Raw genomic sequence first — 57,671 nt, 5'->3', positions numbered from 1 at the left:
TATTTGGGATGCCAGCAACAAAAACTTCCCATGAGCGGCCTCCCGTGATTGAAAGCGGGGAGGGTATCAAAGTGGTGCGGACCATCGTCATCCATCGGCCAGCGCATGAATTGTATAACTTTTGGAGGAAACTCGACAACCTTCCGAAGTTCATGCCGGATCTGATATCGGTGACGCAAAAGTCGCAAACAGACTCGCACTGGATTGCGAAAGGACCGATGGGAAACGAGATCGGCTGGGATGCGGAAATCATCAATGAGACTTCAGGACGGTTAATCGCGTGGCAGACGAAACTAGGAACTAAGATGGCGCATGCAGGAACGGTGCGTTTCGATCCTGTGGCAGGTGGAACAGCGACGGCGGTCACAGTGACAGTGGAGTATGATCCGCCGGGTGGAAGATTCACAAATGTGCTGGCGAAGATGGTGGGGAAAGATCCGGGGCATGAGATCGAGGACAGTTTGGAGAGGTTGAAGAAGCTGGTGGAGTTGTGAAGGAAAGTGATTGATAACTTTTGGATGCCCAGTGCTACTGCTGACTCCTCACCCGGTTCTGCTTGGGGCGGAACCGACCTCTCCCTCATTGAGCTTTGAAAGTCTCGCGAGTTCGAGAGGTAGCATTTCCAGCGCTGATGATGATCTACGCTTAACTCTTAACGCGTTTGCGCAGGAGTTTAGTGAGGAGGTGGAAGGCGGTGGATTCTGGTTTGGTGAAGCCGCGAGGGATGGGGCCAGTATTTTTGAGAGAGGGGAGTTTGTTTTTACTTAAGTAGGTTTTAAGGATTATGGGGTGGATGTAGGATTTGCGACAGATGGCGGGGGTGTTGCCGAGGCGTTCGGCGACGGAGCTGAGGCAGGCTTTCAGGGTACGCTTCGTGGCGGAGATGTTGGTGCAGGGTTCAGTTTTCAGGAGTTCTGAGATCATCAAGACAGTGGCCGACCAGGTGCGGAAATCTTTGGCGCTGAATTCGGCATCACTGAGTTCGCGAAGGTAGTGGTTCACATCGGATGAGGTGATCTTGTGGCGGTTGCCGTCTTCATCAAGGTATTGGAAGAGGTGTTCACCGGGGAGGTCGCGGCATTGGCGGACGATGCCGGCGAGTTTGCGGTCTTTCAATTCGATGTCGTGAATCTTTTTGCTTTTGCCACGGAAATGGAAGGCGATCTTGTGAGCGGAGATGCTGACTTGGGAATCGCGCAGGGTGGTGAGTCCGTAGGAGCGGTTCTGACGGGCGTATTCGGGATTGCCGATGCGGATGAGGCTGCGGTCGAGCAGGGATACGATGGTGGCCTGGACTTTAAGCAGCGTGGGAGTTTTGAGTTTCAGATCGTGTCGGACACGGCGGCGGATGTGAGGAAGTTGCGTGGCGAAGCGAAGGATGCGGCGGTATTTGTGGCGTTCACGGGAGGCGCGCCAGTCGGGGTGATAGATGTATTGCTTGCGGCCACGGGCATCGCGGCCGGTGGCTTGGAGCGGGGCGGTGGGGGAAGGATTTATCCAGACATCGCGCCAAGCGGGCGGGATGGCGAGGGATTTGATGCGGGTGAGGGTCGGAAGGTTATGGAGGAGTTTGCCGTTTTGGGTGTAGGTGGGGGAATGGGTGTTGTGGGAGCGGTGGATGCCCAAAGTGTTCAAATCGTCAGCCGGAATGTGCTTTTTGTTTTTCAGAATCGGATAAGCAATTAATTCTGAAGAACTGATGCGGTATTTTTGACCAATGGGCTAGAGAGGTGTGAACCCTAGGCTGCTATTCACTAAGCTGGTTTTGCATTAAAGCGGAACTGGCATCTGTCACGTTATCCATAGCGCCGGTTCTTTCGTGAGCGCTGCGGTGAAGGCCGAAGTTAGGGCAAAGCGGCAGCTTTGCCTCACCATGAGCGCCGGGGCACGGGGTATTGTGCTACGGCGGGGTGGCTACTTATTTTTCTTTTTTGCTTTGGGGGAGGGGGCGTTGGCTGGGTCGCCTAGAGCGGGGCCGTTATCGGGTGGAAGGGATTGGTGCCAGGTGACGGCGGCTTTGGTGAGGCGGGCGACGATCTCGGGGTTTTGTTCGGCGACGTTGGTGGATTCGATGTGGTCAGTGGCGAGATTGTAGAGTTCTGGTTTGGTGCCGTCGTAATTGCAGAGGAGTTTCCAATCGCCTTCGCGGATGGCGAGGTCGGGGAGGGGTTGAGGATTGGCGGGGCCGACGGTTTTGCGATCGGGCGGGCGACGCCAGTGGATGGAGGCGGTTCTTGAAGCGGTGCTTTCGCCGAGGAGAATGGGGGCGATGTTTTCGCCATCGAGTTTTGCGTTCGCGGGCAAAGGAACTTTGGCGAGGGAGAGGATGGAAGGGGCGAGGTCGAAGGCGGCGAAGACGGAGGTTTGATTCTCAGTGCCGACTTTGGCTTTTGCTTGAAGGCCGGGAGCCCAAGCGATGAGTGGAGAGCGGGTGCCGCCTTCATACAAGGTGCCTTTGGTGCCGCGGAAAGGACCAGCACTGCCTGCGCCGGGCTCGGGGCCGTTATCGGAGCACATGAGGATGAGGGTGTTATCACGCAGGGCGGGAGTGTTGCGGATGTGGTCGAAGAGTTTGCCGAATTGGCGGTCCATCTCTTCAAGCACGGAGCAGTATATCTCGCGTTTGGTTTGTTTCCATTTATCGACGGGTGGCCAGAAGGGGCTGTGGACGTCATCAGGCCAGAGGTTCACATAAAATGGTTTTCCAGCGGCGGAGGCGCGGTTCATGAAGGGGATGGCGGCTTCGATAAAACCGGTGGTGATGCGGGAGCGTTGCATCCAGACGACGGGGCCGCCGAGGCGTTCGGCATCGCCCCAGATGCGGGCGGGTTCGGTATCGCCGGGCTTGAGGGTGAGGGGGAGGAGCTTGGGGCCCATGCCTTCGAAATTGGTGAGGGATTCGTCGATACCGTAAGCACTGATGGGTGGGGCTTCATCGACATCGCGCTGCCCGCCGAGGTGCCATTTGCCGAAGTGGCCGGTGGCATAACCGGCGTCACGCAAGGTGCGGGCGAGGAAGGGGGCTTGGGGATCGAGCCAGTTGGCGACGCCGCGGCGGGCATTATCCGCGCGGTTATTGAGGAAGGAAGTGATCTTCCAGCGTTGCGGGTATTGGCCGGTCATCAGCGCGCAGCGAGAGGGGGAGCAGATGGGGGAATTGACGTAGAATTGGGTGAAGCGGATGCCTTCGGAGGCGAGGCGGTCGATGTTTGGGGTCTTCGCGTCTTTGTTGCCGAAGCAGGAGAAATCGCCCCAGCCCATATCATCGATGAGTATGAGGATGACGTTGGGTTTGGCGGGTTTTGATTCGGCGGCGAAGGTGCTGACGCTGGGACCAAATCCTACTAGGAGAAGTGCAAAAAGCAGCAAAGATGATTTTTTCATCGGATTATAGCGGGCAACGACCGCAATGAGCATTGTGATGTTGGCCAAAGATACAGGTTTGCGTCAAATTGACCATAAAAACAGCCCACCAATACCTCTGCGGGACACACTTAGAGTGGTTTTTAAAAACACTCTAAATCACAGGTTGAACAGGACTCATGGAGCGTGATTTAATGGAAGTTCTTGGATGAATTGTGAATAACGATCACGCAGGAAACGTCAGTTGAAGGTTTTATTGCAAGTTTCGTCAAATAAACTGGATGCGCATGGATTTTGATAGAAAAACAGCGGGATGGAAAAACCATCAAAGACTGGCTGGATGCCGGTTTGCAGCGGTATTGGTCGGATTTGCCGCGGTATTGATGATGGTTTCTAGGGATGTGTCCGCTGCTGATGCCAAGGGCAAGGGGCCGGATTGGAAGAGCATTCAGCCTGCGTTGGAGAAGTATTGCTACGATTGTCACGGTGGCGCGAAGACGAAGGGGGATGTGGATCTTAAACGGCTTTCCGCCGATCCGACGGTGGCGAAGGAGTTCGATCTGTGGAACCGGGTGAACATCGCGATGGAAAAGGGGGAGATGCCGCCGGATAACAAGCCGCAGCTCAAGTCAGCGGATAAAAAGAAGGTGCAGCAGTGGTTGGTAGCCTCACTGGATGAGGCGGTTCGCGCGAATGCGGGTGATCCGGGGCCGGTGACACTCCGTCGCCTGACGAATGCGGAGTATGATTATACGATCCGCGATCTGACGGGCATTTCCTATAATCTGGGAAAAGAGTTTCTGCCGGATGGTGGCGGTGGTGAGGGGTTCTCGAATATCGGGGATGTGCTGTTCACGAGTCCGCAGCAGCTCGACAAGTATCTGACGGCGGCGCGCAAGCTGGCGGATCATGCGACGATTCTGCCGGGCTCGGGCATCGTTTTCCAAAATTCTCGAGTGGGATTGCGCGGGCCGGATCAGTTGCGGGCGCAGGGAGAGCAGTCTTTGTATGTGTGGTATCAGAAGATGGCGGCACCGCATCTGCCGAAGGATGAGGAGAATCTGCGGGAGGCGGATTACATGCTGGCGTGCTGGAAGTTCAAACATAAGGAGCTAACGGGAGCGCAGTCCCTAGAGCAGTTGGCGAAGGAGGGGAATCTTTATCCGGCGTTTTTGGAGAATTGGTGGAGCACGCTGAACAGCAAGGAGCCACAATCGCGCTATCTCGATTTGACGCGTATTCCGTGGCAGCAGTTGCCGGGGCCGGATGCAAAGAATCTGAAAGTGGTGCCGGAGGCGGTGAAGGCGGCGTTGGCAGAGATCGATGAGCAGCGGAAGTCTTGGTATGATCCGAAGCGGAGCTGGGCGAGCATCCAACGGGTGCAGCAGGATTCTGATGGTATCCAGGCGTGGCCGCTGCTGGTGGAGACAAAGGGGAGCAATCAGGTTCACATCGTCATCGGTGATGTGGCGGATGGGAATGTGGGCGACTTCGTGACCCTGGAGAATCTGAACATCGAGTGGTCACGACAGAAGCAGAAGAATTATTTTGCGTGGTTGCAGGAGCGGTTGAAGGGGGATCGTGAGGCATTGACGGCGGTGGAAGCGGGGAAGGCGCAGGGGACGAATGTGTTATCGGCTGAGAAGTTGAAGGCGCGGATTACGGAGGGGGAGAAAGTGGCGGGGTATTTTGGCAAAGATCCGCAGGGGAAGAAAGTCGAAGCGAATGTCATCAGTGTGAAAGCACCCGTGGTGATGACGTTGCCGTTCCCGGAAGATGCAGCGCGGCTGCGTGGGAGTGGCAAGTTGGATATCTATTCGCCGGAGGCGGAAGCGGCATCGGTGCAATGGATGGCGACGGTGGGTGCTCCGCTTAATCCGACCAATGTATTGCCGGGGGTATTGACGGTGTGGAAGCGTTCGACGCCGGTGCATCATAAGTTGATGGGCGAGTTTGAGCGGATGAAGAATGTTTTCCCGGATATCTTCGACCGGCGTATGGAGGAAGTGGCGCGGAATTTCCATCGTGGTGGGAAAGGACCGGGCGTTTATTATTTCAGTGATGCACAGTTGTCTGCGTTACTGCCGGATGCGGAGAAGAAGCACATGGTGGAGATGCTGGAGGACTGGCGTTTCGTGCGGAACAAGAATCTGCCGGCGAAGCAAACGGCGGAGTGGGATGAGAAATTGCGCGCGCATCTGGAGAAGTTCACGGCGCAGGCTTGGCGGCGGCCTTTGGTGGATGCGGAGAAGCAAGAGCTCGCGAAGATCTATAATGATGCGCGGAAGCGGGAGCTGGATCAGGAATCGTCGGCGCGCGAGGTGTTGGTGCGCGTGATGGTGTCGCCGAACTTCCTCTTCAAGCTGGAGGAATCGGTTGGGCCGACGGATGTGCATCCGGTGACATCGTGGGAATTGGCGAGCAGGCTCAGTTACTTCCTGTGGTCATCCATGCCGGATGAAGCACTGCGCAAGGCCGCGGCGGATGGCAGTCTCGCGAAGCCGGAAGTGCTGGATCGGGAAGTGAAGCGGATGTTGAAAGATCCGCGAACGGTGGCGATGGCGCGGGAGTTCGGCGGGCAATGGTTGGAGTTCCACGGTTTCGATGAGCATAAGTCTGTGGATCAAAACAAGTATCCGCAATTCACCAGTGAGATACGGGCGGATATGCAGGAGGAGGCGTTAAAATTCTTCAGCTACATCGTGCAGGAAGACCGGCCGGTGCGGGAGATTTTGCTGGGTGATTACACGTTCTTGAATGAGCGGTTGGCGACGTATTACGGCATCCCGAATGTGAAGGGCGGGGAGTTTCAAAAGATCTCCGTGTCCGCCTATCAACGTGGTGGTTTGCTCGGCATGGGCAGTGTGTTGACGAAGACTTCTTATCCACAACGTACGAGTCCGGTGGTGCGGGGTAACTGGTTGTTGAAGTCGGTATTGGGCACGCCGGTGCCGCCGCCGCCGAATGATGTACCGAAGCTGGATGAGGATGCGACGAAGCCGAAGAGCCTGCGTGAGCGGTTGGAGCGGCATCGCGCAGACAAGGCGTGTGCTTCGTGCCATGACAAGATCGATCCGCTGGGCTTCGCGCTGGAGCGATTTGATGCGGTGGGGCGTCGTCGCATGGTGGATGAAGTGGGGGTTTCCGTAGATGCGTCTGCGCAGTTCAAGGATGGGACGAAGTTCGATGACTTCGCCGGATTGAAGCAACATCTGGAAGGGCGGCAGGCGGAGTTCAATGCGTTGATGTGCCGGAAGCTGGTGGGTTTTGCGCTGGGTCGTCCGGTGTTGCCGACGGACAAACTGTTGATCGAAGAGATGCAGAAAAATTTAAATGCATCGGAAGGACGTTTCTCCGCGGCTGTGCTGACGGTGGTTCACAGCAAGCAGTTCCTGAACCGGCGCAATGAGTAACAGTGTGTCGTGAGAAACGGGCGAAAAGTGATGAAAACCGACTCGCAGCCTTGAAACTGGTGCGGGTCAAAACGAAGATTAAAAGATGAAGAACGATAACAACCAATTTTCACGACGCTTCTTTTTGCGCGGCATGGGCGTGGCGCTCGGTCTGCCATGGTTGGAATCGTTCAACGTGTGGGGCGCTGAGGCGGGCAAGCCGGCGTCCATATCTGGAGCAACGACGGCTCCGCGGCGTAGCGCTACGATCTTCATGGGCAATGGTGTGAATCCGCATCATTGGGGCGCGAAGAATGGCCCGAACGGGATGGAATTCCTGCAGACTTTGAGCCCTTTGGAACCGGTGAAGGACAAGGTGCTGGTGTTCAAGGGGCTTTGGAATCCGACGACGGCGATGGGGCCGGGCGGGCATTATCCGAAGATGAACATTCTCTCCGGGTTGAAGGTGAAGCAGACGACGACGGATGTGGAGGTGGGCATCACGATGGACCAGATCATCGCGCGCTCGGTCGGACGTGCCACGCCGGTGCAGAATCTTGTCTTGGGGACAGAAGGGCCGAGTTACAGCACGGATAGCGGTTATACGTCCATTTACTCGGCGTATGTCTCGTGGAGCAGCCCGACGACACCAGCACCGAAAGAGATTTATCCGCAACAGGCGTTCGACCAGTTGTTCGATGACGGGAGCCAGCGTCGCCGTGACAAGAGCGTGCTGGATCTGGTGATGAATGATGCGAACAGCTTGCGCACGAAGCTAAGCCGTCGTGATACGAACAAGCTGGATGAGTATCTGACGTCGGTTCGAGAATTGGAGCAGCGCATCGAGCGTGCGGAGGAGTTCAGCAAGAAGGAGAACAACGGGCAGGGCTGGCAGCCATCGGTGAAGGCTCCGACTTTTGCGCGGCCCAATGCAGGCATTCCAGCCCGTGCGGATGAGCATCTGAAGCTCATGCTGGACATTCTTGTGCTGGCATTCCAAATGGATCGCACGCGCGTGGCCACGCTGATGCTGAACAACGATCTTTCGCAGATGAACTTGAGCTTCCTTGGCGGCATCAAAGGCGGTCTTCATGAGCTGTCGCATCACTCGAATGACGCGGAGCGTCTGGCGATGTATCAAAAGGCGAATCAGTATCACATCCAGCTCTGGTCCGAGGCGTTGCAGAAGATGCAGCAGACGAATGAGGGTGAGCGCACGTTGCTGGATAACAGCATGGTGATGTTCTGCTCGAGTCTGTTCGACGGTAATGCGCATGACTCGAATCAATTGCCGATCGTGATGGCGGGTGGTGGTGGCGGGACGATCCGGGGTGGACGTTTACTGGATTTCACGGGGCAGGAGAATCGCAAGCTGTGCCGTCTGCATATGGCGGTGATGGACCGCATGGGAGTGAACATGGATCGCTTTGGTGATGCGGAGACGGCGTTGACAGATTTGGGGTGATTTTCAAACCCCGCGTAATTGCTCTATACAAGGGAGGAAATTTCCGTTTCACTCCGTGTGTCTGATCTGGTCGAGTTGGCTCCCAATTCAAGGGCCTATAGCTCAGCGGTTAGAGCAGGGGACTCATAATCCCTTGGTCGTAGGTTCAAATCCTACTGGGCCCACCATCTTCTTTCTGCGGCGTTCACCGTTTTTGATTGTAACTTTCCTGATGGTATTTTTCAGCGGTGAGCTTGTTGATGGAAGTGGAGATGGCTTGATCAACGGAGAGGGATTTCCAATTCACTGACCAGAATTTTTCGGAGATGGATTTCATCGCGTGTTGCCATTGGTCGCGGGTGATTTTGGACGGTGGGGGTTGGACAGAGCCTTGGATAAGTAGGCCGTGTTTGTTGCGGCGCTGGGCGGCTCCGGCGATTTTTTTGCCGCCATGAAGGAGGTCGTATTTTTCGGCACCGATGAAGCATTGGCCAGGCAGGTCTTTCTGGCAGCAGGGGGAGAGTTCGGTGTTCAGGCCGAGTTGGGTGAAGGCGTCACGGATCCATTCGTGGATGCGGCGGTAGCTGTCTTCTGCCTTCAACTGATACCATTCGTGGCCGGGCGGGAAGGCAGCGCTGTAGGTCCAGTCGTTCTTGTGTGGCACGAGTCCACCGCCGGTGGGACGACGGATAAGCGGGCGCAGGCCGGTCATGATTTCGACCTCGGCGTATTTCTGAAAATAGCCGAAGGTGGCGGCGGGTTCAGTCCAGCCGTAGAAGCGCAGGACGGGTTTGCCCAAGCTGTCAACTTGCTCCAGCAAGGTTTCATCCAACGCCATGTTCTCTGCGGGAGCGCAGGCGCCTGAATCCAAGATCAACCAATCCGATACAACATTCTCTGACACGCAGAGAGGATTTGCGCAGGATTGGTTTTATGCGAGCAAATCCTTCACGACGTGGCCGTGGACATCGGTGAGACGGAACTGGCGTCCTTGATGCGTGAAGGTGAGGCGTTCGTGATCGAAGCCGAGCAAGTGCAAGATGGTGGCCTGCAGATCGTGCGTGTGGACGGGTTTGTCCACAACATGGAAGCCGAGTTCGTCAGTGGCTCCGTAGGTGAGACCGGACTTCACGCCGCCACCGGCGAGCCACATCGTGTAGGCCTGCGGATGGTGATCGCGGCCCATGCTGCGACCGAGGGAGGCGTTCGTCTCCACCATGGGGGTGCGACCGAATTCACCGCCCCAGATGACGAGGGTGTCGTCTAGAAGGCCGCGTTCTTTCAGGTCTTTCACGAGCGCGGCAGAGGCTTGGTCGGTGGCTTCGCAATTCTTTTTGTGATTACCCACGACATCGCTATGGGCGTCCCAGCCTTCGTGATAGATGTTCACGAAACGGACGCCGCGTTCGATCATGCGGCGGGCGAGGAGACAGGCGCGGGCGAAGGAGGGTTTGTCTGGATCGCAACCGTAGCTTTCCAACGTGGCTTTGCTCTCGCCTTTCAGATTCATCAACTCGGGTGCGGAGGATTGGAGGCGATAGGCCATCTCATAGGAAGCCATGCGGGTGGCGATCTCGGGATCGCCCGCAGTGCCGAGGCGTTGGCGGTTCATCTCAGCGACGAGGTCGAGGGAATCGCGCTGTAATTTGGCGTCCACACCTTTCGGGCTGGAAACGTTCAGGATGGGGTCGCCCTCATTGCGGAAACGTACACCGGTGTAAACGGTGGGGAGGAAGCCGCTGGACCAATTCGCCGAGCCGCCGCTGATGCCGCTGCCGGTGGACATGACGACATAAGCGGGCAAGTCCTGGCTCTCGGAACCAAGTCCATAGGTGACCCAAGAACCGAGGCTGGGGCGACCGGGTTGCGAGAAACCGGTGTTCAGGAAAATCTGCGCGGGGGCGTGATTGAACTGATCCGTGTGCACGGACTTCACCATGCAGATGTCGTCCACGATCTGGCCGAGATGCGGTAATGCTTCTGAGATTTCAGCGCCGCTCTGGCCGTGCTTGGCGAATTTGAAGCGTGGGGCCATCACGGCAGCATCAGGGCGGATGAAGGCGTAGCGTTGGCCACCGATGACTTCGGGCGGGATGGGCTTGCCTTCATACTGCACGAGCTTGGGCTTGTAATCGAAGAGGTCGAGCTGGCTGGGGGCCCCGGCCATGAAGAGGTGGATGACGCGTTTGGCCTTGGGTTTGAAATGCGGAAGCTTGGGCGCGAGCGGGTTGGTAGCTTGCTGCGCGAGGGCGTTGCGCGTGAAGGAATTCGTGAGCAGACCGGCGAGGGCGAGCTTGCCGAGGCCGACGCCGCATTCCTTGAAGAACCAGCGGCGCGAGACGAGGTCGGGATGTTCGCGCTGTTGCAGATAAGATTGGCAGTTCATTTTCAGTCTCAGGTTTCAGGTCTCATGTCTAAGGTCACTAAGCAGCTTAAACATTCGAGCTGAGTTTGGTTCTTCACTGTTTCGTCACCATTTCATCCAAGTTTATCAGGGCGCGGGCTACGATCGTCCATGCGGCTTGTTCCACGGTGCCGTCTTTGTTGCCGCTGAGTTCGGTGGCGTTCAGTTCTTTGGCTTCGAGTCGGGCGCGTTGGGTATCGTAGAAGTTTTTCAAACGAGTGATCTCTTCGCTGGTGGCGGAACGAGTGAGGCAGCGTTGGAAGAGTTTTTGGAGCTTGGTTTCAACGCTGCCAGTTTCCTTGGCCCAATCGCGGCCGAGGGCTTGGGCGGCTTCGAGGAAGACGGTGTCGTTCAGGAGCGTGAGCGCTTGGAGCGGAGTGTTGGAGACATCGCGACGGGCGACACATGCTTCGCCGCTGGGAGCGTCGAAGGTGTTGAACATGGCGTAGGGCGCGGTGCGTTTCGTGAAGGTGTAGAGGCCGCGACGATACCGGTCTTCACCGGTGCTGGTGGTCCAGGAGAGTTTGCCGTAGGTACCTTCCGAGGTGACGCTGGCGGGCTGCGGCGGGTAGACGCTGGGGCCGCCGAGCTTCGATGAAAGCAGGCCGGAGACTTTCAGCACGGAGTCTCGGATCTGCTCGGCCTCAAGGCGCACGCGTGGGCCGTGGGCGAGCAGTTTGTTTTCGGCGTCCTTCGCGAGAAGTTGTGGTGTGACGGTGGAGTCTTGGCGATACGTTGCGCTGGTGACGATGAGGCGGTGGAGCTTTTTCATGGACCAGCCTTGTTTTTCGAATTCCACGGCGAGCCAATCGAGCAGGGCAGGGTGCGTGGGGAGTTCGCCTTGGAGGCCGAAGTCCTCGGTGGTGCGGACGAGACCGCGACCGAAGAACGCGGCCCAGTGGCGATTCACGGTCACGCGACCGACGAGGGGGTTTTCCGTGGAGACGAGCCAGCGAGCGAAGGTGAGACGATCGCGTTTTTGATCAGCGGGTAGCTTATGCAATACGCTGATGACGCCGGGTGTGACGGGTTCCTTGGGTTGTAGGAATTCGCCGCGATGGTAGCGGAAGGTGGCGCGTGGATTGGTCGCGGGACGTTCGCGCATGACGAGTGTTGTCGGGAAATCGGGTTCGGAGCGGCGGAGCTTGTCGATCTCGGTGCGATGCGCGGCGAGTTCGGGGGCGTTCAAGAGATAGAGTTGGCGCAAAGCGGTGCGATTTTCTTTGGTGAGTGCGTCATCGGATTTGAGCAGAAGTGAGTCAATGTTTTCGGCGAAGTCGCGGGCTTCAGCTTTCGTGGACGCAGTCGTTGCGGAGAGGCGGAAGCGGCCGAGCGGGGCGGCGTAGTGTTTCTCGAAGAGCATGGCGATCTTCACCTCGCTATCGGCTTCGAGCGGCTTTTCGAAATTGAAGACGGCGATGTGGCGTTCGCCTTGGCCACCATTTACGGACCAGCCGGATTGTTGATCGCCATCGATGCAGTTCTTCGCTGTGGCGGTGCCGCGACCGATGCCGGGTTTGCCGAAGCTGTGGGTGGCATCGCTGAACTTCAGCGGTTGGCCGTTCGCCGTGGCGGTGAATTCGCTGAGGAAGAAATCGCCTTTCGGACCTTCGTAGAAGGTCGCGCCGGGGCCGTGAGCGGGGAGGCGTTTATCTGGGATAGCTTCGAGACGGAGTGCGGTGGTGCCTTTGGGAAGCTTATAGGTGAGTTCATAAGTGTCGGCTTTAGATTGGTCGCCGGTGGCGAAGATGGAGTTGTCTTCCTGCAAGGTGAGCAGGGCGAGATTGGCTTTTAACGTGGCAGGTTTCAGCACCTGCCAACCAACAGTGCGGTTGCGTTCGACTTTGAGCCATTCAGCGAAGCCTTTCTCGATGAGTTCTTCGCGGATAATGGCGGCAGGGCGGTCATCGGAGGCGGCTTTGTTGGTGATAGGGAATTTCTCGGCGAGGCCGGAAACCATCGTGGCGAGTTTGGCTGCGTGGTCTTTGCGTTGCTGGTCGATCTTGGTGTCGGGGAGGTCTTGATCGGGTTCGTTCGCGTTATTGAGGAACGACATCATCTGGTAATACTCAGTGTGCGTGATGGGGTCGTATTTATGCGTGTGGCATTGGGCGCAACCGATAGTGAGTCCGAGCCACGTGGTGCCGGTGGTGGCGATGCGATCAACAGTGGCGTAGAAGCGAAACTCGAGAGGGTCGATGCCGCCTTCCTCGTTCAACATGGTGTTACGATGGAAACCGGTGGCGACGAGTTGATCCATGGTAGCATTCGGGAGCATGTCGCCAGCGATCTGCTCGATGGTGAATTCATCGAAAGGCATGTCGGCATTGAGGGCGTTGATGACCCAATCGCGGTATGGCCAGATGGAGCGGGGGCGATCTTTCTCGTAGCCGTTCGTATCGGCGTAGCGAGCGAGGTCGAGCCAGCGACGCGCCCAGCGTTCGCCGTAGTGAGGTGAGGCGAGAAGTTCATCGACGACCTTCTCGTAGGCTTTCGGAGATTTATCTTTTACGAACGCATCGACTTGCTCCGGCGAGGGTGGGAGACCGATGAGATCGAGGTAAACGCGGCGGATGAGTGTGTAGCGGTCGGCTTCCTTAGATGGCTTCAGCTTTTCCTGTTCGAGGCGGGCGAGGATGAAGTTATCGATAGGGTTGCGGGACCATTTGCGGTCTTTGACGCGAGGTAATGGAGATTGCTTGGGGGCGATGAAAGACCAGTGTGGTTGGTATTCGGCACCTTGAGCGACCCATTGTTTGAGTATCTCTTTCTGTGCGTCGGTGAGCGGATGCTTGGCGGAGGGTGGGGGCATCACGTCGTCTTCATCGGTGGTGAGGACGCGGGTGATGAGTTCGCTTTCCTTGATCTTGCCAGGGACGATGGCGCGTTCACCGGACTTGGCGGGTTTCAGGGCTTCATCGCGGAGGTCGAGACGCAGGCCGCCTTTGCGGGTGCCTTCATCAGGGCCGTGGCATTTGAAGCAAGTGCCTGAGAGAATGGGCCGGACATCGCGCTGATAATCGATCTTGGCTGGGGCAGCGGCGAAGGTGTTGCCTGCCAGATGGGCAGCAACGAGTGTCAGCAAAAGGCTAAGTCTTTTCGGCAACAGCGTGGTCACGTGAGGAAGCTTAGCACAGAGAGGCGGTTGTCCAATGGAAGAATCTCGCGGAGGCGATGTAGGTTTATGAGGGGATTTTTAGCCACGGATTGAACACGGATAACGCTGATGAGGAAAATAAATGACGAATGACGAAACGCAAATAACGAAGGAACCGGCAATCAATGACGAATGGGGAGAGGGAAACATCGAACATAGAGAGTTAAGGAGAAGATATGGGAAAATAGCCAATAGGCGAATAGCCGATAGCCAACATTGGGAAATGGATGATTTTGGTTCCATATAACGCATGTAGTGCATATAGGGCTCACGGAATGAGAGCGGATCGGGGTAGGGTGACGGCATGGATATGAGATTTTTCCCGAGAATAGTGGGGAATAGCGAGATTGGGGTAACGGGGAATGGGATTAGGTGAGAGGGTAAGCGTGATGAATGATAAGCGAGCAAATGGTTTTTGGGAGATGGGGCTGCCGATGAGGTTTGGTAGAGCGGTTGCGGAAAGGGCTTGGGACGGCGTGGAAGTCATCCTTACCGGCGCTAGGGCTGACTATTACCCTCAAGTCTATAAAGTCTGGAATGATCCAATTGAGGACATGGCGAATGGTGTTTTTCCAGGGCCGGTTCAATTTATGAGTTCGGTGGTGAAGACCGAAGTTAGGGCAAAGCGGCAGCTTTGCCCCACCATGATTGGTGACGAATGGGGTTGGTTCGTTTACTTAGTTAAGATAGGGTTTTGGGGCATGAACCCAGGTAGATATGCTTTTGTTTTGATGGGGTGGCTGGCTTTGGTGGCTGGCGGGGTGGGGATTTCGGTTTCGGCGGCGGAGACGTCGGCGAACCGGTTCACGTATCTGGATGAGTCGGAGCCGTTTTATGTGCATCGCGAGTTTCCGAAGCTGATCACGCCGCAATGGGTGGGTGAGGATGGCGTTGAGGCGGTGATCACGCTGGGCATCGATGATATGCGGGAGCCGGAGAAGTATGAGGCGTTTTTGCGTCCGATCTTGCAGAAGTTAAAGGAGATCGATGGGCGGGCACCGGTGAGCATTCTCACGGTGAATGTGACGCCGACGCATCCGTTATTGCAGTCGTGGTTGAAGGAGGGGTTGTCCATCGAGGTGCATACGCTCACGCATCCTTGTCCGTTGTTGAATGGCGGGAAGTTTGAGACAGCGACGAATGCGGTGCATGGGGGGACGGACCTGCTTTCGCAGATATTGGGGAACAAGCCGGTGGCGTATCGCATGCCGTGCTGTGATTCGATGAACACGCCGAGTCCGCGCTTCTATGCGGAGATATTCAATCGCACGAGCGCGGATGGACGTTTCTTGCAGATCGATACATCGGTGATGAATTTCCCGACGGTGAAAGATGCATCGTTACCTAAGGAGTTGGTGGAGATGCCGGATGGTTCATCACGATTCTATCGCTACAAGGTGGAGCTACCGGTGCGGCAAGGGCAGAAGAGTCTGAAATCTTTTTCGACGACGATTGAGGATTATCCGTATCCGTATGTGATCGGGAAATTGTGTTGGGAGTTTCCACCGACGGTGCCGAGTGATTGGGAGGCGTTCAATCTGCGAGGAGCGAACCAGGACGAGACGCTGGCGGATATGAAAGCGGCGATGGACATCGCGGTGCGCAAGCAAGGGACGTATAACTTGGTGTTTCATCCGCATGGGTGGATACGGAATACGCAGATTGTTGAATTGATCGATTACGCGCATAAGACGTACGGGAAGAAGGTGAAGTTCCTGACGTTCAAGGAGTGCCTAGAGCGATTGAACAAGAATCTGCTGATGGATCAACCGCTGCGCGCAGCAAACGGGCAGGACAACGGCGTGCGGTTGCTCGATTTGAATAATGACGGGTATCAGGATGTGGTCATCGCGAATGACGATTTCATCACATCGCGCATATGGGACAAGGAGAGCAAGGTGTGGGTGAATACAGGATTCTTCACGCCGTTGGTAACAAAGGATCGCAAAGGGAATTCAGTGGAAACGGGTGTGCGGTTTGGCATTGTGGGTAAGCCAAACAGGGTGGTGGGTTTTGTGCGGAGTGAAACTGAGACGAAGGTTTACACTTTTGGGGAGGATTCTTGGGTGAGTGAACCGGCGTTGCTGACGGGCTTGCAAGTGGAAGGGGAAGCGGTGTTCACGAAAGCGAAGGGCGTGGATCGCGGTGTGCGATTCCGTGATGTGGATAAGGACGGGAGCTGTGAATTGATCGTGGGGAATGCGACCCAGAATGCAGTGTTTTCCTGGAACGAAGGCAAAAAGACTTGGGAGCGCCGGGATTTTAATCTGCCGCGGGAGACATCCATTGTGGATGCGCAGGGGAAGGACAATGGGTTGCGGTTCGTGGATATCAATGAGGATGGGTTTGAGGATGTGATCTTTTCCAATGCGGAGCGGTATTCGCTGAATCTTTATGTGACGAATCCAGTGCCGAGGTTGGGATGGCTCTCGGGGTGGTCGTATCAATCGCGTGCGGGTAAGCGCGGTGAAGCAGGTGAGATACCGATGATCGTGCGCGGTGGTGAGTTCAGGAATAACGGCGCTTGGTTTCATTCGGGTCACATGTGGATACAAAATGAGGATACGTCGCAGTTGCCGGATGTGGTGGATCGGCGGTCGTATCAGCAACTGCTGGCTTGGGAAACGCCGCCGCCGAAATCGCCAGAGGAAGCATTGAAGACGTTCCAGACGTTACCGGGATTTAAGATAGAGCTGGTGGCGAGCGAGCCGTTGGTGCGTGATCCGGTGGCGTTTGAGTGGAGTGAAGATGGCAAACTGTGGGTGGTGGAGATGAATGATTATCCTCTGGGCATGGATGGGAAAGGTGCGCCGGGCGGGCATGTGAAATATTTGGAGGATACGAATGGTGATGGACGCTATGACAAGGCGACGGTGTTCCTCGATAAGCTGCCGTTTCCTACGGGCGTGATGCCTTGGCGGAAAGGTGTATTGGTGATTGCAGCGCCGGATTTGTTTTATGCAGAGGATACGGATGGCGATGGCAAAGCGGATGTGCGCAAGGTGCTGTTCACGGGTTTCAAGGAAGGGAACCAGCAGCATCGCGTGAACGGGTTTGCGATGGGTTTGGATAATTGGATCTATGGCGCGAACGGCGATAGCGGTGGACAGATCAAATCAGAGATAACGGGCAAGGTGGTGGATATCAACCGGCGCGATTTCCGGTTCAAGCCGGACACTGGGGAATTCGAGACGCAGGCGGGGCAGACTCAGTATGGACGAGTGCGGGATGATTGGGGCAATTGGTTCGGGAACAATAATCCGAACTGGCTGTGGCATTATCATATCCCGGAGCAGTATCTGGGGCGCAATCCGTTGGTGACTGTGCGAGAGACGCGGAATTACCTGGCAAATTACAATGACTCGAAGCGGGTGTATCCGATCAGCAAGCCGATGACGCGCGTGAATCAGCCGCAGTCGATGAACTATGTGACCTCGGGCAATAGTCCATCGCCATATCGCGATGACCTGTTCGGACCGGACTTCGCGACGAGTGTGTTCGCGAGTGAGCCGGTGCATAACGTGGTGCATCGCGAAGTGCTGACGCCGAGCGGAGTGAGCTTCACGAGCCAGCGGGCGAAAGGTGAAGAGCAGAAGGAGTTTCTGGCGTCTACAGATCATTGGTTCCGCCCGACGATGATCAAGACGGGGCCAGATGGAGCGGTGTATGTGGCGGATTTTTACCGGTTCGTGCTGGAGCATCCGGAGTGGATCTCACCAGAGGCGCAGAAGGCATTGGACTTACGCGCGGGTGAGGACAAGGGACGCATCTATCGCGTGTATCCGGAGAATGCGAAGCTGCGGGTGGTACCGCGATTGGACAAATTGAACACGGCGGAATTGGTCGCAGCGATGGACAGTTCGAATGGGTGGCAGCGGGATACGGTGCAGCGGTTGTTGGTGCAGAGGCAGGATAAGGAAGCGGTGGAGTTGCTGAAGAAAATAATGATGGAGAATAAGTCGGCGAAGGTGCGGTTGCAGGCGTTGGGGACGTTAGAGGGATTGGGCGCGGTGGATTTGGCGATGCTAAAGGCCGGATGGAAAGATCAGCACGAGATGGTGCGGGAGTATGCGGTGAAGCTGGCTGAGGGCAGGGCGGGGGATGTGAGTGCGAGTGGATTATCAGAGCTGGGTGCGTTGGTGAAGGATGATTCGGTGCGGGTGAGGTATCAGTTGGCGTTTGCGTTGGGGGAAATGGAAAATAGTGGAGTGGTGCTGGCTGAGCTGGTTAAGCGCGATTTTGAGAATAATTCCATGCGCATCGCACTGATGTCGTCATTACCTAAGCATGTGGAAACTGTAGCGGGAGTGTTTTTGAAGCAATCGCCGTCTAATGAACCAGTTTTGCGAGCAGTTTTTGCAACAGCGGCGGTGAATCACGATGCGACAGCATTGAATAAAATGTTAAAGGAATCGGGAAATGTTCGAGGCCCCACAACGATGGGTATTGTGGCGGGAACATTGGAAGGATTGCGCCAGCGCAAAGTCTCTTGGGCCCAATTTCAACTAACTATCGCTGAAAAGGAAGTGATGGACTTGTTTGCACGGGCGTTTGTCTCGGCGAGGCAGTTGGCGGTGAAGCGAGATGCCAGTGAGACGGAGCGATTGGTGGCGTTAGAACTTTGCGGGCAAGATGCGGGTGCGGCGGAAGCGGAAAGTAAATTACTGAGCGGCCTGTTGGTGCCACAGGAATCGCAAGCGATCCAAAAGGCGGCTTTGCTGGCGATGCGGCGCATCAATGGCTCGGCTGGTGCGGAGACGTTGGTGACGTCGTGGTCGTCGCTAAGTCCGGCGTTGCGTGGATTGGCGTTTGAGGCGTTCGTGGGACGGCGTGATTGGTTGGGGACGTTTCTGGATGGTGTGCAGGCGGGAAAGATTCCCATGGCTCAGATCACTCCGGCGCAGAGGCAGCAGTTGCTGAACTTCCCAGCGTTGGAGGTGAAGCATCGGGCTGAGCAGTTGTTCAAGCCAACCAATCAGGACCGGCAAGCGCTGGTGAAGAAATACTTGGCGGCGGATCGGTTAGTAGGGCGAGGCGACAAGGGGAAGCAGCTTTTTGAGCAGAATTGCGCCGCGTGTCATCGGTTGGCAGGCTTGGGGCAGGAAATCGGGCCGGATTTGGGAATGGTGGGAGGCAAGGCGACAGATGCCTTACTGACGTCCATATTAGACCCGAATCAGGTGATGGAAGAACGTTACACGGCTTACACGGCGGAAATGACGGATGGGGAGGAAGTGAACGGGGTGGTGGTCGCGGAGACCCCAGCGGCCATAACAATCAAGACGGCGGCTGGCACTGAAGTGGTGGTAAGCCGTTCCCGTTTGAAGGGTTTACGCAGTTCAGGACTGTCTCTGATGCCGGAAGGATTAGAGGCGGTGATGGATATTCAGGCCATGGCGGATTTGCTCGCCTTTTTGAGGAAACCGCAATGAAGCAGAAAAGAATCGATAAAGGGAGTCGGTCTGGGCTTAAAATTCGATTGCCCATTCTGCTCCAAGAGTTTAGAAACGCATCGGAAGGCAGTTCCCGGACCGTGTGGCAGGTGCCCGGAACCTTCTAAGGAACACACATGTCTACTCCAGCTCCTGGAAATCAACAGTACGATCTCGGTGAAGCGATAAACAAGCTGTCCGAAGGGCAGAAGGTTTTTGGTGGTCGCTACACCTTGATGAAGATCGTCGGCCGCAGCCTGTATTCAGTTTCATGGCTGGCTTGGGATGAGAAGCAGAACCGGGATGTGGCGTTAAAGTTCCTGCCGGTAATGGGCAAGGAGGATCCTTCTGCGGTCGCGAATCTGAAGCGGGAGATCAAGAAGTTACAGGATGAGATCAAGGGGCCGCAACTTGTGGCGATATATGATGTGGAGATAGACGGTCTCGTGGTGGCCCTGGCAACGGAGTATGTCGAAGGCAACACGCTGGCGATATTGCGGGAACAGAAGAAGAACAAGTGTTTCGCGCCGCAGGAACTGGCCGATATGTTGCAGCAGCTTTGCACAGTGCTGGAACAAGCCCACAATGAAACCCATATCCTGCATGGGAATATCAAGCCGACGAATTTGCTGGTGACTCAAAAAGGACAGCTGAAGATCGCTGACTATGGCTTGAATTCGGTGCTGGTGGATTTCATCAGCCGTACTTCGGAGATCCGGGTGGCGAACCGGAATCTTTCTTACATCAGTCCGCAAAAGGCCAATGGAGCTCCACACACGCTGACGGATGAGATTTACGAGCTGGGCTCCACGATGTACGAACTGCTGACGAGCCGCCCGCCGTTCTACACGGGTGATCTGATATTGCAGGTGAATCAAAAGGTTCCGCCCCCGATGGTGCATCGGCGTAAGGAGCTGCGCGTGATCGGCGAACCGATCCCGCGCGTGTGGGAGGAGACGATTGCCGCATGTCTGGCTAAAGATCCTACGCAGCGTCCGCAATCCATCTCGAAGCTGGTTGAAGGACTGGAGCTGGAAGCGCCGCCGAGCGCGGAGATGCAAGAAGCGCCGGCGGCGGCTCCACAGCCGGCAGCGAACAGCAATAAGACTTTGTTCATCGCCGTGGCGGTGATTGTGCTGGTGGGGGCGGTGGGTGGTGTGCTGGCGGGGAAGATGAAGAAGAAGGATCCCGTGGTGGTGGCCGTGCAAACACCATCCCAGCCAAGCCAGGCGGCTCTCGATCAGAAAAAGAAACTGGAAGAAGAGGCTGCCAAGGCGCAGCGCGATCTGGAGGCCAAGCGAAAACAGGCCGAGGATCTGGAGAAGAAACTCAAGGCTGATGCTGAAAAGTTGAAAGCGGAACAGGCCAAGCAGGCGGAAGCGGCAAAGAAGATGGCGGCTGAAGCGGAGGCCAAACGCAAAGCGGCTGAAGAGGAGTTGAAACTTTTGCAAGAACAGACGGAGCTGCTGAAGAAGAAAGCGGCAACTGAGGCCACCGAGGCCAGCAAGAAAGCGGAGGCCGAGAGCGCGGCCAAGGTAAAAGCCGCCGAAGAACGGGCCAAGCAAATGCTGGCCGAAGCCCAAAAGTTGAAGGATGATGAGGCCAAACGCATCGCGAATGCGAAGAAGATGACCGAAGACACTGAGGCGAAGCGCAAGGCGGCTGAAGCCGAGGCCAAGCGCATGGCTTCGTTGCAGGAGGAGAACAGGATACGTCAGATGGCGATGGCGGCAGAGAAGGCCAAGCGCGATGCCGAGGAGAAGGCGATGGCGGAAGCGAGGGCGCAGCAGGAGGCTGCACGGATCGAGGCAGAGAAGAAGGCGCAGGCAGCAGCATTGGCCGCACGACGTTTCACGGCGGGCAAGCCATGGTTCAACAGCTTGGGCATCAAATTTGTTCCCGTGGGGCAGACGATGGTGGCCATCTGGGAAGTTCGTTATAGCGATTACGATGCGTTCATCCGTGATTCCAAGTATGCTGGCGGCACGGGCTGGAAGAGCCCAGGCTTCAAGCAGGATACTTCTGATCCGGTGGTGAATGTGAGCTGGGATGACGCACAAGCGTTCTGCAAATGGCTGACGGAGAAGGAAGGCAAGGAGACGTTGATCAGCGGTTACAAGTATCGCCTGCCGACGGATCAAGAATGGAGCGCGGCGGCGTTGCTTTCGGGTGAGGCGGGTGGCACTCCGGCAGAGCGCGATCGCAAGATCACGGGAGTTTATCCTTGGGGCAATGCGTGGCCGCCTCCGGCGGGGGCGGGCAATTACGAGAACCGCATCGCATATGACCGTTACGAACACACTTCACCGGTGGCGAGTTTTCCGGCAAATCCGAATGGCATCTATGACTTGGGCGGGAATGTCTGGGAGTGGTGCGAGGATGTGATGAACAACGGTAAAGTGGTGCGCGGAGGTTCATGGCAGGGTTATGAGCCAGGATTGCTTTTCTCCAGCACACGGAAGGCTTTTGGTTCTGCTGAGCGTAAGACGGATGTAGGTTTCCGTCTGGTTTTGATACCTGCGAAGTAGGCGGAACTTTCGAAGGGAATTAAAAGGCGGCTTCGGCCGCCTTTTTCTTTTCCTGAAATCCGTAAGTGCAGATAAAGAAAAGCCTTGGCCGAGAAGCCAAGGCTTGGTCTGCAACAGTTTAAATCTTACTTCTTATAGGTACTTGCCCGTTTCAGGCCTTCAGCCACTTGATCGGGGGTCATTTTATAGAGGCCCACCATGGAATCTCGACGCTTGGCTGCGTCATCACTGCCCGTGTTGGCGGCGATGACGAGCCATTTGTAGGATTCCACAAAATCACGGGGCACACCTTGGCCGAGGGAGTAGGAGCTTCCCAAGGCATACTGTGCGGGTGCGTAGCCAGCATCAGCCGCTTTGCGGAACCACCGGACTGCTTCGGCGTAGTCCTGGGTCGTGCCGATGCCATTTTGCAGCATCCTGCCGACTTGCAATTGTGCTTCCAGAACATTTTGGTCGGCGGCTTTCTTATACCAGTTGAAAGATTCGGCCAGGTCGGGGGCCTTCAAACCCATACCCTTTTCATAGTACAGGGCCACCTTGTATATGCTCTGTAGATGACCAGCCTCGGCGGCTTTGAGATACCATTTCAGAGCTTCCTTGTCGTCCGGCTTTGCCGTTCCCACACCGAGGGCCTCCAGAAAACCCATTTGATGCATCGCGTCCGGATTCGTCTTGGCGGCGCGTGTGTACCATTTCACTGCTTCCTTTGCATCCGCTGGCACGCCGATACCCAGCTCATAGCACAGGCCCAACTGGTATTGGGCGAGGGGTTCTTTTTTGGCGGCGTTCAGCAGCTGGTCCACGGGCGGCAACTGGCCTTGCGCAGAAGCATCGAATCCGGTCGTGAGCAGCAGCCCGGTGCCGAGGACAAGTGCGGCTGCTGTTTTGGGGAGAAGGTTGCGGCCTTTCATGGTGGCGATGTTAGAACCTTTTACGCTCTTTTTTCAAGACATGAATCAACCCGCCGAAGCTCATTTCTTCGGCTGGTCCCGGCGCGGGAAGAGAGCGACGGGATCACCGCATTGATGACCTTGCGGCAGCTTGCCCCAGACGGCGTCCGCCAGTTTGTCCGGCTGACCGGTAAGCCCGAGCTGCTGATAGATTCGTCCGGCGGAGTTCGGGATGAACGGCCAGAGCAGCACGGCGATGATGCGGCAACTCTCAATGAGATTATACATGATCTCATCGCGCCGTTCCTTTTGAGCGGCATCTTTCAATTTGAACGGGGCCGTCTGCTCGATGTAAACATTGCAGCGGGTGGAATAGGCCAGCATCGTCTCGAGCGCGTCCTGCAATTCATTCGCCTGCAATTGCGCTTTGAACTTCGTCATCGCTGCTTCGGCTTCCGCGGCCAGTTCTCGTGAGATAGCCGGAACCAAACCGCTGTTATAGTTCTTGAGCATGGACACCGAACGGTTCAGCAGGTTGCCGATGTTCTTGGCCAAATCCGCATGATAACGCTGGCTGAAACCTTCATCCGTCCAGTTGCCATCCGGGCCAATCGCCAGTTCGCGCACCACATAATAGCGGAACGCATCCAGCCCCCAGTCATCAATGACGGCGACGGGATCGACGATGTTGCCGGTGGACTTGGCGATCTTCTCGCCGTTCTTTTGCCACCAGCCATGCACGAGGATCTGCTTCGGCATCGGCAGGCCCATCGCCTTCAACATGATGGGCCAATAGACCGCGTGGAATTTCAGGATGTCCTTGCCGATGACGTGAATGTTAGCGGGCCAGAGTGAGAGATGTTCGCTGCCTTGAGAGAACTCTTCCGGCTTCGATCCGAGTGCCTGGCAGACCACGGGATCACCGTGGGCGGCGGGGATGCTGATGTAGTTCACCAAGGCATCGAACCAGACATATGTCACGAAATCCGGCGCGAAGGGCAGGGGGATGCCCCAGCTCAAGCGCGCTGCCGGACGCGTGATGCACAAATCTTCCAGCGTGTTGTTCTTGAGGAAGCCTAGTACTTCATTGCGGCGATAGCTTGGTTCGATGAATGAGGGATTGGCTTCGATGTACTCGATCAGCCATTGCTGATGCGACTGCATCTTGAAATACCAGTTGTCCTCTTCCAGCTTCGTGACCTCGCCGTAAATCGCGTCAAACGTGCCGTCGGGCAGACGGTCTTTTTCGGTCAGGAATGTTTCCTGCCGTGCGGAATAGAAGCCGGAATAAGTCTGCTTATAAAAATGCCCTTCCGCATGCAGCTTGCTCAGGATCGCCTGCACCACTTTTTTATGTTGCGGCGAAGACGTGCGGACGAAATCGTTGTTGGACAGCTCCAGCTTGCGGACGAAGGACTGCCAGCTGGTGGCCAGTTCATCAGTGTAAGTTTGCGGGCCTTTGCCCTCCGCCATCGCGGCTTGCTGGACCTTTTGCCCGTGCTCATCCAGACCGGTGAGGAAGAAAGACTCGTTCCCCAAGCTGTGTTGTGCGCGGTTGATCACATCTGAGATCACTTTTTCATAGGCATGCCCCAAGTGAGGCTGCCCGTTCACGTAATCGATGGCCGTAGTAATATAGAACCGTTTATTCATTCGAACAAAGGGAGCATGGAGGAGGAGGAGACGATTGGCAACTGCTTGCGTAGTGGGGATTTATCCTAGCATCAGCAACCCCAATATCCCCGCCAGTCCAGCCAACAACCAGATCACCAGCACGGCCGTGGGCTTGCTCAATCCGCGCCTGACTAACCGGTGAGATAGGTGATTGTTATCCCCAATCCAGAACGGTTTGCCCAAGCGGTAGCGGATGATGACCACGCAGAGGAGATCGCCCAAGGGGACAGCGAGGATGACTAAAGGCACCAGTACCGCCAGAGTGTTCGGATGCTCTGGCGTGTGGAAGGAAGGTAGAATTGCCAGCACGGCCAGCAGATAGCCGACCAAGTGACTGCCTGCATCTCCGAGGAACACACTGGCTTTCGGAAAGTTGTAGGGGAGAAATCCGAGCAATGCGCCCACACTCAATGCGGCAAGAGCTGCTACGAGATATTGCCCGTGAATCGCTGCGCTCATCCCCAGAAACCAAGCGCCATTCAACCCAAGGCCACCGCACAGGCCGTTCATGTTATCCATGAAATTCAGTGCGTTGATGAGCGTAAGTATCCAAAGCACCGTGATGATGAATCCGAAAAGCGGGATCGGGACGAACAGAGTCACGCGCACACCAACTGCGGCAACGAGCGATGCAATAAGCAATTGCCCGATGAACTTGGGCGCGGCTTTCATCTCATATCGGTCATCCCACCAGCCCAGAGTCAGCATGCCGAATGCGCCCAACAGAATGGTGCCGAGCTGCAAGGCGCGTTTCTCGATGCCGTAACGCATCGCCTCCAACGCATCCAGATTCAGTCCCAGGGTTGAGGCCAAAGAGTTCGCCCAGCTGCCGCCAAAGAGCAGCAGACACCCGAAAAGAATCGGCACGAACAAACCCGTGGCGACGGCCAATCCACCCGCCAAGGCAACCGGTTCAGTGTGAATCTTCCGATGGCCGGGATCATCGACATGATTCGTGCGGCGACACCATGTGCGCCAGAGCGGCAAGCTGATCGCGCTGACGAGTGCGGCTGTGATCAGCGAAAGCAGATAGATGTTCAGCGGAAATTCCACAATCAGCCCTTAGGCCCGCCTCCAGTCTTTAGCAGCTTTTGATACAAGTGAAACAAATCATCCACCATCCTTTCGACGGGGAACCAATTGCGAACCAACGCCTGCCCGTGTAAGCCGAGTCGCCGGCACAAGGCCGCGTCTTTCGCCAGCGAAACGAGCGCGTGTTCTAGGCGCGGAAAATCTTTCGGCTGGATGAGGAAACCAGTCTGCTCAGGCAGGCAAACTTCCTTGGCTCCATCGCAGTCATATGCGACCACGGGTTTGCCTGCGGCCAAGGCTTGGGGCAGGGCGCGGGGCAATCCCTCACGCAGAGATAGGTGAGCCAGTGCATCCATGATGCCGACATAACGTGCTACTTCTTTCGGGGGAACTAATCCGGTGAAGACGAATTGCTTCTCTAAGCCCATGCGCTTGATCTGTTCCTCAAGTGAGGGGCGCAGCACGCCATCGCCCACGAGGAGGAACTTCACCTGGGGACAGGCACTGACAATCTTGGGGGCAACGGTCAGCAAATCATCATGGCCCTTCAGTTCGAACAAGCGTGCGATTTTTCCGATGACGAAATCACCTGGAGCGATGCCAAGTTTTTGGCGCAGGGCTTGGTCGTTTTTAGCCGTCAGATAAGGCTGCAGATCGAAGCCGCTGAAAACGCGGGTGTATTGCTCCGGCAGTCCAATGCCTGCGGCAAGGTATTGCTCAGTCATCGCATTCGCCACGACTATGAAATGATCCGTGACCCTTGCTGCATAACGCTCTGCATTAGTAAAAACAAAATTGGCGAGTGCCCCTTGAAATTTACCAAAGGATGGCCCGTGGATGGTGTGGATGATGACCGGCACACCGGCTCGTTTTGCGGCTAATCGTCCCAGCACGCCTGCTTTACCGCTGTGGGTGTGGACTACGTCCGGTTTTCGTTGTTTGAGATATTCAGTGAGTGTCGTCAGTGCTTTCCAATCCTGCAAGGGGGATACCGGGCGCACCAAATGTTCATTGTGCGAGAGCACTCCGGGAAAATTGACGAAGAGACGTTCCAGTGAGCCTTCCGGCCCTGCTGTGGGACCGCTGACGAGATCGCAGTCCAATCCATGACGCGAGCGCAGGCCCAACACACTGGAGACGGTGTTCTCCTGTGCGCCGCCAACGATCAATCGTGTGATGATGTGCGTGACCCGCATTCACGGTTCCGGCGTATTATCATTGGCCGGAGTTAGTTTGCGCGGCAAGGTAGCGATGTGCGGGGGAGGCGTCCAACGCAAAGCGGTCAGTTGCCTTTCAATTGCTGCAGCCGTTGTCTGGCTTGCTGGGCATCCGCAGAGTTGGCAGGCACTTTGGCCAGGAATGTTTCATAATGGCGGATGGCCTCATCTTTTTTGTCCTTTCGAGCGGCAATTTCACCCAGATAGAACAGGGGCGCAGGATTGTTGGTTTGCAGCACTGCTACTTTGAGAAAGCCTTTTTCGGCAGCCGCCAGGTCATTCATCCGCAATTTTGCATTCGCATGGTTCATCAGTATGACAGGATGCTCCGGGCGCAGTTTTACCGCCTGTTCCAAGGGTGCGATGGCTTTTGCGTCTTCACCCGTCTGAAGGTATAGTGCGCCCAGGTTCATCAGGGTTTCCGCATTGTTCGTGTTGAGGGTGAGCTGCTGTTGGGTGATGGCGATGGCCTTGGGATAATCTTTCTGGGCGAGATAGAGATTGAAGAGGCCGACGAGAGGAAGTTTTTCTTTCGGATATTCTTTTTGTGCAGCGAGCAATGCCTGCTCTGCCTGTGCATAATTCCCCATTGCTGCGTTGGCTCGCGATTCTTGATGAATGAATTCCATCCGGATGGGCAGGGAAAGTTTGGGGAAGTCAGGTGAACGTTGCGCCGAAGCCAACAAGGCGAGCGCCTGTTTGGGGGCCTGTCCGCGCAATAAGACTTCCGTATAAGCGAGTAAATACTCCGTTTGCCCGGGTTTTGCTTTCACTGCGTACGCGATTTGCTCCGCAGCTTGCCTGAGCAGACCAAAGGAGACCAGGGTGCGGCCCAGCTCGTATTGCAATTGAGGTGCACAGACCAGACCATACTCCCTCATGAGGGTGCTCCAAGTTTGCCCCCGCCCCCAATCATCTGATTCTATTTTGCCCGAGCGGTTTATGGCGGCAATGGTGTTCTGAGGGTTCAGCATCAAGGCGTCATCAAAGGCTTTTGCCCCCTCATTGACCTTGCCGGAGTTGTGCAGATATACACCCCAGGTATCAAGGCATCGGGAGAGGTGGCGGGCTACCATGGCTGCATCACTATAGGGGTGGTGGGTGTAGGGTTGCAGCCGGTTCAGATAGTCCCGCTGTTCCTGCCAGAATGCCTCGTTCAGCTTTTTTTCTGATTCTGTCAGGACAGGCGCCAGTATCTGGTCTGGCTGATAAGGGACAAGTTCGTAAATCAGACCTTTGGGCCGCAGATGGAACGATTCCAGCAGGTGCGGTCCGCTCACAGGATGAAGATAACAGAGGCGGTTGCTTTGTGAGTGGAATTTGATGACTTCTCCAACTAAAGGCGAGGGCAGAGGATCGGGCAAGTTTTTCTCTTTGATCAGGTTGCTCCAGCGTCCCGGATAATGACGGGAGAGGGTTTCCTGATATCTGGATTCGGGGAGAAACCGTGTGTCCAGCATCAGATGGGGATTTTTCCCTTCCGATGCAAAGTGGGCTTCCAGCAGGAGGATCAACTGGGGATCGCTGCTGAGCAGTATGGCGCTAGTTTCGGGCAGTTGTGCGGCCATGCGTTGTGCGTATTCTTTTAACGCTTGGGTGTTGTTTCCCCGGATGGTCGGAAAATTACGATAGGCTAACGCTCCCGCAGTGACAAAGGGACCTGTCCACATCAGTATGGTGATCAGCCAGCCCAAAGCGGAATTCAAGGATGATTGCCGTTTCCAGCCGCGTTGGTCCCCTTGGCGGAAAATGAGCAGGAAATAGCCGCTGTAGTAGCCGATGTTCAGGGCGATCAAGTAATTGAAGGTCAGAAAAGTGAGCTGAGGGATTCCTACGCCCATCGCCATTCCCCGCGGGCTGTAAACCGGGTCAAACATCACCCATATGCTGAATCCTAAAAACATCGCGTGGACGAGGTAGAACATCAGTAACGTGAGAAATGAGGCGATGGGGTTGGCTTCACCCATGTTCGATGGCCACCGGATGCCGATGGAAATCAAAGGCAGGAACACGACGAGGGAAAGGATCAGCGGAAGCCAGGGGGGGATGGTGCGGAGAGCGAGTTTTTGCTGGCCGAGTTGTTCGTGCAGCAGCGTCACAAAATCGCCGTTTCCTCTCAAACTTTCCACTAGCGGCATGAGCAGGTAGAGCGAAAGGCCAAGCAAACCGAAGCCGGCAAACTTGGCCAGTAACCTGAGCTTGAAGAACGATTTGCCCTGAAACCAGATGAGTGTGATCAGGAAGAAGGGGAAAAAACCGATCATCGCCCAGTTGTTCGTCGTCGCCAGACCGTAGAAAAATACGAACTGGTAGAGCCAAGTTGTTTTCTTTTCCTGACGGTACTCCAGCAGGCAGCGGATGATGTGACCGAACAGCAGCAGGTTCAGCATTTCACCCGTCAAGGCTGTGGCGTGCTCCCAAAAGCTCATCTGCAAACCCAAGGTTAGAGCGGCAAAGAGCGGGGGGATCCAGTTTGTCGGAATGCTTAACAGACCGTTTGTGGTGCGCTCTTTTTGACGTTGTTCCCGGGTGCGATCTTGCGGCAGCAAGGCCACTGTCCTGGTTAGCGTGCTCAGAGTCAACGCGGCCAGTATGGCCGTCAACGCGTTCATCACCGCAGGGGCGCTGCCTGCGGGCAGCCATGCAATCGGTAGCGTGACAAGATACAGCAAGGGAGGCAGGGCTTGTATAGACCACCAGTCCCAGCCAAGAAGTTTGCTGGTGATGGGCAGGCTTTTCGACGTCACCCAGCCGCTCGCGGTGGCAAGATACACACCGAGTGCTGCCAGCGCGATCAGCCACGGAAGAATCTTTAGCGAAAATCGCAGGGGCGGTTTTTCCGTCACGGTCATAAGATTTCTGTGGCCTCAGTTGACGCGAACATCAGCTTGCTGACAAGCCCATTGGACCGCCAGCAACGTTACAATTCCCTTACACTTCTACAGATTTGCACAGGCGCAAATCCGCCACGCATTCCACATGTTGCGTCTGCGGGAACATGTCCAGCGGCACTACTTGCACCACTTCATAGACCCCGTCCGCGCACAATAAGTTCAAATCTCGTGCCAATGTGGCCGGATGGCAAGAGACGTAGAGGATTTGTGCCGGACGATTTTCCCTCAAGCACGTGATCGCACCTGGATGACAACCCTTGCGCGGCGGATCAATGATCACTGTGGTCTTGGCTGCGTCGAACTTCGCCATCAGCTTCGGCAATTCCACCTCTGTTTGACCCGCGATGAACTCGCCATTCGTCAATCCGCGATTCGCCAGATTCTTGCGCGCCGCCTTGATCGCCGGGATATCGAGTTCCACACCCGCGAAACTCTCCACATACTTCGCCAGTTCGATGCCGAAGAAGCCCACGCCGCAATACGCATCCACCAAATGACTCGTGCCCGCATCCTTGATGCGATCGCGCACTGCTTCGATTAGCTTCGGCAGTAGGAAGAAATTGTTCTGAAAGAACGAATTCTCCGGCACTTCCCAACCTTCCGGCGGGATGCGCAGCACGACCTTCAATCCACCCTTCGGCGGCGGATTCGCTCGCACCGCCGGAATCTGATCGCTCAAGACTTTCTCCGCGATCTTGCACTCCTCCACATCCACCACGAACCGGCTGTCCTGCGCCACGTAACCGATGTGCAATTTCTTCAACCGCCCGTTCCACTGGCTGCGGATCATGATGCGATTCCGGTAACCATACGGCTCAGGGCAGGGGATGACTGGCGTGACGCGTTCTGGAGCGATATTGCCCAACCGCTGCAAGAGATCGGATATCTGCTTGTGCTTGATCTCAAGCTGCGCTGCGTAACTGATGTGCTGATACTGGCACCCGCCGCAGTCCATGTAGTATTGGCATTCCGGCTTCACGCGCTCGGGCGATGGCTTGATGACTCGCACCAGATTCGCGCGTCCGAATTTCTTCTTCACCTCCGTCAACTCCACTTCCACTTCTTCGCCCGTGAGGACGAACGGCACGAAGATCACGAACTCATCCAGCCGCGCGACACCCTCGCCGCCGAAAGCGACATCCTGCACCGTCACGACATGGCGCGAACCCGGTTTTAATTGCGAAACATCCAACATGAACGGCCTTCATCGCAAAACCCGCGCCGATGGGCAAGGGGGAATCTTCGAAATGACGAATGTCGAAGCCCGAATGACCCGGGAACTCTCACTTACATTGCTCCGCGATTATGTATCATTCGGGTTTGGACATTGCTCATTCCTTCGTCATTGGGATTTGGTCATTCGTCATTCCTCAGCTTCATCATTTACTAACCTGCATTAAACCATTACAGCAGTGCCCGTCATACTGTGAAGAAGTATCTCCACGTCGCGAATGTCGGTTTGCAGAACACGCTCGTTTACCGCGTGAACTTCTTTTTTCGCGCCGCCTTCGGACTCGTGCCGTTGATGGCCACCATCTTCATCTGGCGCGCCGTCTATGAGGGGAAGACGTCCGGTGATGATGTCGCGGGCTACTCCTTGGCCGAGATGATTTCTTACTACCTCATTGTGACTTTGGTGAACACCTTCACCGCCGTCACCGAGGACGACTGGCAGATTGCCGCCGATATCAAGGACGGCAACATCAGCCAATTCCTGCTGAAGCCCATCGATTATCTCAGCTACCGCCTCGTCCTGTTCGCTTCCGGTCGGCTCATTTACACCTTGGTGGCTATCATACCTGTGTCCATCTTCATCTTTTTCCAGCGAGACTTTTTCGTCGGCCCCGCCAGTGGCACACACTTCGGAGTGTTCATGATCTCACTGGTGCTCACCGCGCTGTTGCAGTTCTTGATTTCCTACACGTTGGCGTTGCTCGCTTTTTGGGTGCTGGAAGTTTCCACCTTCATCTTCATCGCCTTCGCTGTGGAATACGCCGCCAGCGGCCAGCTCTATCCGCTCGACATCCTGCCGCCCTTGATCACGAAGCTCATGTTCTTCACCCCGTTCCCATACCTCATGTTCTTCCCCGTGAATGTTTATCTCGGGAAGATGAACGGCTCCGAACTCTGGGCCGGTCTTGCCATGCAAGCCTTCTGGGTCGTGATGGCTTATATGCTCGCCCGCGCCGTTTGGGCGCGCGGCATCAAACACTACTCCGCCGTCGGCGGCTGATGCATTAAGATGACTGAAACCATCAAACGTTACTGGGGAATTTACGTCATGCTCTGGCGTAACTCCGTCGTGCGCGAGATGGGCTTCAAGTCGAACTTCATCCTCTGGCTCATCGTCGAACTCTTGTGGTTCGCCCTGCAACTCATCTTCGTCGGCGTGCTCTACATGCACACCGAGCACATCGGCACCTGGAGCAAGTGGGAAGTCGTCATGCTCTTCGGTGCGAGCCATTTCATCCAGCAACTCTTCACCGCCTTCTTTCTCGTGAACTTGGCGAACGTCTCCGAACTCATCCGCACCGGAAAGCTGGACTTCATGATGCTTTTGCCCGTGAACACCCGCTTCCTCATCTCGTTTAAGCAAGTGGACCTTGGTGGCTTCATCAGCGCGGCGACAGGCATCGCCGTGATGATCTACGCCTGCCGGAAGCTTGGTATCATGCCCGAAGCCGCCCACATCATTGGCTTCCTCCTGCTCAGCATCGTGGGCCTTATCATCCATTACTCACTCATGTTTCTGCTCACCAGCGTCAGCTTCTGGACCGTCCGCGCGCAAGGCATCGTCTGGGGTTACTACAACCTCTTCAACATCTCCCGTCAGCCGGACGAAGCCTTCAAAGGCCTCTTCAAGACCTTCTTCACCTTCGTCCTGCCCATGATGCTCGTCGTGAACGTCCCCGTGCGCGTCCTTATCCAGAAACTCGGCTCACCCGGCCAACTTACCCTCATGCTCGTGATGGCACTTCTCTGCTGGCTCGCCTCCGTCGCCTTCTGGCGCTTCTCCGTCAGCCGCTACACCAGCGCCAGCTCCTAACCTTCCCCCTCTCGATGTTCGGAGTTCGATGTTGGATGTTCGATGTTGGATGTTCGATGTTGGATGTTCGATGTTTCCCCACTTCCCTGTTTTCTTCATTCAACCTTCTTAATTCTACATTCCCCTGAAGCAGCTTCCATCCGATCCGTTCAGCGCGACTCCGTCGATGCATCCTGTCCTGCGGTACTCTAGCATCCGGCCTTTTCCTCCCGAACCAAACCCTCGCCAGCCACTCCACGCCAAAAGCTTGAGAAAAAGGCGGAGCATTCTGAGGAAGCACGCCGCCCCTTCTTCCTTCTCCTTCACGGGAGAAGGATTGAGGATGAGGGTGCCCCTCATTCTTCATTCTGCCTTCTTCCTTCAGCCTTCGGCTTCAGAAACTATGTCAAAGAGCAATGAAACCATCCGACCCCTGTGAGCTATCCCGCCCAACCCTCCTAATCAAAGAAGTCGATTCGACGCCGAACTCCAAAGTTAAAACTTTGGACTTCACCTGACGCCAGTCAGCACCCGGCCGGTTCCGCAGTGGCTACTTGGGATTCCCCGACACAATCACGGTCGACGTCCCGTTCCCCCTCCGGCTTACGAGCCCTGATCCAGCGCCCGATCCACCCACAGATCCTATCCTAATCCGGTAGGGCGGTGGTGCTCCGCCGCCCTAACTCTTTACGTCAAGGCACCGTGATAACCACACCCCACCACCGCCGAAAGCCCATCGCTTCCCATCCCCCTCTCCTCCAGTTGGAAGCCGAACTTCGGCTAGCTGGAGGAGAGGACACGGGGAGAGGAGGCACTACACCTCACTCATTCCCCCCGCTCGGAAGCCGAACCTCGGCCCTGATGATTCCATAAGGATTGCCAAATAATTCCAACGAACCATTGGCTTGAGGATGTTGAACCTTTCATGTTCCCAACTCGAAACTCAAAACTAGGAACCCGAAACAGGCTTGCAGCCTCTCCTTTACCAGCAGCGAGCTGCCAGCATCTAAATCTATGTCACAAACCTCTCAAGAAAACCACCACTTTTCGCTAAAATTTGTGATGAAACCCCAACCTTTTCACTGACAAGAACATCCAAAAATCCCAATCCACGTAACTTAACATTTGAAGCTGCCTTTCCTCGTAAATCGTAAATTTACCCCGCACCTTTTGGTCGGGGTCCAAAAGCGTAAATCTGTGTCTCCGTGGTGAGTTTCCCCATCCTGTCCCTCTGTTGATCCTGTCAAAATCTCCTCCATTCCGTTGACCCATTCGGTTGGAATTTCTGTTTTGTATTTCCTGTTGCTACCGGTTTTCCTCTACACAGTTGCAATCATCCAAACCGGGAAAGGAACCTGCGAATGACCTTCACTCCTCGCGCGAAAACGGTTTTGGCCTCAGCCCGCCATGAGGCAGAAAGCCGCGGCCATGCTGAGATCAGTGATGTGCACTTGTTTCTCGGCCTGTTCGAGAGCGGAGATGGCGCCGCGCATGCAGTCTTGAAAGATTTTTCGATTGATCCTGATGGACTTAAATTGATTTTCGCCTCTGATCTAAATCCCGCTGATAATCGCAAGGAAATCTCTTATGCCCCCATAGCCCAGCAGATCCTCGACCTGGCCTCAGCAGAGGCGGCCAGCTTGCGTCATGATTTCGTCGGCACAGAACATCTCCTGTTGGGGATCCTGAAAACGAAAGGGCAGGTGACGAAATGGTTTGATGAAATCGGGGTTAAGCCCGAAAACATCTCCAACAGACTGTTGGAGCAGATTCCGACTGGTTTCGCTTCTGGGCCGAATGAATCCGAATCTCCGGGATGGGTGCGTCGTATTTTGAATCTGTTCACCCAGCCTAAATCCGGGTCTTTTCCAGATGACATAGATTTTACACCTCGGGCCCGTCAGGTCCTCTCTCTGGCGCGTGCCGAAGCACAGCGCAGGGGGCAAGCTATTGACGATCTCCATCTGCTCTTCGGATTGTGCCAGTTGGGGCAGGGCGTGGCCGTGAACGTGATGCAGCATCTCGGCGGAGATTGGGGTGAGATCGAGAAAAAGATAATCGCGGCTCTGGACGAGATTCCACGCCAGCCAGATGCGACAGTCCTTCCTGAAGGCCCCCGTTTGAAAACTGTTTTTGCCGTCGGGCACCAAGAGCAAAAGGCCCTCTATCACACGTATTTCGGCACGGAACACGTTTTCTTGGGACTGCTGCAAGCCGGAGGACCTGCCGCAAAAATCATCTGCTCTACCGAGTTGGACATCAAACAAGTGCGGGAAGCCATCTTGCGGGAACTGGACCCGAACTTCTCTGCCGGTCCTGCAGAGGATATGTGGGATCGTACCTTCACCAACGAACCTATAAACGCGCACGGAAATGAGTTCTCTCCGCGCGTGCTCAAAGCCTTACAAGCAGCTCAGACTGAATCCAGAACCGTGGCACTCTCCACCGTGGGAACTCTGCAAGTGCTGGCCGGTCTTATGACGTTGGGTAGTGGGGTAGCCGTGCAAGTAATGCATCGCCAAGGGCTAACTCTGGAGCTGGTGAGAAATGAGATTACAGCGATCTATCAGGATAAGGTCTCACCCGAAAGCACCGCGCCAATTCCCTATACCCTGAACGCCCATGCCATGCTGGAAGCAGCCCATCAAGAGGCGAAAAAAGCGGGGTTTTCCTTCACCGGCGCAGAGCATCTTTTACTGGCCATCCTGCGCTCAGACGCTGTCAGCCTGGTCGATTTCTTCAACAAAACAAAAATAGACTGCGAAAAAGTCACCGCCATCCTCCTCAAAGAACTCAAAGACAGCTCAGAGTGATTCTAGCGGGCTGAATTTTCAACGAAACCAAGTTCAAAAATCTTTTCAGCCCAATGCCAACCGAGCAGAACAAATCACTCAAGGGAGAGTTCGATAGCAACGCAGCTAAAAACCTCCTTCTCCCTAACGGGAGAAGGATTGAGGATGAGGGTGCCCCTCGACCCACCCCAAAACAAAACTGCCTTACACAACCCAAGAGAAATATCGCACCCGCACCACCAAAGCCAAAAACCTCGCCCGCCGACTTCGTAAAAAAACCAACCGATGCCGAAAAACAACTTTGGCGTCTATCGCGAGACCGCCGGTTCAATGAATTCAAATTTCGCAGGCAATATGCATGCGGTAACTACTTCTTGGATTTCTATTGCCCAGATGCCCGTCTCGCTGTGGAACTGGATGGCAGTAGTCACGGTTTTCCCGGCCAGCAGATGAAAGACGTTGTTCGCGACGAATATCTGGCCAGCCAAGGCATCAAAGTTATGCGCTTCTGGAACAACCAGCTTGGCAAAGAACTGGACACCATTCGTGAGACGATCTGGTATGAATTGATGGAACGCACAGGGCGAACCAAGGAGATAGCTCATTATCTCCGTATTCCCAAAAAAGACTCCACACATTCTCTCTGATACAAAACCTCATCCCCAGTTTCCGCGTAGTCTGCGTATTCCGCGGTTCACCATCTCCCCGAAATTCTTCGGCAACGTGATCACGCACACGCCCACCACAATGACCGCTGCCGCCATGATGGTCTGCCCATTCAAATGCTCATCCAGCAACCACCATCCGAGGAACACTGCCACGATCGGATTCACATACGCATACGTCGCCACCAGCGAAGGATTGCACACTTGCAACAGCCAGATGTAAGCGCTGAAACCGATCCAGGAACCCACCACCACCAGATACACAAACGCGATCAGCGAACGGTTCGTGAACGCGCTGAAATCCGTCTGCGCCATCTCCCCGCGCATCAGGCCCACGAGCAATTGCGTCGCGCCCCCGCACAACATCTGCATGCCCACGCCGAGCAATGGTGACGTCGGCCGCGCGTTGTGTTTCATGAAGAGCGAGCCCCATGCCCAGAGGATGCACGCAAAGACGAGCGCGATGATCCCGCCCACATGGACGCCCGCCCCATGCACATCTTTACCCTGACCCATCACCAAGAGGATGACGCCCGCAAACCCGATCGCGATGCCGAGAATATTCTTCCCGCTCGGACGTTCCCCCTGCGGTCGCGCCCAATCCAACAACGCGATCCACAACGGCACAATCGCGATGATGAGCGCCGCCAATCCACTGGTGACATATTGCTCCGCCCACACCACCAATCCGTTACCACCCAGCAGCAAAAGCGTTCCGGAGATAAAAGAATTCTTCCAATGCTGCAACGTAGGCCGCGCATCACCCCGCAGGCGCATGAACAGATAGAGCAGGGCGCCCGCGATCACAAAGCGCGCCCCCGCCATCAGAAACGGCGGCAACGATTCCACCGCCACGCGAATGGCGAGATACGTGGAACCCCAGACTGTGTAGAGCGCGATGAAGGCCGCGATCAACAGGCTGCGAGACGGAGCGGAGGCGTTAGTATTGGTGCTCATGTTTATGCCTCCCGAGTGACCCGGTGTAGCATCGCAGCGGAAAAAGAAAACCCGCCGCGAATATCACGGCGGGTTTCGGAAAGTTTATAATGCTACATTCGCGAATCCTGCCGTGGCGTCACCGGACGCTTGGCTGCCCAAATGGCAACCGGCCAGCATGCCTTTACGCATACCGGACGCTTGCTAACTTTCGGCAGATTTACGAACACGCCCGCGAAGGTGTCAGTAGTGTTTCCCTATGTCAACTATGCGCGGAAGTGCGAGATTTAGCTGCATCCACACAATGCATTTAAAGTTTCGCCCGCCTGTGACTTCCAACTTCAGCCAGCAGCGACAAATGTTCTCCCTCTCCCCTCAACGGGGAGAGGGCAGGGGTGAGGGGTGAGAGCACCCACAGGTTCTCGAATTTGGGCCTGTGCGCGAAAACTCCTTGATGTTTAAATTTTCTCTGGAGCTTGGAACTTTGGATTCGGGATTTCTCCTTCTCGCTCAAATCAATGTTTTCATTCACTCGGGAACGGTTTAGTTTCGCGCCCATTCCTATGAAGCTCGGCATCATCAACAGCGCATTTCAGCAAGCAGGCGTCGATACCGCCACCGGCCTCAAGCACATCTCCCGCATCGGCTTTGATTGCGTGGACATCTTCACGGAAGCCGTCGGCATCTCGAAAAAAGAAGTGAGCCTCGTGGCGAACACCTGCGAAAAACTCGAGCTGCCCATCATCTCTTTACCCGTCGTCTCCGTGGGCCTCATCGATTTCAACGATCCCGTCCGCGCCTATCACGTCGAGCGCACCAAAAAGTTCATCGACCTCGCCAAAACCTGGGGCGCGAAAAACATCCTCCTCGTCCTCGGTGAATACATCTGGCAACGCGAAGTCATCCCTGCTGCCGCCCAGTGGCAATACGCCGTTGATACCTGCCGCGAGCTCGGCGATTACGCCGCGAAAAAAAAGATCGATATCGCCTTGGAACTTGAACCCTTCCGCCTCAGCCTCCTGAACAATATCCCTGAGATGGTCCGCTTCGTCGATGAAGTGAATCACCCGCGCGTGAAAGCGAACATCGACATCAGCCACCTCGTCTTATCCGACACCTGCCCGAGCGACGTCCTCAAACTCAAAAACAAAGCCATCCACGTCCACCTCAGTGATTGCGACGGCAAAGTCCACGGCGATCTCCCGCCCGGCCGCGGTGTCGTGAAATTCGAACCCTACCTCCAAGCCATCAAAGAACTCGCGATCCCCAACGGCGTCGTCTCCATCGAACTAGAATACTCTCCTGACCCAAAACGCATCGTCGAATGGGTCGAAGAAGCCTACCGCGAAACCGCCAAGCGCATGGATATCGTAGGCCTCAGAGGGTGAACCGATATCCCGGTAGGGCGAAAGTCTCTTGAGCCCTGACTCTTTTCGTCAAGGCCACGTAATAACCTCGACTTGCCATCGTCGAAACCTACCGCTCCCATCTCCCTCGCCCCTTGGAGGGGAGAGGGCTGGGGTGAGGGGTGCTCGGCCTTCCTGCTATACTTTCGCTTTTTGTTCGTTCACGTAGGCGAGGATTTTTTGTTCGTCGCCATTTACTTCCCAAGTGTAGCGGAGAAAATCCGCCAGACTGATATTCACACTCCTTAAGAACGGCCGATCCCCGCCACACCCATACATCAACTCCGGCGGCATCTCCCCACGCAACTTCGCTTTCGCCTTCTCGATGATGCGCGGTAACCATGTGATACGTCCGATGGCCGCCGACTTGGCCGGTAGCTTGTCCGAATCGATGACGTGGTTGCTATGCTTCCCTTTCTGAACCGTCAGAAAATATTCACGCCGCACAGCCGTCACCAGCAGCACATCGGAATAAACGGGTTCATTCCACCGGCAGAAATCTTCCACAAAATCGAACAACTCCTGCGCAGTGCAGCCGATGGACGCCAGAAACTCCACCTCTTCCTTGCTGAAAAGGCTCTTGGCATCCTGCGTGCCGTTGTTGTAGCGCAACACGCCCGCGTCATAGACCTGCTTAAACCGGTCGGCCCAAATATAATTCTGCATACGAATAACTTAATTGTGATTTCCGATTTCGCCACTGATTTTACTTCAACAACACCTCCACCGCCTTCTCCAACTGCAAATCCTTGCCCTTCGCGACGGATTCCGGGTCGTTGCTGACGCGGTGATCCGGTTCCAGTTGTTGATTCTCCAGATACTTGCCTTGGCGGTCTTTGATGCCCACTTGCGGGATGCCGAAGTAGATCGTCTTGTCCATCTGCGTTTCCCACCAGACAGCCGTGCCGGTGCCGGGGACGGGCATGCCGACGAGTTCACCGATGCCCAGCGTCTTGTAGAGCAGGGGGAACATGTGCGCGTTCGAGTAATTGCTCTCGCCCATCACAACGGCCGTTTTCTTCTGCCACTTCTGCATGGGGTCGTGGCCGATGACGTTATCACGCGGGATATAGGTGAAGTAGCTCTTGCCGCTCAAGAGGTCCGTGAGGTCATCATGCAACCAGCCGCCACCGTTGAAGCGCGTGTCGATCACGATGGCTTGCTTGTCCGTGTTGCGACCCAAGACTTCCGAGTAGAAATCACGGAAAGCGGTGTCACCCATGCTGCGGATGTGCGCGTAACCGATCTTGCCGCCGGAGAGTTTATCCACCATCTCGCGGCGTGACTTGATCCAGCGTTGGTAGAGCAGTTCATCCTCATCACCTTGCGTGATGGGTTTCACCGTTTCATCCCAGCGCGTGTTGTTGGCCGGATCGAGCAGCGAGAGCAGCACCGGCTTGTTCGCCTTGCGGTTCAGCAGGGCGTAAGGATTCGTGTTCTCGTCGATGGTCACGCCATCGATCTTCTCGATGACCTGGCCCGCCTTGATCTTCATGCCGGACTTGTCCAAGGGACCGTTCTCGATCACTTCCAGAATCTTCCAGCCGGGGCCCTTCGGCGTGTTCTCGAAGAACGCGCCCAAGTTCGCCGTGCTGTCGCCATTCGGCGTGGAGGGGCGATAACCGCTGCCCGTGTGGGAGGCATTCAATTCACCGAGCATCTCGCTCAGCATCTCGGCGAAGTCCCAGTTATTATCGATGTGCGGGAGGAAGCGGGCGTAAGCCTTTTCATACAAGGCCCAATCCACCTTGTGCAGATCCTTCACGTAAAATTTCTTCAACACCTGACGCCACGCGTGCTCGAAGATGTAGGCGCGTTCCGCTGCGCGATTCAATTCCATCTCCGCACTGAAGTTGATGCCCGTCTGCTTGGCTCCGCTGATCTCCACCTTCGTGATCTTGCCGCCAGCGAGCACAAAGACGTTTTTGCCTTCCTCATCCATGTGCAGCCGACCGGAGTCCGCGCCCAGCTTCACGAGCAGCTTCGTCTCGCTCTCACGCGGCTTGTGCTGCCAGAGATCGTAGCCTTTCTCGAACTTCGCGAGGTAGAGGAGCGTCTCGCCATCCGGTGTGATGACCGCATCCGCAAGGTCAGAGGAATGAATGGTCAGGCGCGTGACGCGCTTCTCGATGCCATCCAATTCGATCTTCACCGGCTCGACTTTTTCTTTATCTTTATCCTTCTTCTCATCCTTAGCGGTGGCCTCTTTCTTGGGCTCGTCTTTCTTCGCTTCATCCGGCTTTTTGTCTTTGTCCTCCGCCGGTTTCTTGTCGTCGTCCTTCTTATCCTTTTCTTTGTCCTTATCTTTCTTTTCGCGTTCTTGGAGCAGCTCGTATTCGGCCTTCGTCTGATTGAAACGATCATAGGCTTCCTGCGTGAGGAACATGCCGTAGGCGTCCTGATTCGCACCCCAACTGCCATGACTACGCATGCCGTGACGATCGGTGAACCAGAGCAACAGCTTGCCTTTCATCATCCATTGTGGACGCTCATCTTCATAACCGCTCTTCGTGAGGTTCACAGGCGGTTTGCCACCAGCGGCATCCAGCAGGCCGACCTCCATGGACCAGCGGTTCTTATCGAGAAAATTGACGAGGAACCATTTGCCATCGGGTGACCAATCGAACCACTGATCGCCATCCGTGTAGGAATAATTCGCGTCACCGGGCAGCACCACGCGGCTCTGCTTGCTCGCGAGATTCAAGACCTTGAGCGTGGTGCGCTCTTCCAGATAGGCGACTTCCTTACCATCCGGCGAATAACGTGGCTGGAAGGTTTCGGCGGCGTCGCCCAGCAGCGCAGTTTCATTGATGAGCGTGGAGCTGTAGAAATGCAGGTCTTCCTCGCGCGCGATGCTCGCTTCGTAAATGTTCCAGCTGCCGTTGCGTTCGCCGGCGTAGAGGAGTTTGCGGCCATCCGGGCTGAAGCTGATTGAGCGCTCCTGCTCGGGCGTGTTCGTGATGCGCTTGGTGATCTTGTGATCAATGGACACCACGAAGATCTCTCCGCGCACGACGAACGCGATCTCCTTGCCCTTCGGCGAGAGCGCCATCTCGGTGGCATCACCGCTGAGGTTCACGAATTGCGAATCGTTGCGCTTGCGATCAGCGGCGATCTGGATGGAAACCTTCTGCGGTTTACCGCTCCCGCCTTTCACGAGGTAAAGCTCGCCATCGTAGCTATAGCAGAGGTCGCCTTTCTTCGAGGAACTGAGGAAACGCACGGGATGATTCGTGTGCTCGGTGACTTGGACGGCTTTATCCGGAGTGGCCAAAGGCATTTTCCAGACATTGAACGAACCGCTCTTTTCGCTGAGGTAATAAACTTCCTTCTCGTTCGGGCTCCAGATGGGATTGCGGTCTTCGCCGTTGAATGAGGTCAACTGCGTGTGCTTGCCGGATTCCTTGTCATACATCCACACATCACGCGCGATGGAGGAGGTGTGATGCTTGCGCCACTCGTTTTCATAACCTTTACGGTCATGATAGAGGATGCGTGTGCCCGCTTTATCGAAGCGCGCATCTTGCGCAGGCGTGGTGAGGATCTGATACGGGCGACCGCCATCGATGGGGATTTGATACAGCTCCTGGAGCGTGCGATTCGGGAATTGCTGGTTCAGCGGCGAATCCATCCGTTGCGAATAGAAGAGCACGTTCTTGCCATCCGGCGTGAAGTCCGTGGGGTAATCATACGCAGAATGATACGTGAGGCGCTTGGCTTCTCCGCCTTCAGCGGGGATGAGGAACACATCGAAATTCCCATGACGATCAGACGCGAATGCGATGCTCTTACCATCCGGCGACCACACGGGCATGAAGTCCTGCGCCTCGTGCATGGTGAGCGGAATGGCGCTGCCGCCTTTACTCGGGACGATGTAAAGGTCACCGCGATAGCTGAAGACGATCTTGGTGCCATCCGGCGAGAGGGCGGGGTAACGGAGCCAGAGGGGATCAGCGGCGCGCAGGGACGTGGCGCAGACAAGGGTGACCAGCAAGGCGAAAAGGATGCGTGAAAGACGTGGCATAAATCATCATGCCGGAAAGACAATCATGCCTTCCGGGATTGGCCGAAAGGTTAACGACAGCAGATGATTTGGCGAGGGAGAAGATGACGAAGCTAGTGTGTTCCGCCTCCTGACCTCGACGGCTACATCACTTCACCGCACGCTTCATCATGATGCGGGTGCCGTCGATGCTGACGGGTTCCCAGCCATCCTTTGCGAGTTTGTTGGCGGCGACAGCCAGACAGAAGGCTTCATCATGCACGCCTTTGGGGATCTCGATCTCATCGGTGATTCGGGCCTTCTGAGTGTTGCCGGGAAGGATGTAAGCAATGCGGTCGGGGCCGTCGAACTTGATGACGGCGACTTCATATTTCTGTGCGGCAGCGCGTTCCTGCGATTGGGCGAAGGTAGCGCCGAAAGCGACAGCCACAGCCAGCAGACCGGCGACGACGAGGGAATTACGGATGAACATAAGTATAATTGTTATGTAGTTTTCTCCAATGGTCGCGGCAGGTTATTCGCGAAAAACCTTCGGGAAAAGCTGAAATTAACCTGACACACGGATTTCAGGGCTGCGTTACAATGTGGTGAACCGGGAAAATGCCGTTGACCCTGTATGCCCCGTTTTACTATGGTTTTGGCCCGTTAACCACTCTATCAATCTATGAGCAAAATCGTTCCTTTGATCAGCTCCGGCACAGCCGGTCCGCTGGGTGTTCTGCATCTGCCCCGTTTGTGGCAGAAGGTTTCCCTCGAAGCTGCTGGCAAGCTGGCTGACGGCTATCCGGGCATCGGTGCTGGTTACGACTCCATGGTCGTGAGCGCGCTGGGCCTGAATGCTGACGCGGTGAAGAAATTCATCAAGGAAAGCAAGCCGACCTACGTGCAGTTCGAGTCCTGGATCAAGCAACAGCCGGGCGTGAACCTCACGAAGGGCAACATCCACAAGCTGAATGTGTCCATCGCCGGTTACATCCATGCTGACGACACCCGCAAGGGCATCCTGAAGGCCAACGGCTTGAACGATGACGGCGGCGTGCTGCCTGACGCGATCAACCTGAACAACCTGGACGACTGGTATGAGTTCTGGTCGGCCGAGTTGAAGTAAGCTGAAGTGATTTCAGAGAACGCCCGGTGGCCAATGGCTGCCGGGCGTTTTTGTTTGGATAGCAATGCTAGAAAGGATGCGATAGCCTTCACGTCATCCTCATCAGCAAAACTATGAGCACCATTGTCAAACTGTGGTTCTGTCTCGCCGGACTTTTATTGTTGCCGTGCGTGAGTTTTTCCCAGAGCACGAACAAGGCGGTTTATTTTACGGCAGATTTCGAGCAGGCGGACTGGTTCAAGGCTTGGGGTGAGAAGCAGCTACCGCAGAATTGTGAACTTGTTTCAGTCGATGAATCACGAAAGTTCGAGCCGCTCTCCGGCAAGGCGCTGCGGGTGAAGGTGGAGAAGGATGGCCACTATGGCACCAGTGTGGAGTATGCTTTCAAGAAACGGACGGGCAGTGAGCCGGAAGAAGTTTATTTCCGCTATTACATCCGGTTAGCAGATGATTGGACGGGAACGCAGGGCGGCAAATTTCCCGGTGTGGGTGGCACTTATGGAAAAGCCGGTTGGGGCGGTCGCCCGGTGAATGGCACGGATGGATGGTCGGCGCGAGGACTCTTTGCGAGCCGTCGCGAAGGGAAGCTGCCTATCGGGTTTTATTGCTATCACATGGATATGAAGGGGCAGTATGGCTCGGAATGGATTTGGGATAAGGACAAGCTGGGTTATCTGGAGAACAACCGCTGGTATTGCATCGAGCAGTACGTGAAGTTGAACACCGTGGGCAAGGCGGATGGCATCCTGCGCGGCTGGGTGGATGGAAAGCTGGCGTTCGAGAAAACCGATATCCGGATGCGTGCGGTGGATACGCTGAAGGTGGAGATGGTGTGGCTGAATGTCTATTACGGCGGGACGTGGACAGCGAAGGCGGACTATCACGTTTACATCGATGAGATGGTGATCTCGCGGGAACCGATCGGGCCTAGAAAGCAGGAGAAATGATATGGAAATGCCGGTCAGATTTTACCGCTACCGGTATCAGGATTACTGGGAGGCGGAGCTGCCGGTCGAGTGGATTGTGAGGGATCTTGGAAATGGTATTTCTTTCGCAGCCAAAAATCCCGGAGGCGAAATCTTTTCTGTTTGGACTAAATCTCAAGCAGACTTTGAGAAAGATCAGGACAAAGCACATCCAGTGACGGTGAAAGATTGGCGGCTTGTCACCTCTCTTTACAAGACGCTCGACGAAGAGGACACGTTGCGAGAGCCGGATATGGAATGTGGGCTTTGGAACAAAGATTTTGAGGCTTGGTTTCGTATCAGGAATTGGCGGTTCAGAGGAGGGGATTTTCTGATCTCGGTGATGCACGATACGAAGGCTAAACGTATAGATTCAGTTCATGATTCCATCGTAGACCGTTTTGTGAGAACGCTAAGCTTGGTTGAGAGATGATTTCGTTTATGTCTGATGAGTTGCAACAAGTCGACCGCACGTATGTGTGCTGGAAAGGGAAGAAGCTGATTTACTTCGCGGGGTGCGATTATTTCCGGCTGGCGAGTCATCCGAAGGTGTTGCGCGCGGTGAAAGAGGGCGTGAGCAAGTATGGCGTGAATGTCGCCGCCTCGCGTCGCACTACGGGGAATCATGCGCTGTATGGGAAGCTGGAGGGGGCACTGGCGAAATTCTTTGGCGTGAAGGAGGCGGTCCTGACATCCAATGGTTACCTGACGAATCTGGCGGTGGCGCAAGGACTCGAGGGTGAGGTGCAGCGGGTGTTCCTAGATGAACTCGCGCATGCTTCATTGAAAGATGCGGCGCAGTTGATGGGGGTGCCAATCACAGTCTTCGCGCATCGTTCTCCGGGGTCATTGCTGACGAAATGGCGGGATGCGGGTTCACCGCAGCGTTGTCTGGTGATGACGGATGGGATGTTCGCGCATGACGGTTCGCTGGCACCGTTGAAGGATTACCTCACGATCTTACCGGAGGAGAGTGTGGTGCTGGTGGATGATGCGCATGCTGCAGGCGTGCTAGGCACGAAGGGACGTGGGAGCGTGGAGCATTGCAAGGTGTCGAGGAATCGCGTGATCCAGACGGTGACGCTGAGTAAGGCGTTCGGTGTCTATGGTGGTGCGATTCTGGCCCCGGCGAAATGGCATGAATTGATTTTAACGAAGAGCCGTTTGCTGGTGGGGAATACGCCCATGCCCTTACCGCTGGTGAATGGATGTCTGGCGGCGATAGCTGAACGGGCAAGGGATGCGGGATTGAGAAAGCGGTTGTTCGCAAATATCCGGTGGTTGCGGAAGGCTCTGCACCTTGCAGGGGTAGCCTTGTCTGAAAATGAAAGTCCGATCTTTCCAGTTATGCCGAAGTCTGAGGCGGAAGCGGAAATATTGAGAAAGAAGTTGCTGGAGGAAGGGATTTATCCGCCGTTTATTCATTATCCTGGCGGGCCGAAGAATGGCTATTTTCGTTTCGCGATCTCTAGCGAACATACGCCCGCTCAACTGCAAAAGCTGGTGAAGGCGCTTATTCCGGTGTAGGTTTGGAGACTCATGGCTGAGACTGAAGCAATCGAATTTTTTAACCGCTACACCGGCAAATTGGAGCAGGAGCAGGTGTATGGGGCGGCGTGGCTGGACTGGACCTATGGCAATCCATTGGGAAAGCTGTCGCTGGAGCTGGTGGCGAAGCGCGCATTTTTCTCACGCTGGTATGGCTGGCGGATGGACAGCCTGGCGAGTCGCGAGAAGGTGGACAAGTTCATCAAGGAATTCAAACTGAAGGCTGAGGACTTCGCGGATGCACCAGACTCCTACCAGACCTTCAACGAGTTTTTTTACCGGAAGCTGAAGCCGTCGGCGCGTCCGATCGAGATGGATCCGGATGTGGTGGTGTTCCCAGCAGATGCGCGGCACTTGGGCTTTCAGGATGTGTCGCAGGTAGATGGGGTCTTCGTGAAGGGACAGAAGTTTGATCTGCCTGCGCTTTTGAGTGATGCGGCCTTGGCGGCGAAGTATGCGAAGGGGACATTGATTCTCTCGCGTCTGTGCCCGGTGGATTATCATCGGTTTCACTTCACGGCGGCAGGCGTGCCATCGGAAACCAAATTGTTGAATGGACCGTTGTATTCGGTGAACCCGATCGCGTTGCGGCAGAAACTATCTTATTTGTGGGAGAACCGTCGTTGGTTGACGGTATTGGAGACAGATAACTTCGGGCGCGTGCTGCTGCTGGAGATCGGCGCGACGAATGTGGGTTCTGCCGTGCAAACTTATCAGGCGGGCAAGAAGGTGGAGAAGGGGGATGAGAAGGGGTATTTCAAATTTGGTGGCAGTTCGACGATCACAATCTTTGAGCCGGGACGGATTCAATTATCGGCTGACTTGGTGGAGAATACGAAGCAGTGCCGGGAATTGTATGCGCGGATTGGGGATGAGATGGGGGCTGCGCAATGATGAAGGAAAGTTAGTTCCGCCTCGTCACCTCGGCGGCTACGGTGATGGGGAGTAACATCTGATTGAATTTGGCGAGGCGGCCTTCATAATCATGCGCATTCAATCTATGCGCCTGACATCTGTTTTTGCGTTTGCTTCGTCTTTGCTTATTGCGGCCAGTTCGTTTGCGGCGGATGAGTATCCACCGCACCCTGATTCCAAGAAGCAGGAAGGGGTGCCGCAGGGAGAGTTGATCAAGTTCACTTTCGAGAAGAGCAAGGTGTTTCCGGCCACGACGCGAGAGGTGACGATCTATGTGCCGAAGCAGTATGATGGCAAGACGCCCGCGTGTGTTTATGTGAACCAAGACGGTCCGCAGGGATGGAATACAGCGACGGTGTTCGACAATCTGATTCACAAGAAGGAGATGCCGGTGACGATCGGTGTTTTTGCGACGCCGGGTGTGGTAAAAGCGCCGAGCACGAACGCACTGAACCGGTTCAATCGCAGTTATGAATATGATGGGTTGGGCGGGGATTACGCGAAGATGATCTTGGAAGAATTGCTGCCTGAGGTGGAGACGAAGAAGACGGCGGATGGGCGGGCGATTGTGCTCTCGAAGAACGGCAATGACCGGGCGATCGGCGGTTCGAGCAGCGGTGCGGTGTGTGCCTTCACGGCGGCGTGGGAACGGCCGGATGCGTTCAGTCGCGTGTTCAGTGTAGTGGGCACTTACGTCGGCCTGCGCGGGGCGGATGAGTATCCTATTCTGGTGCGTAAATCGGAGCCGAAGCCGTTGCGCGTGTTTTTGCAGGACGGCAGCAATGACTTGAACATCTATGCTGGTGATTGGTGGATCGTGAATCAGGCGATGCAGCGGTCATTCGCGTTCGCGGGCTATGAACACTCATTCATCTGGGGTGAAGGCGGTCACAACGGAAAGCACGGCACAGCAGTCTTCCCGGATGGCATGCGCTTCTTGTGGAAGGGCTGGCCGGAGCCGGTGAAGAAGGGCCAGGGCTCACCGCAGTTGAAGGAGATTCTGATTCCAGGCGAGGAGTGGCAGATCGCTTCGGAAGGTTATAAAGGCACGGAAGGCGTGGCGGTGAATGCCAAGGGCGAAGTGTTCTTCAACACGGGTGGGATGAAGAAGACGATGAAGCTGGTGGATGGCAAGGCGGTGACGTTCGTGGAGGATAATAACTTGGGAGATGGCCAGCGCTTCGGACCAGATGGCCGCCTATACACGGTGGCGATGGCGACGAGTAACATCGTGGCGTATGCGGCGGATGGGAAGGCGACAGTGGTTGCCTCTGGTTTTCGCGGTAATGACCTGACGGTGGCCAATAATGGGAACATCTACGTGACGGAATCGAGCTGGGACAAGGTGAGCCCGAGCAAGGTGTGGCTCATCAAACCGGACGGCACGAAGAGTGTGGTGGACTCGGGATTGATCTTTGCAAATGGCATCACGCTCTCGCCGGATCAGACGTTGCTGTATGTCTCGGATATGAAGACGCGCTGGGTTTATAGCTATCAGGTGAAGGCGGATGGCACGTTGCAGCACAAGCAGAAGTATTTCTGGTTGCACGAGCCGGATAACCGCCAGGACGCGGGCTCCGATGGTATGCGGGTGGATAAGGATGGTCGCCTATGGGTGGCCACGGCGATGGGCCTGCAAGTGTGCGATCAGGCGGGTCGCGTGAATTGCATCATCCCGACGCCGAATGGCCGCGTGTCGAATCTGGATTTCGGTGGCGAGAATTTCGATACGGTTTATGCGGCGTGCGGACCGGTGATCTATAAGCGTAAGATCAATGTGAAGGGTGCCCCGAACTTTATGACGCCTTTCATGCCGAAAGCACCACGGTTGTGATTTAACACATATGAAAACCATTTCGCGTCGATCGGTCTTGAAAGGCAGTGTCGCGTTTGCAGCACTGGCATTTGCACAGCGGCCGTTATCGGTATTTGGCTTTGCAGGACCTGAGGAAGATGCGGTGCTGGTGCCATTCACCACGCCTCAGCCGAAGAATCCGAACCGGCCAATGGTGCAATGGGAGGAACTCAAGACGTGGACGACGCCGAATGAGAGCGTGTATTTGGTGAGCCACTACAACACGCCCGCGCTGGAAGAGGATAAATGGAAGTTAGAGATCAGCGGATTCGTAGAGAAGCCGGTGACTCTCACGTTGGCCGACCTGAAGAAACGGCCGCAGAAGGAGATCATGGCCACGCTGGAGTGCGGCGGCAATGGCGCGAGTAATAATTTCATGGGCGCAGTGGCAAATGTGAAATGGAAGGGCACGCCTCTGGCACCGATCCTCAAGGAGTGTGGCGTCAAGAAGCGCGGTATCGAGGTCGTCTTTATCGGGCATGATGAGAAGAAGGAGAAGGTGCGCGAGGCGGAGTTCGATATGCGTTTCTCTCGCAGCCTGTCGCTGACCGATGCGATGCAGGACAAGATCATGCTGTGCTGGGAGATGAATGGGAAGCCGTTGCCGAAGGAGCATGGATTCCCGCTACGGCTCATCGTGCCGGGTTGGTATGGCATCGCGTGGGTGAAGTGGCTGGCGCGTATCGAAGTGCAGGACCGGCGCTTCATGAGCAAGTACATGGCGCGCGAGTATGTGACCATTCGCGGCGAGGAGCAGCCGGATGGCGATGTGCTGTATCGAGAGACGTCGGTGAGCTTCATGAATGTGAAGAGCATCGTGGCACGAGTGTTGAAGCTGAAGGATGGCACATTGCGTGTGCAGGGAGCGGCATGGAGCGATGGGACGCCGATCAAATCAGTTGAGCTCAAGCTGGACGATGGCGAGTGGCGCAAGGTGACCTTGGACAAGACGAACAAGTCCAAGTATTCGTGGACGTTCTGGAGCTATGATTGGAAAGGAGCGGCGGAAGGCGAACACACGCTGGTGTCACGCGCGACGGATGAGGACGATCGCGTGCAGCCTTCAGCGGATGATCCGACGATCAAGCTGAAGAAAACCTACTGGGAGGCGAACCAGCAGGTGGTGAGGAAGATTAAAATCTGAGGGTGAAGCGTTTACGGCTGGTCGGGGATTTCGACCTCCACCAGTTTGGCCAGGAGAATCAGTGATTCCTGCCAACCCATGTAGCACGCCTCGGCGGGAATCACGGCAGGAATTCCTTCCTGGGTGACATTCAGTTCTGTACCGCAAAAGACCTCTTTCAAGGTAACGGTCACATGCATCTCACCGGGTAGATTCGGATCATCGAAACGGTCGGTATAACGGATAAGTTCATGAGGTTTCAGTTCCACATAGGTCCCGCCGAAGGAATGGCTGCTGCCGGTTGTGAAATTGGTGAAGGACATCTTGTAGGTTCCACCGACTTTTGCCTCGGAGTGATGAACTTTGCCTGTGAATCCGTTAGGGGGCAGCCACTTGGCTTTCGCATCGGCGTCCAGAAACGCGCGGTAAACCCGCTCGGGCGTGGCGCGGAGGACTCGGTGGAGGCGGACGGTATTGGTTTGGTTGGCGGTCATATTTTTTTGTGATGTTGTTGTCTTTCATTATCACGACGAACGGCCTGGCTGTTTCAGGACAGTATCTTGAAAATATTTATTGGTCTATAGAGGCTCATTGACGGTTCCTTCATTTCGCCGAGCATTGACAGTAGGGAGTTCTCGCGCAGTATCTCGGGTATGCAATTTCTCCGTAAGAATCGTGTTTTGGCCGCATTGTTGTGTTCGTTGGCCGTGAGCAGTGTTCAAGCTGCGGATGATTATAAGTTGGGGCCGGATTCCCAAGTGAAACAAGGTGTGCCGCAGGGGAAAATAGAGAAGTTCACGCTCAGCGAGAGCAAGACTTTCCCCGGAACGACGCGCGATTACTGGATCTATGTGCCAGCACAGTATGATGCCGCGAAGCCCGCGAGCCTGATGGTGTTTCAGGATGGCGGCGGCATGGTGAGCGCGAACGGGTCTTACCGTGTGCCGGTGGTGTTTGATAATCTGATCGCGGCCAAGGAGATGCCGGTGACGATCGCGCTGTTCATCAATCCGGGCAGTTATCCGGCAGCGGAAAAAGGACAGCAGGCGCGCTCAAATCGCAGTTACGAGTATGATTCCGTGTTTGATTTGTATGCGAAGTTCTTGGTGGAAGAGATGCTGCCGGGATTGGAGAAGAAATATAACATCAGCAAGAACCCGGCGGATCGCGCCATCTGTGGAAACAGTTCAGGTGCGATCTGTGCTTTCACCGTGGCGTGGGAGAAGCCGCATGTGTTCGGCAAGGTGGTGAGCCACATCGGCAGCTTCACGAATATCCGTGGCGGATATGTGTATCCAGCGCTGATCCGCAAGACTAAGCCGGAGAATGCGAAGAATTATTATCTGCCATCCACGGCGGCATTGCTGGAGGGGCGTCGCAAGATCCGTGTGTTCTTGCAGGATGGCTCCAACGATCTCGACAACATGCACGGCAATTGGCCGCTGGCGAATCAGGACATGGCAGCGGCATTGAAGTATGCGGGCTGGGATTACAAGTTCGAGTTCGGCGATGGCGGCCACAACGGCAAGCATGGTGGGAGCATCTTCCCGGACACCATGCGGTGGTTGTGGCGGGATGCGGCGAAATAAGTTTTCTGAAAACGAGAAACCCCGCATTGGGTGACCAATGCGGGGTTTTTAATTTTTACGCCCTAAAATAAATCAAACACGTCAGGCGTTTGAAAATTGAAGCGGCTTAAAAGCCGCGCTCCTGTCGCGGTCACTTCACAAATTCCAATTCCGGCGCTTTCGGTATGAGCCCCATCTTGTGTGCGCGGGTGAGGAAGCGGCGGATGGATTCGCGGCCTTTGTCACCGTAGTCGATCGTCCAATGATTCACGTACATGCCCACGAATTTATCGGCCAGGTCCGTGCCCATATCACGAGCGTATTGGAGCGCGTGCTGGACGGCTTCCGGGCGATGATCGAGGCTGTATTGGATGCTCTGCGTCAGAATGTTTGAGATTGTGGAGCGCACTTCAGGGGCGAAGCGCTTATGGATCACATTGCCGCCGAGGGGCAGGGGCAGACCATCGTTTTCCTTGCCCCACCAGACACCGAGGTCTTCGCACACGACCAATCCCTCATTCGCATAGGTCAACTGGCCTTCATGGATGATGAGGCCCACATCGGCCTGGCCCGAGCGCACGGTTTGGAAGATCTGGTCGAACGGCACGACGATGTAATTGAAATCCTTGCCGGGTTTGCCCATCCACAATTGCAACGCGAGGAACGCGCTGGTCATGGTGCCGGGGACGGCGATCTTCAGCTTGGCAATTTCATCACGCGTGTAGTGCTTCTTGGCCACGAGCATGGGGCCATAGCCATCACCCATGCTGGCGCCACTGGGCAGCAGGGCATATTGATCACACACATAGGCATAGGCGTGGATGCTGATGGCGGAGATGTCCAGCTCACCACGGGTGGCGCGTTCGTTCAGGGTCTGGATGTCCTGCAAGATATGCTCAAACTGAAAGCCGTGGCTGTCGATCAGGTCCTTCGCCAAGGCGTAGAACATGAAAGCATCATCCGGGTCGGGCGAATGGCCCAGCGTCAAACTGCGTTTTTCCATAAAGTGGATAGATTCTTGAACAGGTTGGGCAGTTGTCGAATCAAAAGTCGGCAAAGAGTGCATTCTCGGGGTAATGAAATGGATAAGAATGAAAGATGCAGCGGGGCGGAAAATGTGGTATAAAGGACTTGGCATCAGACATTTTCACTCGCCAATGGCGGGTGAAGTTTGTCACGCTGACGAAAGCGAATAGACACCATGTGGCAGTATATAGCGAAACGCATCCTGCATCTGATCCCCTTGCTGATAGGCGTTTCCTTTTTGACGTTCATGCTCATGTGGGCGGCTCCGGGTAACTTCTACGATCAACTTAGGCAAAACCCCCAAATATCGCCTGAGCAAATCAAGGAGATGGAAGCCAAGCGGCATCTGGACAAGCCGTTTTACGTAGCGTACGGGTATTGGCTCATCAATGCTTTCAAAGGGGATCTGGGTTATTCTCTCGCATACAAGATGGATGCGAAAGACCTGATCGGATCACGGCTTTGGAATACTTTCATCCTCTCTTTCTTGGCTCTGGTATTGGCGTGGATCGTGGCCATACCGATGGGGATCTGGGCGGCTGTGAAAAAGGATTCAATAGCAGACCGGTCTACATCGTTTGTGGCGTTTGTCGGGTTGTCTGTACCAGAAGTTTTGTTGGCTTTGCTGGCGCTGATGCTGGCGGCGGGCACGGGATGGTTCCCGGTTGGTGGAGCGCAGAGCGCCTTGTATGACCTGATGACGCCGGCTGAGAAATTTTGGAACCGCATGCACCATCTGGTCCTGCCTACCATCGTGCTGGCAGCGAGTTCACTGGCGGGAATCATGCGGCAGATGCGCTCGAATCTTTTGGACACCTTGCGGGCTGAATTTGTGACGACGGCCAGGGCCAAGGGGTTGAGCGAGGGCTGGGTGGTGTATAAGCATGCACTACGGAACGCCATCAATCCGCTCCTGACCATCTTCGGCTATTCACTGGCCGGATTGTTGAGCGGGGCCTTCATCGTGGAGAACGTGATGTCATGGCCGGGGTTGGGGCGTCTCACGGTCGAGGCCATCTTGGCCAAAGATTTTGAACTGGTGGTCGCCACGGTGATCATGGCCACCGGTCTGCTGGTGATCGGCAATTTCATTGCCGATCTGTTGCTGGCGTGGAGTGACCCCCGCATCCGGATCAAATAAAATGGCCACTCCTGCAATCAATCCCAAATCTGCCGTGACAGACGATGTCGTGAATCTGTCACCGTGGCAGATCATGTGGCGTCGGCTGAAGCAACGGAAACTTGCGATGCTGGGCGGGGTGATCCTGATCATCCTATATACGATGGCGGCTTTTGCGGGCTTCATCGCACCGTATGGTTATGAACGGCAGGATCGTGAGCGGTTCTTCCATCCTCCGACGATGGTTTCCTTGGATGGCATCCGACCGGTTATGGCCAAGTATCATCTCGCAGAACCGGGAACGTTCAAATACGAGGCCATTCGTGAAGACCGGAAGCCGATACAGCTCTTTGTGCAGGGAGAGAAATACAAGTTTCTCGGATTAATCCCATCCACCACCCATCTGTTCGGCACTGGCGATGATGCATACCCGGTTTACCTGCTGGGTACGGACCAGTATGGGCGCGATATTTTTTCACGGATGCTTTACGGGGCGCAGATTTCACTATCAATAGGTCTGATCGGGATTTTGCTTTCCTACGGCATAGGAGTGTTCATCGGAGCGGTATCAGGGTATTACAGCGGCAAGCCGGACGCTGTGATCATGCGCTTTTGCGAGCTTATCATGTCTATTCCCGGATTGTATTTGATTCTGGCATTGCGCGCGACGTTCCCCTCCAGCCTCAGTTCCGTACAGATGTATCTGCTCATCGTGGTGATCTTGAGCTTTGTGGGGTGGGCTGGGACGGCTCGGGTCATCCGTGGCATGGCCTTGTCCTTGCGTGAGCGGCAGTATGTGCTGGCAGCTCGGGCTTTGGGGCAGACAGATTTGCAGATCGTGATGAAGCACATCATCCCGGGCACTTTCTCATATCTGATTGTCGGTGCCACCTTGAGCATCCCTTACTATATTTTAGGTGAAGTGGTGTTGAGCTACCTCACGGTGGGTATCCAGGAACCCGAGGCGAGCTGGGGAAATATGCTCAGCGCTGCGCAAAACACCGAGTATTTGAGAGAATACCCTTGGCTGTTGGCTCCTGGCGGAGCGATATTTATCACCGTTCTGGCTTTTAACTTCCTTGGCGATGGCTTAAGAGACGCCGTGGACACCAAGAGCGCATAATAATCATGCCACTGCTCGAAATCAAAAATCTGAAGCTGGACTTCAAGCAAGGCGACAAGCTGTTGCGGGCAGTGGATGGCGTTTCGTTCAGCCTGGATGCAGGTGAGACCGTCTGCCTCGTGGGTGAGAGCGGCTGTGGCAAGAGTGTCACGGCGCTCTCCATCGCGCGGCTCGTGCCTTCCCCCCCGGCGATTTATCCTGAGGGTGAGATTTTGGTGAATGGCCGGGATGTGTTGAAGATGGGGAAGAGCGAGTTACGCTCCATCCGGGGTGGCGTGGTCAGTTACATTTTCCAAGATCCGAGTGCTTCATTGAATCCGGTGTTCCGCGTGGGCAACCAGATCAAGGAATCGCTGAAGATGCATCGCCCGAAGTTCGCTACGGATGCGGAAGTGATACGGCTGCTCAAGCTCGTGGGGATTCCGGCACCGGAATCGCGCATTCGCGATTACCCGCATCAGATGTCCGGCGGTATGCAACAGCGTGTGATGATCGCAATGGCGCTGGCCTCTGAGCCGAAGTTGCTCATCGCGGATGAGCCGACGACAGCGTTGGATGTGACGATTCAGGCGCAGATCATGGAACTTTTGCTGGACCTGAAAAAGCGTCTTGGCATGAGTATCCTGCTCATCACGCACAATCTGGGTATCGTGGGTGACATCGCGGACCGTCTGGCTGTGATGTATGCAGGCCAGATTGTGGAGATGGCTCCGGCGAACAAGATGTTACGACAGCCGCTGCATCCTTACACGAAATCCTTGATGAATTCTGTCCCCAAGCTGGGCCATGAGCTTGAGCGGTTGAATGCGATTCCGGGCAACGTGCCGAGCATCGGGTTCATGCCCACTGGGTGCCGGTTTCATCCGCGCTGTCCGACAGCACGCAGCGAGTGTTCGCATACTGTTCCTGAACTGGTGGAAGTGGAGCCGGGGCATTGGGTGAGGTCTTTGTATTGGAAGGAATTGCTGGAGAAGAAAGGAACTGGCTTTTGACCGGATAGAAATCACATGAGCCTGCTCGAAGTCAAAAATCTGAAAGTTCATTTCCCGGTCAAACACGGGATGTTCAGCCGTGTGAAGGCACATGTGAAGGCCGTGGATGATGTGAGCCTTACGGTGGGACCGGGTGAGACGGTGGGCCTGGTAGGCGAGAGCGGTTGCGGCAAGACGACATTGGGACGGGCGATCATCCGTCTGATTGATCCGACCGCTGGCCAAGTCATCTTCAACGGGGAGGACATCACTCACCTCACACAGAGCCAGTTGCGAAGCCGTCGGCGTCAGTTCCAGATGATCTTTCAGGATCCGTATGGATCGTTGAATCCGCGTATGACGGTGGGGCAGATCATTGGTGAGGCGATAGATATCCACAAACTGGTGCCAACACCTGAAGCGCGCCGTGAACGCATTGCTGGTTTGTTGAAGGATGTGGGTTTGGATGCGCGTTATGCGGATCGTTATCCGCATGAGTTCAGCGGCGGTCAGCGTCAGCGTATCGGCATTGCCCGTGCTTTGGCAGTGCAGCCAAAACTGATCGTTTGTGATGAACCGGTCAGCGCCTTGGATGTGTCTGTGCAGGCGCAGATCATCAATCTGCTGATGGACATCCAGCGTGAGCACAAGCTGTCCTATCTCTTCATCGCACATGATCTGGCGGTGGTGGAGCACATCAGCCATCGAGTGATGGTGATGTATCTGGGGCATGTGGTGGAAAGCGCGCCTTCAAAAATTATCTGCAAGAAGCCGCTGCACCCGTATACACAGGCGCTCATCTCGGCGGTGCCGGAAGTGGACCCGGACAAGAAACGGAAGCGAATTTTACTGCCAGGGGATGTGCCTTCGCCCATCAATCCACCATCAGGTTGCCCATTCCATCCGCGTTGTCCGATCGCGGTGGACCGCTGCAAAGCTGAAGTGCCGCCATTGCGTGAGATAGCCCCGGGGCATTGGGCTGCTTGTCATTTGGCTGGAGAAGGCGGTGGTACTGGTGGCACCAAACCAGTGGGTGGTCCTGCGGCGGCCTGAACGGGTGCCGGAGCTTTGCCATTGGCGGTGAAATTAGTTTTACCTGTTTTCCCGTCAGCTTCTATTATCAAAAGATATTCTTCGCCCACTTGCAACGGAGTGGCAGCCATTCCGTTGATGACGGGCTTCATTCCAGGAACTTCACCTGCATAACTGAACGCTTTCACGGGTTTGGATTTCGGAACTCCTTCAAGGGCCCAGACTGGCGGGGTTAACTCATTAGTGGCCAAGGCCTTGGCGGGGAATACTTGGATGCTGGTGAGTTCGTATTTTGCATTCAATCCGAAGGCCACTGGGTAGATGCCATCCTGCACACCAGGACGGAGCATCGGGCGAATCTGCGTGATGATTTGAATATTCTTCGGTCGAAACCAGTCGGTGAAATACACGGCATAAACAGCAGCCAAGGCAACGGTCACAGCGCCGAGGATGATGTTCTTGAGGTTCATGCATCAAACTGGACGAACAATGAACGAAGAAAATTCGATAACAAAAAAAGGCGCCAAGAAAATCGCAGTGGATTTTTCAGCGAACAATCATTTTTCACCGTCCATGAAAATGTTGCCTGGCCGCACGACTGCACCCAAGGTCGAGGCGACGAGACCGTGGATGCTGCCGGTGGCGTTCAAGACGCACCGGAGTCAGGCCAACGCGTTCACCTTGATCGAACTGCTGGTCGTGATCGCGATCATCGCGATCCTGGCGGGGATGCTTTTGCCATCCCTGGCTTCGGCCAAGCAATCAGCTTTGCGCATCAAATGCGTGAGCAATCTTCGGCAGGTGAACATGGCGCTGAAGATGTATGCGGATGATAACAAGGGACAGTTTACGCCTCGTCATGCGACGAACCGCTGGACCACGCTTTTGGTGGGCGGATATGTGGACACGCGATTGCTGAAATGCCCGGCAGATGCTCCCACAGCGGCCTCTGGCGGCACCCCAGGATTCACAACGAACCAGCTCCCGGCGGATTTCGCCTCACGCAGTTATCTGATCAATGGCTGGAATGATTTTTTCCAAAGCACGTTGAGCAGCAATGATT

Annotated in this window: 41 protein-coding genes and 1 tRNA gene (1 of these 42 only partly in view); 24 read left to right on the top strand and 18 right to left on the bottom strand. The window is 55.4% G+C overall.

Features of this window, described 5'->3' with window-relative positions; genetic code table 11:
* Nucleotides 1–8: 8 nt before the first annotated feature.
* Nucleotides 9–494: an SRPBCC family protein gene (locus VGH19_19960; protein ID HEY1173650.1), complete on the top strand. Its 486-nt coding sequence runs from the start codon at nucleotides 9–11 to the stop codon at nucleotides 492–494.
* A 151-nt stretch (nucleotides 495–645) separates the two neighbouring features.
* On the opposite strand, the gene VGH19_19955 is transcribed toward VGH19_19960, so the two are convergent.
* Nucleotides 646–1,635: a DNA topoisomerase IB gene (locus VGH19_19955; protein HEY1173649.1), complete on the bottom strand. Its 990-nt coding sequence runs from the start codon at nucleotides 1,633–1,635 to the stop codon at nucleotides 646–648.
* Between the two features lie 279 nt (nucleotides 1,636–1,914).
* Entirely contained in the window at nucleotides 1,915–3,384 is a 1,470-nt protein-coding gene (locus tag VGH19_19950; protein ID HEY1173648.1) for a sulfatase-like hydrolase/transferase, read from the bottom strand.
* 266 nt (nucleotides 3,385–3,650) lie between these two features.
* On the opposite strand from VGH19_19950, the gene VGH19_19945 reads away from it, so the two are divergent.
* The 3 genes from VGH19_19945 (at nucleotide 3,651) to VGH19_19935 (ending at nucleotide 8,387) form a co-directional block, all read left to right on the top strand.
* On the top strand, nucleotides 3,651–6,776 hold the full coding sequence (locus VGH19_19945; GenBank protein ID HEY1173647.1) for a DUF1592 domain-containing protein: 3,126 nt from the start codon (nucleotides 3,651–3,653) through the stop codon (nucleotides 6,774–6,776).
* Nucleotides 6,777–6,861: 85 nt separating this feature from the next.
* Nucleotides 6,862–8,220 (top strand): DUF1552 domain-containing protein, encoded by a 1,359-nt coding sequence (locus tag VGH19_19940; protein HEY1173646.1) that lies wholly within the window; start codon nucleotides 6,862–6,864, stop codon nucleotides 8,218–8,220.
* 91 nt (nucleotides 8,221–8,311) lie between these two features.
* A tRNA-Ile gene (locus tag VGH19_19935) sits at nucleotides 8,312–8,387 on the top strand.
* 17 nt (nucleotides 8,388–8,404) lie between these two features.
* Here VGH19_19935 and VGH19_19930 read toward each other — a convergent pair.
* The 3 genes from VGH19_19930 to VGH19_19920 all read right to left on the bottom strand — a co-directional run bounded on the left by VGH19_19930 (nucleotide 8,405) and on the right by VGH19_19920 (nucleotide 13,721).
* Complete coding sequence (locus tag VGH19_19930) at nucleotides 8,405–9,103, bottom strand: hypothetical protein (GenBank protein ID HEY1173645.1); 699 nt, start codon at nucleotides 9,101–9,103, stop codon at nucleotides 8,405–8,407.
* A gap of 27 nt (nucleotides 9,104–9,130) precedes the next feature.
* The gene (locus VGH19_19925; GenBank protein HEY1173644.1) at nucleotides 9,131–10,585 is read right to left on the bottom strand and encodes a DUF1501 domain-containing protein; all 1,455 of its coding nucleotides are present in this window, start codon (nucleotides 10,583–10,585) and stop codon (nucleotides 9,131–9,133) included.
* A 73-nt stretch (nucleotides 10,586–10,658) separates the two neighbouring features.
* Nucleotides 10,659–13,721: a PSD1 and planctomycete cytochrome C domain-containing protein gene (locus tag VGH19_19920; GenBank protein ID HEY1173643.1), complete on the bottom strand. Its 3,063-nt coding sequence runs from the start codon at nucleotides 13,719–13,721 to the stop codon at nucleotides 10,659–10,661.
* Nucleotides 13,722–14,461: 740 nt separating this feature from the next.
* Between VGH19_19920 and VGH19_19915 the strand changes: the two genes are divergently transcribed.
* Both VGH19_19915 and VGH19_19910 read left to right on the top strand, forming a co-directional pair.
* A complete protein-coding gene (locus tag VGH19_19915) occupies nucleotides 14,462–19,192 on the top strand; it encodes a PVC-type heme-binding CxxCH protein (protein ID HEY1173642.1) in 4,731 nt (1,576 codons plus the stop codon).
* A 137-nt stretch (nucleotides 19,193–19,329) separates the two neighbouring features.
* On the top strand, nucleotides 19,330–21,720 hold the full coding sequence (locus tag VGH19_19910) for an SUMF1/EgtB/PvdO family nonheme iron enzyme (GenBank protein HEY1173641.1): 2,391 nt from the start codon (nucleotides 19,330–19,332) through the stop codon (nucleotides 21,718–21,720).
* Nucleotides 21,721–21,845: 125 nt separating this feature from the next.
* On the opposite strand, the gene VGH19_19905 is transcribed toward VGH19_19910, so the two are convergent.
* From VGH19_19905 to VGH19_19880, 6 genes are all read right to left on the bottom strand, one after another.
* Nucleotides 21,846–22,631, bottom strand: coding sequence for a tetratricopeptide repeat protein (locus tag VGH19_19905; protein ID HEY1173640.1), 786 nt, complete (start codon nucleotides 22,629–22,631; stop codon nucleotides 21,846–21,848).
* 60 nt (nucleotides 22,632–22,691) lie between these two features.
* Nucleotides 22,692–24,263, bottom strand: a complete 1,572-nt coding sequence (locus VGH19_19900) for a class I tRNA ligase family protein (protein ID HEY1173639.1) — start codon at nucleotides 24,261–24,263, stop codon at nucleotides 22,692–22,694.
* A gap of 60 nt (nucleotides 24,264–24,323) precedes the next feature.
* Entirely contained in the window at nucleotides 24,324–25,337 is a 1,014-nt protein-coding gene (locus VGH19_19895) for an MraY family glycosyltransferase (GenBank protein HEY1173638.1), read from the bottom strand.
* A gap of 2 nt (nucleotides 25,338–25,339) precedes the next feature.
* Nucleotides 25,340–26,512, bottom strand: coding sequence for a glycosyltransferase family 4 protein (locus tag VGH19_19890; GenBank protein ID HEY1173637.1), 1,173 nt, complete (start codon nucleotides 26,510–26,512; stop codon nucleotides 25,340–25,342).
* A gap of 86 nt (nucleotides 26,513–26,598) precedes the next feature.
* Complete coding sequence (locus tag VGH19_19885; GenBank protein HEY1173636.1) at nucleotides 26,599–29,385, bottom strand: tetratricopeptide repeat protein; 2,787 nt, start codon at nucleotides 29,383–29,385, stop codon at nucleotides 26,599–26,601.
* Nucleotides 29,386–29,464: 79 nt separating this feature from the next.
* On the bottom strand, nucleotides 29,465–30,622 hold the full coding sequence (locus VGH19_19880; GenBank protein HEY1173635.1) for a class I SAM-dependent RNA methyltransferase: 1,158 nt from the start codon (nucleotides 30,620–30,622) through the stop codon (nucleotides 29,465–29,467).
* 231 nt (nucleotides 30,623–30,853) lie between these two features.
* Between VGH19_19880 and VGH19_19875 the strand changes: the two genes are divergently transcribed.
* From VGH19_19875 to VGH19_19860, 4 genes are all read left to right on the top strand, one after another.
* Nucleotides 30,854–31,660, top strand: coding sequence for an ABC-2 family transporter protein (locus VGH19_19875; GenBank protein ID HEY1173634.1), 807 nt, complete (start codon nucleotides 30,854–30,856; stop codon nucleotides 31,658–31,660).
* 9 nt (nucleotides 31,661–31,669) lie between these two features.
* A complete protein-coding gene (locus VGH19_19870; GenBank protein HEY1173633.1) occupies nucleotides 31,670–32,473 on the top strand; it encodes an ABC-2 family transporter protein in 804 nt (267 codons plus the stop codon).
* A 1,340-nt stretch (nucleotides 32,474–33,813) separates the two neighbouring features.
* The gene (locus tag VGH19_19865; protein HEY1173632.1) at nucleotides 33,814–35,265 is read left to right on the top strand and encodes a Clp protease N-terminal domain-containing protein; all 1,452 of its coding nucleotides are present in this window, start codon (nucleotides 33,814–33,816) and stop codon (nucleotides 35,263–35,265) included.
* 53 nt (nucleotides 35,266–35,318) lie between these two features.
* Nucleotides 35,319–35,891: a DUF559 domain-containing protein gene (locus tag VGH19_19860; protein ID HEY1173631.1), complete on the top strand. Its 573-nt coding sequence runs from the start codon at nucleotides 35,319–35,321 to the stop codon at nucleotides 35,889–35,891.
* 9 nt (nucleotides 35,892–35,900) lie between these two features.
* Here VGH19_19860 and yedA read toward each other — a convergent pair whose 3' ends face one another.
* Nucleotides 35,901–36,866 (bottom strand): drug/metabolite exporter YedA, encoded by a 966-nt coding sequence (gene yedA / locus VGH19_19855; protein ID HEY1173630.1) that lies wholly within the window; start codon nucleotides 36,864–36,866, stop codon nucleotides 35,901–35,903.
* Nucleotides 36,867–37,408: 542 nt separating this feature from the next.
* Here yedA and VGH19_19850 point away from each other — a divergent pair.
* Nucleotides 37,409–38,233, top strand: a complete 825-nt coding sequence (locus VGH19_19850; GenBank protein ID HEY1173629.1) for a sugar phosphate isomerase/epimerase — start codon at nucleotides 37,409–37,411, stop codon at nucleotides 38,231–38,233.
* Between the two features lie 156 nt (nucleotides 38,234–38,389).
* On the opposite strand, the gene VGH19_19845 is transcribed toward VGH19_19850, so the two are convergent.
* The 3 genes from VGH19_19845 to VGH19_19835 all read right to left on the bottom strand — a co-directional run bounded on the left by VGH19_19845 (nucleotide 38,390) and on the right by VGH19_19835 (nucleotide 42,726).
* Entirely contained in the window at nucleotides 38,390–38,917 is a 528-nt protein-coding gene (locus VGH19_19845) for a DUF5069 domain-containing protein (protein ID HEY1173628.1), read from the bottom strand.
* Between the two features lie 40 nt (nucleotides 38,918–38,957).
* Nucleotides 38,958–42,275 (bottom strand): DPP IV N-terminal domain-containing protein, encoded by a 3,318-nt coding sequence (locus tag VGH19_19840; GenBank protein HEY1173627.1) that lies wholly within the window; start codon nucleotides 42,273–42,275, stop codon nucleotides 38,958–38,960.
* Between the two features lie 127 nt (nucleotides 42,276–42,402).
* Complete coding sequence (locus VGH19_19835) at nucleotides 42,403–42,726, bottom strand: hypothetical protein (protein ID HEY1173626.1); 324 nt, start codon at nucleotides 42,724–42,726, stop codon at nucleotides 42,403–42,405.
* Nucleotides 42,727–42,918: 192 nt separating this feature from the next.
* Here VGH19_19835 and VGH19_19830 point away from each other — a divergent pair, with 192 nt between their 5' ends.
* The 7 genes from VGH19_19830 (at nucleotide 42,919) to VGH19_19800 (ending at nucleotide 49,789) form a co-directional block, all read left to right on the top strand.
* Nucleotides 42,919–43,362 carry a DUF5069 domain-containing protein gene (locus VGH19_19830; GenBank protein ID HEY1173625.1) on the top strand — a complete coding sequence of 148 codons (444 nt, stop codon included), beginning with the start codon at nucleotides 42,919–42,921 and terminating at the stop codon, nucleotides 43,360–43,362.
* Between the two features lie 113 nt (nucleotides 43,363–43,475).
* Nucleotides 43,476–44,309, top strand: coding sequence for a hypothetical protein (locus VGH19_19825; GenBank protein HEY1173624.1), 834 nt, complete (start codon nucleotides 43,476–43,478; stop codon nucleotides 44,307–44,309).
* Between the two features lies 1 nt (nucleotide 44,310).
* Nucleotides 44,311–44,760 (top strand): hypothetical protein, encoded by a 450-nt coding sequence (locus tag VGH19_19820; protein ID HEY1173623.1) that lies wholly within the window; start codon nucleotides 44,311–44,313, stop codon nucleotides 44,758–44,760.
* An 8-nt stretch (nucleotides 44,761–44,768) separates the two neighbouring features.
* Entirely contained in the window at nucleotides 44,769–45,854 is a 1,086-nt protein-coding gene (locus VGH19_19815; protein ID HEY1173622.1) for a pyridoxal phosphate-dependent aminotransferase family protein, read from the top strand.
* Between the two features lie 12 nt (nucleotides 45,855–45,866).
* Nucleotides 45,867–46,769, top strand: a complete 903-nt coding sequence (locus VGH19_19810) for a phosphatidylserine decarboxylase (GenBank protein ID HEY1173621.1) — start codon at nucleotides 45,867–45,869, stop codon at nucleotides 46,767–46,769.
* A gap of 106 nt (nucleotides 46,770–46,875) precedes the next feature.
* Nucleotides 46,876–48,624, top strand: coding sequence for an SMP-30/gluconolactonase/LRE family protein (locus tag VGH19_19805; protein ID HEY1173620.1), 1,749 nt, complete (start codon nucleotides 46,876–46,878; stop codon nucleotides 48,622–48,624).
* A gap of 10 nt (nucleotides 48,625–48,634) precedes the next feature.
* Nucleotides 48,635–49,789: a sulfite oxidase gene (locus VGH19_19800; protein ID HEY1173619.1), complete on the top strand. Its 1,155-nt coding sequence runs from the start codon at nucleotides 48,635–48,637 to the stop codon at nucleotides 49,787–49,789.
* Nucleotides 49,790–49,800: 11 nt separating this feature from the next.
* Here VGH19_19800 and VGH19_19795 read toward each other — a convergent pair whose 3' ends face one another.
* Nucleotides 49,801–50,262: an SRPBCC family protein gene (locus VGH19_19795; protein ID HEY1173618.1), complete on the bottom strand. Its 462-nt coding sequence runs from the start codon at nucleotides 50,260–50,262 to the stop codon at nucleotides 49,801–49,803.
* A 159-nt stretch (nucleotides 50,263–50,421) separates the two neighbouring features.
* On the opposite strand from VGH19_19795, the gene VGH19_19790 reads away from it, so the two are divergent.
* Nucleotides 50,422–51,357, top strand: coding sequence for an alpha/beta hydrolase-fold protein (locus VGH19_19790; protein HEY1173617.1), 936 nt, complete (start codon nucleotides 50,422–50,424; stop codon nucleotides 51,355–51,357).
* Between the two features lie 130 nt (nucleotides 51,358–51,487).
* Here VGH19_19790 and VGH19_19785 read toward each other — a convergent pair whose 3' ends face one another.
* Complete coding sequence (locus VGH19_19785; GenBank protein ID HEY1173616.1) at nucleotides 51,488–52,339, bottom strand: MqnA/MqnD/SBP family protein; 852 nt, start codon at nucleotides 52,337–52,339, stop codon at nucleotides 51,488–51,490.
* 198 nt (nucleotides 52,340–52,537) lie between these two features.
* Here VGH19_19785 and VGH19_19780 point away from each other — a divergent pair, with 198 nt between their 5' ends.
* From VGH19_19780 to VGH19_19765, 4 genes are read left to right on the top strand one after another with little or no spacing between them, the layout of a single operon-like run.
* A complete protein-coding gene (locus VGH19_19780) occupies nucleotides 52,538–53,503 on the top strand; it encodes an ABC transporter permease (protein ID HEY1173615.1) in 966 nt (321 codons plus the stop codon).
* A gap of 1 nt (nucleotide 53,504) precedes the next feature.
* Entirely contained in the window at nucleotides 53,505–54,605 is a 1,101-nt protein-coding gene (locus tag VGH19_19775; protein HEY1173614.1) for an ABC transporter permease, read from the top strand.
* Between the two features lie 5 nt (nucleotides 54,606–54,610).
* Complete coding sequence (locus tag VGH19_19770; protein ID HEY1173613.1) at nucleotides 54,611–55,597, top strand: ABC transporter ATP-binding protein; 987 nt, start codon at nucleotides 54,611–54,613, stop codon at nucleotides 55,595–55,597.
* Between the two features lie 15 nt (nucleotides 55,598–55,612).
* Complete coding sequence (locus VGH19_19765) at nucleotides 55,613–56,629, top strand: dipeptide ABC transporter ATP-binding protein (GenBank protein ID HEY1173612.1); 1,017 nt, start codon at nucleotides 55,613–55,615, stop codon at nucleotides 56,627–56,629.
* On the opposite strand, the gene VGH19_19760 is transcribed toward VGH19_19765, so the two are convergent.
* Nucleotides 56,563–57,078, bottom strand: coding sequence for a hypothetical protein (locus VGH19_19760; GenBank protein ID HEY1173611.1), 516 nt, complete (start codon nucleotides 57,076–57,078; stop codon nucleotides 56,563–56,565). The two genes, VGH19_19765 and VGH19_19760, sit on opposite strands and share 67 nt — an antisense overlap.
* Before the next feature lie 103 nt (nucleotides 57,079–57,181).
* On the opposite strand from VGH19_19760, the gene VGH19_19755 reads away from it, so the two are divergent.
* On the top strand, nucleotides 57,182–57,671 hold the 5' portion of the coding sequence (locus VGH19_19755) for a type II secretion system protein (GenBank protein HEY1173610.1). The gene runs 329 nt beyond the window's last position; the window shows 490 of its 819 coding nt (coding positions 1–490); it begins with the start codon at nucleotides 57,182–57,184; its stop codon lies beyond the right edge, outside the window.

The sequence above is a fragment of the Verrucomicrobiia bacterium genome, assembly GCA_036405135.1.
In the GTDB taxonomy this organism is placed as follows: domain Bacteria; phylum Verrucomicrobiota; class Verrucomicrobiia; order Limisphaerales; family JAEYXS01; genus JAEYXS01.
The sequence above is the reverse complement of the archived record's forward strand: the minus strand, read 5'-3'. Positions and strand labels throughout refer to the sequence as shown.

Bases quoted from the DNA above. Each gene is read 5' to 3' on its own strand.
- VGH19_19960 (HEY1173650.1), top strand. From the start codon at position 9: ATGCCAGCAACAAAAACTTCCCATGAGCGGCCTCCCGTGATTGAAAGC.
- VGH19_19950 (HEY1173648.1), bottom strand. From the start codon at position 3,384: ATGAAAAAATCATCTTTGCTGCTTTTTGCACTTCTCCTAGTAGGATTT.
- VGH19_19945 (HEY1173647.1), top strand. From the start codon at position 3,651: ATGGATTTTGATAGAAAAACAGCGGGATGGAAAAACCATCAAAGACTG.
- VGH19_19940 (HEY1173646.1), top strand. From the start codon at position 6,862: ATGAAGAACGATAACAACCAATTTTCACGACGCTTCTTTTTGCGCGGC.
- VGH19_19925 (HEY1173644.1), bottom strand. From the start codon at position 10,585: ATGAACTGCCAATCTTATCTGCAACAGCGCGAACATCCCGACCTCGTC.
- VGH19_19915 (HEY1173642.1), top strand. From the start codon at position 14,462: ATGAACCCAGGTAGATATGCTTTTGTTTTGATGGGGTGGCTGGCTTTG.
- VGH19_19910 (HEY1173641.1), top strand. From the start codon at position 19,330: ATGTCTACTCCAGCTCCTGGAAATCAACAGTACGATCTCGGTGAAGCG.
- VGH19_19905 (HEY1173640.1), bottom strand. From the start codon at position 22,631: ATGAAAGGCCGCAACCTTCTCCCCAAAACAGCAGCCGCACTTGTCCTC.
- VGH19_19900 (HEY1173639.1), bottom strand. From the start codon at position 24,263: ATGAATAAACGGTTCTATATTACTACGGCCATCGATTACGTGAACGGG.
- VGH19_19890 (HEY1173637.1), bottom strand. From the start codon at position 26,512: ATGCGGGTCACGCACATCATCACACGATTGATCGTTGGCGGCGCACAG.
- VGH19_19885 (HEY1173636.1), bottom strand. From the start codon at position 29,385: ATGACCGTGACGGAAAAACCGCCCCTGCGATTTTCGCTAAAGATTCTT.
- VGH19_19880 (HEY1173635.1), bottom strand. From the start codon at position 30,622: ATGTTGGATGTTTCGCAATTAAAACCGGGTTCGCGCCATGTCGTGACG.
- VGH19_19870 (HEY1173633.1), top strand. From the start codon at position 31,670: ATGACTGAAACCATCAAACGTTACTGGGGAATTTACGTCATGCTCTGG.
- VGH19_19865 (HEY1173632.1), top strand. From the start codon at position 33,814: ATGACCTTCACTCCTCGCGCGAAAACGGTTTTGGCCTCAGCCCGCCAT.
- VGH19_19860 (HEY1173631.1), top strand. From the start codon at position 35,319: ATGCCAACCGAGCAGAACAAATCACTCAAGGGAGAGTTCGATAGCAAC.
- yedA (HEY1173630.1), bottom strand. From the start codon at position 36,866: ATGAGCACCAATACTAACGCCTCCGCTCCGTCTCGCAGCCTGTTGATC.
- VGH19_19850 (HEY1173629.1), top strand. From the start codon at position 37,409: ATGAAGCTCGGCATCATCAACAGCGCATTTCAGCAAGCAGGCGTCGAT.
- VGH19_19845 (HEY1173628.1), bottom strand. From the start codon at position 38,917: ATGCAGAATTATATTTGGGCCGACCGGTTTAAGCAGGTCTATGACGCG.
- VGH19_19840 (HEY1173627.1), bottom strand. From the start codon at position 42,275: ATGCCACGTCTTTCACGCATCCTTTTCGCCTTGCTGGTCACCCTTGTC.
- VGH19_19835 (HEY1173626.1), bottom strand. From the start codon at position 42,726: ATGTTCATCCGTAATTCCCTCGTCGTCGCCGGTCTGCTGGCTGTGGCT.
- VGH19_19830 (HEY1173625.1), top strand. From the start codon at position 42,919: ATGAGCAAAATCGTTCCTTTGATCAGCTCCGGCACAGCCGGTCCGCTG.
- VGH19_19825 (HEY1173624.1), top strand. From the start codon at position 43,476: ATGAGCACCATTGTCAAACTGTGGTTCTGTCTCGCCGGACTTTTATTG.
- VGH19_19820 (HEY1173623.1), top strand. From the start codon at position 44,311: ATGGAAATGCCGGTCAGATTTTACCGCTACCGGTATCAGGATTACTGG.
- VGH19_19815 (HEY1173622.1), top strand. From the start codon at position 44,769: ATGTCTGATGAGTTGCAACAAGTCGACCGCACGTATGTGTGCTGGAAA.
- VGH19_19810 (HEY1173621.1), top strand. From the start codon at position 45,867: ATGGCTGAGACTGAAGCAATCGAATTTTTTAACCGCTACACCGGCAAA.
- VGH19_19805 (HEY1173620.1), top strand. From the start codon at position 46,876: ATGCGCCTGACATCTGTTTTTGCGTTTGCTTCGTCTTTGCTTATTGCG.
- VGH19_19800 (HEY1173619.1), top strand. From the start codon at position 48,635: ATGAAAACCATTTCGCGTCGATCGGTCTTGAAAGGCAGTGTCGCGTTT.
- VGH19_19795 (HEY1173618.1), bottom strand. From the start codon at position 50,262: ATGACCGCCAACCAAACCAATACCGTCCGCCTCCACCGAGTCCTCCGC.
- VGH19_19790 (HEY1173617.1), top strand. From the start codon at position 50,422: ATGCAATTTCTCCGTAAGAATCGTGTTTTGGCCGCATTGTTGTGTTCG.
- VGH19_19785 (HEY1173616.1), bottom strand. From the start codon at position 52,339: ATGGAAAAACGCAGTTTGACGCTGGGCCATTCGCCCGACCCGGATGAT.
- VGH19_19780 (HEY1173615.1), top strand. From the start codon at position 52,538: ATGTGGCAGTATATAGCGAAACGCATCCTGCATCTGATCCCCTTGCTG.
- VGH19_19775 (HEY1173614.1), top strand. From the start codon at position 53,505: ATGGCCACTCCTGCAATCAATCCCAAATCTGCCGTGACAGACGATGTC.
- VGH19_19770 (HEY1173613.1), top strand. From the start codon at position 54,611: ATGCCACTGCTCGAAATCAAAAATCTGAAGCTGGACTTCAAGCAAGGC.
- VGH19_19765 (HEY1173612.1), top strand. From the start codon at position 55,613: ATGAGCCTGCTCGAAGTCAAAAATCTGAAAGTTCATTTCCCGGTCAAA.
- VGH19_19760 (HEY1173611.1), bottom strand. From the start codon at position 57,078: ATGAACCTCAAGAACATCATCCTCGGCGCTGTGACCGTTGCCTTGGCT.